Here is a 55,932-nt window from a genome sequence, read left to right as displayed (position 1 = left end):
GTCGGCGTTGGTGTGGGCCTGCATCCGGTAGGTGTGGGCTTCCACCAGGAGCGGGCCGGAGCCCTCCCGTGCCAGCTTCACAGCCCGACCGAGGACGGCGAGCAGCGCGACGATGTCGTTGCCGTCGACGCGCTCACCGGCCATGCCGTAGCCGACGGCTTTGTGTGCGAGCGACGGCGCGACCGACTGGTGCGCGAGCGGCACGGAGATGGCGTATTGGTTGTTCTGGACGAAGAAGACCACGGGGAGGTGGAACACGGCGGCGAAGTTGAGCGCCTCGTGGAAGTCGCCTTCGCTGGTCGCACCATCGCCGCACATGGCCAGGACCACGGTGTCCTCGCCGCGCAGTTTGGCCGCATGCGCGACGCCGACGGCGTGGAGCAGCTGGGTGGTCAGCGGCGTGCACTGGATGCCGACTTTGTGCTTGGCCGGGTCGTACCCGCCGTGCCAGTCGCCGCGGAACAGCGTCATGGTCTGGACCGGATCCACGCCGCGGGCCATCACGGCCACCGAATCACGGTAGGTGGGGAACATCCAGTCGCCGTCGGACAAGCAGAGCGCTGCTGCGACCTGGCAGGCCTCCTGGCCGTGGCTGGACGGGTAGACGGCCATCCGGCCCTGCCGCACCAGGGCGGAGTTCTGGTCGTTGACGCGGCGCCCGATGACGAGCTGCTCGTAGGCGGCCATCAGTTCGGCGTCGTCCGGGAGGTTGTACTCGTGGCCGGGCTGGGCGCCCTGCTCGGTATGCGGGTTCAGGGCGCCGTCCGGGCCGACGATCTGGATGGGGTGCCGGGCCGGCAGCATGTAGTCCTCGACCGTGATGCCGAACTTGCGCACGGCGTCGCCGGCGGCGTTTTCGGCGGGGGCGGTGTTTTCCGCCGCCGCGGGCTGCTGCGCAGTGTGGTCTGCGGAGATCGTCATTGGTCCGTCCTTCATTAGCCACTATTCGCTCCCAGTATGGGCCCGGACGTTGTTTCGTATCCAGCCCCGCCCGCAATCATGGAGAAGCCACGGATATTGCCCTAATCTGGAAGACGAAATGTAAACGTGAGCTGGATTACCGGCGGGGGTTGTAGACAAATGGCAGAGGACGACGCCGGACAGGCGGTGCCGCTGGACGACGTGGACCGGAATATCATCGCGGAGTTGACCCGGGACGGGCGCATGTCGGTGACCCAGGTGGCCGAGAACGTGCACATTTCCCGCGCGCATGCCTACACACGGATTGCCCGACTGACCGGCGAGGGGGTCCTGACCAAGTTCACGGCGCTTGTGGATCCGATCAAGGCCGGGTTGAAGTCGTCCGCCTACGTCACCCTCAAGGTGCGCCAGCAGTCCTGGCGGGAACTGCGGGAGCTGCTCCGCGCGATTCCCGAGGTGCACCACATCGCCCTGGTGGGCGGGGACTTTGACGTCATTCTGCTGGTCCGTGCGGTGGACAATATTGACCTGCGCCGGGTGATCTTCGACCAGTTGCAGTCGATGCCGGGCGTCCTGGACACCCAGACGTTCCTGGTCTTCGAAGACGTGGATACGCGCTAGCAGGACCGGCCAGGTGACGAACAACCTCAGCCTGACCTCGAGTGCGTTACCCCTTAAAAACCGGGCTGCGCTTTTCCTGGAAGGCCAGGAACCCCTCTGCGTAGTCCTCGCTCTTGCAGAGTCGGGCCTGCTCGGCGTTTTCCTGCTCCATGGACTCCCAGAGGCCAAGCCGCTGGTCGCGGATGTGGGCCACCAGCTCCTTGCTGGCGTTGAACGCGCCGGTGGCGCCGGTGGCAACCTTGGCGACGATGCCGCGCGTCGTCGCGAGTAGGTCCTCCGCGGGCATGGCCCGGCTGAACAGCCCCTGCGCCACGGCCTCCGTGCCGCTCATCAGCTCGGCCGTGTAAATCAGGTCGAGGGTGCGGTGCATTCCGAGCCGTTCGGTGAAGTACCAGTGGCCGCCGGAATCCAGGGTGGCGCCCAGCTTGGCGAAGGGCGAACCGAACTTGGCCGTGTCCGCCACGTACACGACGTCGGTGGCCAGGAGGAGTCCCAGACCCACCCCGAGGCACGCGCCCTGCGCCGCGGCGAAGGTGGGTGCGGGAAAGGAGCTCATCTTCTGCAGCAGCGGCTGGACCAGCCCGCCCAGGTAGCCCTGGACGTCGTCGTTCGCCGGGGTCACGCCGGCGATGTCCCGGCCGGCGCAGAACGCGCGGCCCTCACCGCGGAGCAGCAGTGCGCGCACCTCGCCGCGGGAGGCGGCGTCCGCCGCGTCGTCGTACGCCTGTGCCAAATCCCGCAGCGCCTGCTCGTCGAGCGAGTTCAGTTTTTGCGGTGCGTCCAGGACGATCTCGGCGACGCCGTCGGCGATGGTCAGGGAAATCATGCGGCTCCTAGGGTTGGTGCGGGCGGGCGTCGAAAAGCTTAGACGTCGAAGTCGACGGTGACTTCGGGCGTGGTGGGGTGGGACTGGCAGGTCAGCACGTAGCCCTTGTCCAGTTCGTCCTGCTCCAGCGCGTAGTTCTCGTCCATGGTGACCGAGCCGGTGACCACCTTGGCGCGGCAGGTGCCGCAGACGCCGCCGGCGCAGGCGAAGGGCACGTCCGGGCGGACCCGCAGGGCGGCGTTGAGGATCGATTCGCGAGCATGCGTGGGGCTGGCTACTTCACCCTGCAGGCCGTCGAGCTTGAAGGTGATCTTGTACGTTTCCTTCGACTCGTCCGCGACCACGGGCCGGCCGATGTTGCCCTCGGGACGGTCAGGCTTGCCGGAGGTGAACAGTTCGAAGCGGATGTGTTCCGGCTTGACGCCGCGCGCCGCGAGGGTGTCCCGGCACAGCTGGACCAGTTCGAACGGCCCGCACAGGAACCACTCGTCGACGTCGTCGCTGTGGATCGCGGTGCCCAGCAGCGCCTGCAGCTTCTCGGCGTCGATCCGGCCGCTCAGCAGCGGTGCGATCCGCTGCTCGCGGGAGAGCACGTGGTGCAGGGCGAGCCGGGACGGGTACTTGTCTTTGAGGTCCGCGAGTTCTTCGAGGAACATCACGTCCATCGCGGCCTTGTTCGCGTAGACCAGGTCGAAGCGGGTCTCGGGGTGGGCCGCGAGCAGCGTCCGGGCGATCGCGATCACCGGGGTGATGCCGGATCCGGCCGCGATGGCGACGAAGTTGCCGGCCGTGCCCGCCAGGGCTTCCGGGTCGTTCATGGACGTCATCACGTTCTGCTCGACGTCCTGGCCGTCCCGCCCGTGCTTGGACACGAACGCACCCATCGGGCTCATCACGTCCAGCACATCGCCGGCCTTGAGCTCGGCGTTGGCCCAGGTGGAGAAGAGGCCGCCCAGGTCCTTCTTGATGGCGACGCGGATTTCGCTGCTGCCATCGGCGAAGCTGCGGGGTTCGGCGCAAATGGAGTAGCTGCGCCGGATTTCCTTCGGCTCGCCGTTCTCGTCCGGCAGGGTGGTGCGCAGGGCGACGTACTGTCCCGGCAGGTAGTCGAACTGACCCGCCAGCGCGGTGGGAACGCCGAAGGTGACCTCGATCGCGTCGTCGGTGAGGCGGCGGACCTCGTCCACCGCCAAGGGGTGGAAGGACGCACGACGGCGGCCGGTCGCGGTGGCCGCCTCGGCGGCGGTCTGGCGGACAACAGTCATGGGAGCACCTGTTCCTTACAAAACTTTGAAATAGTCGAACGGTTCCTTGCAGTCCTGGCAGACGTAGAGCGCCTTGCAGGAGGTGGAGCCGAAGCGGGTGAGTTCCTTGGTGTTCAGCGAGGAACACTGCGGGCATTTGACGGCGAGGGACAGCCGGACCGGACCGGAATGGCCGCCGGCCGCGGACCTGCCCGACGGCGGCGCAATCCCGTACTCCTGCAGCTTGGCCTTGCCGGCCTCGCTCATCCAGTCCGTGGTCCAGGCCGGGGAGAGGACCAGTTCGACGTCGACGCGGGGGTAGCCTTCACGGGCGAACGCCGTCGTCAGGTCGTCGCGGATGGCGTCCATGGCCGGGCAGCCCGAGTAGGTCGGCGTGATGGTGATCTGCACGGCGGGAACCATGCCGCCGTCGTCGGCACCCGGTTCCTTGGTGACCCTGACTTCGCGCAGGATTCCGAGGTCCTCGATGGTGAGGACCGGAATCTCCGGGTCGCAGACCGTGGCGGCGAGTTCCCAGGCCTTCTGTTCCGCAGTCCTCTGCTCCCCGGCCGCCGTGGCGGTGGGGTGGCTGACATACATCTCCGGCATGGTTACCAGCTCGCGCCGGGGAATTCGCGGGCCAGGACCTGCATCTCGGCGAGGAGGTAGCCCAAGTGCTCGGAGTGGAGTCCGCGGCGGCCGCCTCCCGGGGCGGCCCGGACCTGCGGAACGTCCAGTTCCGCCTCGGCCAGGACCTCGCCGGTGAGCCGGTCGAAGTCGGCCCGCAGGCTGGACGGCTCGACGGCGGCGCCAGCTTCCGTGAGGCGGCCGGTGAGCTCGTCGTCGCGGAACAGTTCGTCGACGTAGGGCCAAATGACCTTGAAGCCATGGATCATTTTCTCGCGGGACTCGTCCGTGCCGAGCGCCAGGCGCAGCACCCACTGGGCGCTGTGGTCGCGGTGGTAGTCCACTTCCTTGACGGCCTTGGCGGCGATGCCGGCCAGGGTGGCGTCGGTGGACTCGGCCAGCCGGCGGTACAGCTCGAACTGGTAGTAGCTCACGACAAACTGGCGGGCGATGGTGACCGCGAAATCGCCGTTGGGCTGTTCGAAGATCTGGACGGAGCGGAACTCCGGTTCGCGGCGGAAGTAGGCCAGCTCGTCTTCGGTCCTGCCGTCAACGCCGCCGGCGTAGCTCAGGAAGGAGCGGGCGTGGCCCAGCTGGTCCAGCGCGATGTTGCCCAGCGCGATGTCCTCTTCGAGCTCCGGTGCGCGGGAAATCCAGTGGCCCAGGCGCTGCGCCAGGATCAGGGCGTCATCGCCCAGGCGCAGGGCGAACTCGGCGACGTCCGCGCTCGGCTTGGCGGTGCCGCGGCTGACGGCCAGGGCGATGTCCTCCGGGCGGAGCGCGTTGCCGGGGGTGATGCGGGTGGCGCTGGCCGTGGCTTCGCCGCTGTTGCCGGCCCCGGCGACGCCGACGGAGATGTCCCCGTGGCCGCCGTCGTGGGTGCTTGTATCGGTTTCGGGGGTGCTCACAGGTGCTTCACGCCCTCGCTCTTGGTGTAATAGGTCGCGTGCCGGTAGTCCTTGCCCTGCGGCGATTCAAAGAACGCGCCCTTGGAATCCGGGTCGGACGAGGCGATCGCGTCCGCGGGGACCACCCAGATGGAGACGCCTTCGTTGCGGCGGGTGTAAAGGTCACGGGCGTTGCGCAGGGCCATGGCGGCATCCGGAGCGTGCAGGGACCCGGCGTGAACGTGGGAAAGGCCGCGGCTGGAGCGGACGAAGACTTCCCAGATGGGCCAGACGTTACCTGCGTGCGGTTCGGGGGTGGTCATGCTGCAACTTCCTTGTCTGCTTGCTTCTTGGCCTGCTTTTCGGCGTAGGCCGCTGCGGCCTCACGTACCCAGGCGCCGTTCTGGTGGGCTTCGCGGCGGCGCTCCAGGCGCTGCGCGTTGCAGGGGCCGCGGCCGGCCAGGACCTCGTGGAACTCATCCCAGTCGAGCGGACCGTGCTCCCACTTCTTCGTTTCCTCGTTGAAGCGGATGTCCTTGTCCGGCAGGGTGAGTTCCAGGACCTTGACCTGTTCCATCATCATGCCGACGAAGCGGTTGCGGAGCTCGTCGTTGCTGAAGCGCTTGATGTTCCAGGCCATGGACTGCTTGGAGTTGGGTGAGTCGTCATCCGGCGGGCCGAACATCATCAGGGCCGGGGCGTACCAGCGGTTCACGGCGTCCTGGGCCATCTGCTTCTGCTCCGGCGTGCCGTGCGAGAGTTCCAGCAGGATTTCGAAGCCCTGGCGCTGGTGGAAGGATTCTTCCTTGCAGACGCGGACCATGGCACGGCCGTACGGGCCGAACGAGGCGCGGCAGAGCGGCACCTGGTTGGCGATCGCGGCGCCGTCGACCATCCAGCCGATGGCGCCCATGTCCGCCCAGGTCCGGGCCGGGTAGTTGAAGATGGAGGAGTACTTGGCCTTGCCGTCCATCAGGTCCTGCATCATGGCATCGCGCGGCTGGCCGAGGGTCTCGGCGGCGGAGTAAAGGTAGAGCCCGTGCCCGGCCTCGTCCTGGACCTTGGCCATCAGGATGGCTTTGCGCTTCAGACTCGGCGCGCGGGAAATCCAGTTGGCCTCCGGCTGCATGCCGATGATCTCCGAGTGCGCGTGCTGTGAGACCTGGCGCAGCAGGGTCTTGCGGTAGGCCGGGGGCATCCAGTCACGGGGCTCGATCCGGGAATCCTCCGCCATGACCTTGTCGAAGTAGGCCTGTCCCTCGGCGTCACGGCGGGCCGCGTCCTCGGGGCTCATTTCGTGCCTGTTCTCGTGCCGGGCCGGCGATGGCTCGGCGGGCACTGACTGCAGGGTCTGCGATGCCATGGTTGCTCCTATGCGTTTCCGATAAATAATTACCGACCGTTCGTTCAGGATATGCGGAAGGCCGGAAAAGAGTCAAGCACTCGCGGCTCTCGGTCGGCTCGGATTCCCGAACTATCTGGACGTGCCCTCCGCCCTGGATGGCAATTGGGCACAATGCCCATTGGCCCACCCATCGCCGTGAAGATGGAGCATGCCCCGTCGTCGTGCGACCCATACCGCATCCTGGGGCGCAGGCGCCTTCGGAGTCGGCCGGCAGCCGTGGGTCGCCCCAGCCCCCCACCCCCACCTTGCGGGCCTAGTGCGGCGGTTGCCGTCCGCTAGGTAGAATCCGGACACTGCCCACTCAATTCGAGGAAACTATGACCCGTCCCCAGGACACCGCGCCCGCTGATGCCGAGGCAACCCAGCCTGGGCCAGCACCCAAAAAACATCGGGGCCGTAAGTTGCTGCTCGGCGTAGGTGTCCTGGTGATCGTGGCGGCTGTCATTGCAGGTGGCTACCTCTTCAACCTGGCGCGGACGTTCGACACCAACAGCACCAAGATCGAGCAGGCGTTCCCGGCCGAGTCCACCCGGCCCGAGAAAGCGCCGACCGCTCAGGGGGCTGGCGGTAAGGCGCCCGTTAATATCCTGCTGATGGGCAGCGACAGCCGCGGCGCTACCGAGGCCGATGCGGAACAGGGCGTCGCGACTGACCAGCGTGCAGACACCCTCATGCTGGTACACATCCCGGCCGACCGGAAGAACATCTACACCATGTCCGTAATGCGCGACCTCTGGGTAGATATCCCCGGCCACGGCCAAGCCAAGATCAACGCGGCACTGGCCCTCGGCGGGACGCCCCTGATGGTGCAAACCATCGAATCCATCTTTAAGCAGCGCATTGATCATGTAGCCATGGTGGACTTCCAGGGCTTCAAAGGCCTCACAGATGCCCTGGGCGGCGTCTCCGTGGACATCAAGGTGCCCTTCGCGTCGAGCCACCTCAAGGGACATTACTTCCAGGCCGGCCCGAACACCCTCAACGGTGACGAGGCGCTGGCCTTCGTCAGGGAACGCTACGCCTATGCGGATGGCGACTACCAGCGGGTCCGGAACCAGCAGGACTACCTCAAGTCCGTCATTAAGAAGTCAACCGATGGTCAGACGCTGTCCAACCCGGTCACCATCAATAACCTGGTGGGCGCACTATCTCCGTATGTCAGCGTGGACAAGTCCCTGGATGCGGCAACGTTGGCTGGACTCGCGCTGGAGCTGAAGGACGTCAGGGCACAGAACACCGTCATGTTCACGCTTCCCACGGCGGGTACCGGAACCTCCGGCGACGGACAATCGATTGTGTTGCCCCTCCAAGCCGCCATCGGGCACATTTCGGAAGCCCTTAGCTCAGACTCGCTGGGCACCTACGTGAACCAGAACAACTTCCAAAACGGCAACTGATCCGGCGACGGGGACCTGAACGGGACAGAAACCTCTATCACCGGCAAGCACCGCGTGCTAGCTTCCGCGGATGGGGAACGCGCCGGAGCCTGAAGAACACGCCGACACTGCGAGCCGGAGCCGGCGGCGCAAGCTGGCCACGGCGGTGGCAGCCGCCCTGCTGGTCCTCGCCGTCGCCGCTGCCGTATTCCTGCTGAACCGGCCGCGTCCCGAAACCCCGGCCCCGGCAGCTCCCCCTACCGTTCCCAGCACGGCCCCTACACCGAACGCCACGCCCACCCCCACGCCGGAACCGCCGCCGGCGGACCTGAACATCCTGCTGATCGGCAGCGACAGCCGCGTCAACGCACGGGCCGAGGCCGCTGCCGGCGATGCCTCCGACCAGCGCGGGGACACCCTCGTCTTCATCCACCTGCCGGCCGACAGGCAAAGGGTCTACGGCATTTCGATCATGCGCGACCTCTGGGTGGATATCCCAGGCTACGGCGGGGCGAAGGTCAACGCTGCCCTGGAAATCGGCGGGGTCCCGCTGGAAACCCGGACGGTGGAGTCGCTGCTCGGCACGCACATTGACCACACCGTCACGGTCGATTTCGAGGGCTTCGCCGCGCTGACGGACGCCGTTGGCGGGATCGACGTCGACGTGCAACTGCCGTTCACTTCCACGCTTGAGTCCGGACACTACTTTCCACCAGGCGTGAACCGGCTCAACGGCGCCCTGGCGCTCGATTTCGTCCGCGAGCGCAAGGCCTTCGCCGATGGTGACTACCAGCGGGTCCGGGACCAGCAGACTTTCCTCAAGGCCGTGCTGGCCAAGGCCGTGGGCGGCGGCGTCCTGGCCGACCGCGCCTCCGCCCGCGCCTTCGTCACCGGGGTGCTTCCGCATGTGTCGGTCACCCCGGGACTGACCTTGGAGACCCTGGAGCGGCTTGCCTTCAGCCTGCGGGCCGTGCCGCCCGGGAACGGCACGTTCTTCACCCTTCCGACGGCGGGAACCGGCACCAGCACCGACGGGCAGTCGATTGTCCTGCAGGACCAGGCCGCCACCGCCGAGGTGGCCGCCGCGTTGTCCGCCGGCACCCTGGCCGATTACATCGCCTCCCATAACCTGCAGAATGGGAACTGAGGCGCGCCCGTCATCGTCCCGCCCTCGGTGACTGCGCTCCCCGGTAGATTGGGTCCATGACGCAGACTCCCGTGCAGCCCTCCCCGCAGCCCCCCGTCGCCAAGAAGGTTCCCGCCCTCCGGACCCACCACGGCGACGTCTTCGAGGACAACTACGAGTGGCTGCGGGACAAGGAATCCGCCGAGGTCGTGGACCTGCTGAAAGCCGAGAACGCCTACCAGGAGGCCGTCACGGCCCACCAGGAACCGCTGCGCGAGGCCATCTTCCAGGAAATCAAGGGCCGCACCCAGGAAACAGACCTCTCCGTACCGCACCGCAAGGACGGCTGGTGGTACTACACCCGCTCGGTCGAGGGCAAGGAATACGGCATCCAGTGCCGCGTCCGCGCCCAGGACAGCGAGGACCGCGTGGCCGACTGGACACCCCCCGCCGTCGAGGTCGGCGTGGACATCCCCGGCGAGGAGGTGCTCCTGGACGGCAACGTCGAAGCCGAAGGCCAGCCCTTCTTCGCCGTCGGCGGCTCCGCGGTGACCATCGACGGGAACCTGTACGCCTACGCCGTGGACAACGCCGGCGACGAACGGTTCACGCTCCACATCAAGGACCTCCGCACCGGCGAGCTGCTGCCGGATGTGATCGAGAACGTCTTCTACGGCATCTCCTTCTCGCCCGACGGCGGCCGCATCTTCTACACCGTGGTGGACGCGTCCTGGCGCCCGTACCAGGTGAAGGCGCACGTACTGGGCACACCGGTCACCGAGGATGAGGTGATTTACCAGGAGGACGACGTCGCCATGTGGCTGGGCTTCGAGCTCTCCGCGGACCGCCGCCACCTCGTGCTGGGCATTGGCTGCTCCGAGTTCAGCGAGACCCGGCTGCTGCGCTTCGACGCCCCCGACGCCGGGCTGGCCACCGTGATACCCCGCTCCGAGCGACTCCTCTACGAGGCCGAACCGTTCCTGCTGACCGACGCTTCGGGGCAGCCGAGGGAGACCCTCCTGCTGACCCACAACAAGGACGCCATCAACTCGATGGTCTCGCTCGTGGACCCGGCTGAGCTGGCCAAACCCGTCGCCGAGCAGCACTGGCGGACCGTCGTCGAGCATTCCGAGCAGGTGCGGGTGAACGGCGCCGGCGTCACAGCCACGCACCTGGTGCTGTCCATCCGCAAGGACACGATCGAACGCGTGCAGGTCCTCCCCCTGGGCGGCCTGGGCACGCCCGAGCAGGGGGCCGCCGTGGAGCCCGCGTTTGACGAGGAGCTGTACACGTCCGGCGTTGCCGGTTCCGACTACGAAGCGCCCGTGATCCGGATGGGTTACACCTCCTATTTCACGCCGTCACGGGTCTACGATTTTGTCCTGCCGACGGCGGAGCTGCCCGCCGGCGAGCTGCTGCTGCGCAAGGAAAGCCCCGTACTGGGCGGCTACTCGCCGTCCGACTACGTCGCCACCCGGGAATGGGCGGTGGCCGACGACGGGACCCGCGTCCCGCTGTCGGTGCTCCGGCACGCCTCGGTGCGGCAGGATTCGACGGCAGCGGGCCTGGTCTACGGCTACGGCTCCTACGAGATGAGCATGGACCCCGGCTTCGGCATTCCCCGGCTGTCCCTGTTGGACCGCGGCGTCGTGTTCGTGATCGCCCATATCCGCGGCGGCGGCGAACTGGGCCGGCACTGGTACGACGACGGTAAGAAACTGCACAAGAAGAACACCTTCACGGACTTCATCGCCGCCACCGACTGGCTCGCCGGATCCGGCTGGGTGGCCCCGGACCGGATCGCGGCCATGGGCGGCTCCGCCGGCGGCCTGCTGATGGGCGCCGTGGCCAACCTGGCACCGGAAAAGTACGCAGCGATCGTCGCGGCGGTCCCGTTCGTGGACGCCCTGACTACAATCCTGGATCCTGAACTGCCGCTCTCGGCGCTGGAGTGGGAGGAGTGGGGCAACCCGATCACCGACCCGGAGGTGTACGCCTACATGAAGTCGTACACCCCGTATGAAAACGTCCGGGCGGCGGCCTACCCGAAGATCGCGGCGGTCACCTCGTTCAATGACACCCGCGTCCTCTATGTGGAGCCCGCCAAGTGGGTGCAGCGGCTGCGCGAGCTGAACACCGGCAGCGAGCCAATCGTCATGAAGATCGAAATGGAGGGCGGCCACGGCGGCGCGTCCGGCCGCTACGTGCAGTGGAAGGAACGCGCCTGGGACTACGCGTTCGTCGCCGACTCCCTCGGCGCCACGGAGCTGCTGCCGGGCGCCGGGCTGAAGTAGCCCGCCGGTCCGCTGCTCCGTAACGGCCCTTTTGGAGTCCCATAAGGGCCGTTACGGAGCAACCGGCGAGCAGGGGGTGCCAATTAATGATCATCATGCTTACTATTGACCGTCACTAGGCACATTCAGGTGGAGACTGCTCACTGGGGGCAGCAGAAACCGTGCCGGAATTGGAGTCTATTGTGAGCAGCGAACAGGAACTGGCCCCGCTCAGCGACGATGAACTGATGGCCGAGGGTGCCACGGCCCTCCCCGACAAGGAAGTTGCCTCTGTCCTGGACCTGAACGCCGATCTGAACCTCGGCATCAGCGCCGCAGCACCGATCGATCTCGGCGTCGCAGCCAACGCCAACGTCGCGGCACCGATTGACGCGGGTGCGTCGGCCAACGTCCTCTCCTTCGGATCCGAATCCCAGGCGCTCGCCGACCAGGGCACCCTCATCAACCAGGGCATCACCGGTGACGCCACCGCACATTCCGTGCAGGACAGCGGCATCGACCAGGGGACCGCGGCCCCCGCCACGGACACCACGACCCCGGCCGCCGCCGCTCCCGCGACGACGGACCCGGCCACCGCAGGCGCTGCGGCGACCATCCCGGCCGGCACCACCGGCGGCTCGGCCCTCCCCGGCAGCGTGCTGCCGGCCGGTAGCACCCCGGACCTCGGCGCGGCCACCGCCGGCGCCGCGGGCGCCCTCAACGGCAACCTGCTCAACGTCAACGTCAACCTGGATGCCAACGCCGGCATCGCCGCACCCATCAATGGTGCTGTGGCTGCCAACGCCAACGTCGCCGCGCCGATCGATGCCGCCGTCGGCGCCAACATCGGCTCCATCGACAGCAACGCCTACGCTGTCGCCCACCAGGACGCCATCATCAACCAGGACATCCACGGCAACGCCACCTCCGGCGCCGAGCAGCAGTCCACCCTGAAGCAGTAGCCAGTCAATGACTAATGTGCAAGGCGGGCCGTCCAGGCAGGACGGCCCGCCTTCGGCCCCTGCCCCGGACGCTGCGGCTACAGCTCCCTCCACCTTGCCGCCGCCGGCGCTCGCCGACGGCGTCCAGCTGATCGGCGAGACCAAGGGGTCAGGCTACAAGCAGGCCCCCTCCCTGGTCCGGCGTGCCGACGGCCAGACCATCCAGCTGACCCGGCTGCTGTACTTGGTGCTTGAAGCCGTGGACGGTCGCCGCGGTTTGGAGGAAATCGCGGACCACGCCGGCAGCGCTTTCGGCAAGCGGGTCAGTGCGGAGAACGTCCGGACGTTGATCGACACCCAGCTCCTCCCGCTGGGCCTGCTGCGGCTGGCCGACGGCTCTCAGCCCGAGGTCCGCAAGGCCAATCCGCTCCTTGGCATGCGGTTCCGCTACTCCGTCACGGACCCGGGACGCACCCGGAAAATCACCGCGCCGTTCGCCACGCTGTTCAACCCGCTGATCGTCGTCTTGGTCACGGCCGCGTTCCTCGCCACCTGCTGGTGGGTGCTGATGGTCAAGGGCCTCGCCTCGGCGACGCATGAGGCGTTCGCCAACCCCGGTCTGGTGCTGCTGATCTTCCTGGTCACCGTCCTGTCGGCCGGCTTCCACGAGTTCGGCCATGCCGCCGCCGCCCGCCGCGGGGGCGCGACCCCGGGCGCCATGGGCACCGGCCTTTACCTGATGTGGCCGGCGTTTTACACGGACGTCACGGATTCCTACCGGCTGGGCCGGGGCGGCCGGATCCGCACCGATCTGGGCGGCCTCTACTTCAACGCGATCGTCGCCGTGGCCATCATGGGCATCTGGTGGGTCACCGGGTTCGACGCGCTCCTGCTGGTGGTGGTCACCCAGATCCTGCAGATGGTCCGGCAGCTGATGCCGATGGTCCGCTTCGACGGGTACCACATCCTCGCGGACGCCACCGGCGTGCCCGACCTGTTCCAGCGCATCAAGCCGACCCTGCTGGCCCTGATCCCCTGGCGCAAGGCGGACCCGCAGGCGCAGCTGCTCAAGCCCTGGGCCCGCGCCGTCGTCACGGCTTGGGTCCTGGTCACCGTGCCCCTGCTGGTCTTCAGCCTGGCCACCATGGTCCTCACCCTCCCGCGCGTCGTCGGCACCGCCTGGGACAACGGCCAAAAGCAGCAGGCCATGCTCTCCCACAGCGTGGCCACAGGCGATTTTGCCGATGCTGCCGTGCGGCTGCTCGCGCTGATCTGCATCGCCCTGCCGGTAGCCGGCATCTTCTACATCCTGGTCCGTCTGGGGCGGCAGTTCGCGACCGGGCTGTGGCAGAAGACCAAGGGCAAGGCCTGGCAGCGCGGCGTCGCCATGGCTGCCATCGCGGCGGTCACCGCCGGCCTCGCGTGGGCCTGGTGGCCCGGAGCCGAGACCTACCGGCCGGTCCAGCCCTACGAACGCGGGACGCTGGCCGACGCCACCACCACGATTTTCCCGACGGCAGCAGGGCACGACCTGAAGCAGGGCCAGGCCGGGCGGACCGTGGCGCTGTGGCCGCAGGGGGCCCGCAAGCCCACCCGGGAAGAGCCGCAGCTGAGCATGGTCCTGGTCCCGCGGGCCTCCTCGGCGACGCCCGCGGCGTCCGGCACCGCGACCGCCGCGCCGTCGTGGGTGTTTCCCTTCGACAAACCGGCCGCGCCCGAGGATGGCGGCAACCAGTCGCTCGCGGTCAACACCACGGACGGCTCCGTGGTCTACGACGTCGCCTTCGCCTTGGTCTGGGCCGAGGACGGGCAGGATGTCCGCAACCGTAACGAGGCTTACGCCTTCGCCAGCTGCAAGGACTGCGCCGCCGTCGCGGTGGGGTTCCAGGTGGTCCTGATTGTGGGACAGGCCAATGTGGTGGTCCCGGAGAACCTCTCCGCAGCCGCTAACTACAACTGCGTCCGCTGCCTCACCTATGCCCTGGCCCGCCAGCTGGTCCTCACGCTGGACGGGCCGCTGAGCCCGGAGGGGATGTCCAGGCTCAACGCGTTGTGGCAGCAGATCGCGGACTACGGCCGGAACCTGCAAAACGTCCCGCTCTCGGAGATCGAGGGCAAACTGAACGGATTCAGGGACCAGATCATGGAGATCGTCCGAACCGATCCCAGCGCCACCCCCGGCGGGCCCGGCGCTGCTCCCGCCACGACGGGCAGCTCGCCGGGAGCCAGTCCGACTGCTACCCAGGGTGCGACGGGCTCTGCGCCGCAACCCACTCAGGGCGGGACCGCTGCGACCGTCCCCGCGGGTCCTGCACCGGATGCCCCGTCCGCCCCGCCCGCCACGTCCCCCGGGACGGCACCGTCCGAATCGCCGCCCGCCGCACCCCCGGGTCCTGCCACCGCGCCGGCCCCCGGACCGACGTCGGCCGCTCCCACGGCCACGGCCCCGCCGGCGCCGTAAGCCGAGGTCGGGCGGGTGCGCCCCGCCGGGCAAGATAACGTCCGACCTACCGTTCGCCGAAGATGGCCGCTATCGGAGTACCGTAGCGGCCATCGTCGTCATTCCGGCGAGTCCTTGGCGGACATCCGCGCCTTCCATTCGTCGGCGAGGATCGCGTAGACCACTTCGGTGGCCCACTGGCCCTTGTAATGCCATTTGTCCAGCTGGGTGGACTCCAGCCGCATGCCGAGGCGCTCGCACAGCGCGGCGGAGGGGGTGTTGAGGGCGTCGAGTTTGGCGTCGATCCGGTGGAATCCCAGGTCTTCGAAGCCGAGCTTCAGCATCGCAGCGGCCGCCTCGCTCGCGATCCCCTTCCCGCGGGCCCCCGGTGCCAGGCTCCAGCCGATCTCGGCCTGGCCGCAGCCGGGCAGCCACTTGAGCACCACTTCGCCGAGCAGCCCGGGCGAGTCCGCGGCCTCGATGGCCAGACAGATCCAGTCCCCCTCCTTCTCGAACGCGAAGTTGGCGTACTTCCCGACGGACTCCATGGACTGGGTGTAGCTTTTGGCTTCCCGGGGCAGGAACCGGGCGGTTTCCGGAAGCGAGTGGTAGCCGTGGAAGGCGTCCAGGTCCGCGGCCTCGAAGCGGCGCAGCACCAAACGCCGGGTGCGGAGCGGCAGGTTCAGTTCGGTCATGTCCCCAGCCTAGGACCCGCTTCCGGGTCGGTTGCTCCCCACCGGCCCCCTCCCCTCGCAAGCTCGGTCAGGGAACCCTGCCGGCGTGGGCCCAGCAACGCCGTTATGAGCCGCGAAAAGGGCCGTTACGGAGCAACCGATGAGCGGGCGACGACGGCGGCTGTCGCCTCCGCGATCGCGCGCTCCTCGTCGGTCGGGACCACCAGCACCGGCAGGGCCGATTCCGGCGTCGAGATCATCCGGGGTTCCTTGGACCGTTCACGGTTCAGCCCGGCGTCGAGCTCCACGCCGAGCGCCCCCAGCCGCGCCGCGACGAGGCCGCGGAACTGGTGCGAGTTTTCGCCGATCCCGGCCGTGAACACGAGGGCCTTCGCGCCGCCCACGGCCACGTGGTAGCCGCCGATGTACTTCGCCAGCCGGTAGGAGGCCACGGCGAGCGCCATGGTGGACCTGGCGTCCCCGGCTTCCGCCGCCTCCACCACCGAGCGCATGTCGTTGTTGCCGGCCAGCCCCTTGAGCCCGGACTGGCGGTTGAGCATGGAGTCGAGGTCCTCGGCGGACCAGCCGGCCCGGCCGAGGAAGACCAGGATGGAGGGGTCCAGGTCGCCGGAACGGGTGCCCATCACGAGGCCCTCGAGCGGGGTGAAGCCCATCGACGTGTCGATCGATTCGCCGCCGCGGATCGCCGTGACGGAGGCGCCGTTGCCCAGGTGGGCGATGACGGCGTCGAACTCTTCCACCGGTAGATCCAGCAGCGCCGCTGCGCGGTGTGCGACGTACTCGTGGGAGGTGCCGTGGAAGCCGTAGCGCCGGATGCCGTGGTTCGTGTAGAGCTCATCCGGCACGGCGTAGCGCCAGGCGTGCTCGGGCAGGGTGCGGTGGAAGGCGGTGTCGAAGACGGCCACCTGCGGGAGGTCCGGCCATTTCTTCGCGATCGCACGGATCCCGAGGACGTTGGCGGGGTTGTGCAGGGGAGCCAGCGGGTTCAGCCGCTCGATGGCGCGGGTGATCTCGTTGTTGACCAGCACCGGCTCGGCGAAGCGCTCGCCGCCGTGCACCACGCGGTGGCCCACGGCGTCCAGGGTCCGGTCGCCCAGTGCCGCGTGGATCGCGCCGTCCACCTGTTCCAGGGCCTCCGCGTGGTCGCGGGGGCCCTCGATCTGGCCGTCGCCGTCCCCGCCGTTGCCCATCCCGATCTTCTCGACCAGCCCCTCCGCGAGAACGCTGCCCGCTTCGACGTCGCGGACCTGGTACTTGAGCGAGGACGAACCTGAGTTGATGACGAGCACGAGCATGGCGGCCTCCTAAGCCTTGGCTTCGACGGCCGGCACCGACTGGGCCTGGATCGCGGTGATCGCCACCGTGTTCAGGATGTCGTCCACCGTGCAGCCCCGGGACAGGTCGTTGACAGGTTTGCGGAGCCCCTGCAGCACCGGCCCGACGGCGACCGCGCCGGAGGACTGCTGGACCGCCTTGTAGGTGTTGTTGCCGGTGTTCAGGTCCGGGAAGATGAAAACCGTCGCCTGCCCGGCCACGGATGAGCCGGGCATCTTGGACTCGGCGATGGCGGCGTCGACCGCGGCGTCGTACTGGATGGGTCCCTCCACCGCGAGGTCGGGGCGCCGCTGGCGCACCAGCTCGGTGGCCTGCCGCACCGCGTCGACGGCCTCGCCGGCACCGGAGCCGCCCGTGGAGTAGGACAGCATCGCGACGCGCGGCTCGACGCCGAACTGGGCGGCCGTTTCGGCCGAGGCCAGGGCGATGTCCGCAAGCTGCTCCACGTTGGGCTCGGGATTGACGGCGCAGTCACCGTAGACCAGCACCCGGTCCGGCATCAGCATGAGGAACACCGAGGAGACGATTTTGACGCCCTCCCGGGTCTTCACGAACTCGAGCGCGGGCCGGATGGTGTGGGCCGTGGTGTGCGCGGCGCCGGAGACCATGCCGTCCACCACGCCGAGCTGGACCATCATGGTGCCAAAGTAGCTTTCGTCCTGCATCACTTCGAGCGCCTTCGCCAAGTCCACGCCCTTGTGCGAGCGCAGTTCGGCATACTTCTGCGCGAAACCCTCGCGCAGCTCGGAAGTGGCCGGGTCCACGACGTTGATGCCGCTCAGGTCGATTCCCTGGGTGGCCGCGAGCTCGCGGACATCGGCCTCGCGGCCCAGCACGGTGAGCTCGCAGACGTCGCGGCGGTGCAGGATCTCGGCGGCCCGCAGGATCCGGACGTCGGTGCCCTCGGGCAGGACGATGTGGCGGCGCTGCGCGCGGGCCCGTTCGATCAGGTCGTGCAGGAAGCGCAGCGGCGTCATCCGCTCCGGCCGCGGCAGGTGCAGCCGTTCCAGCAGTTCCGCCTCGTCCACACGCCTGGACCACAGGCCCAGCGCGGACGCCACCTTGCGGCGGTGGCCGGACCAGATTTCGCTGCGCACCTCGGAGACCCGCTTGGCGGTCACGTAGGTGTCGTCCGGGGCGGCGAAGATCGGGAACGGGGCCTGCGCGAGCAGCGAGTAGATGGTCGGGTCCGGCGCGAGGCCGCCGGTCAGGATCAGCGCCGACGGGACCGGGAACTCCGGCGAAAACGACGACGCCAGGCAGGCCACCAGGACATCCGCCCGGTCGCCGGGCACGATCACCAGCGCGCCATCGTCGAGCACGTGCAGGAAGTTGGCCACATTCATGGCCGCCACCTTGACCGAGCGCACATCGCGTTCCAGGTCCGGCAGCCCCGCCACCTGGCCGAGGCCCAGGGCGGCGGCCACTTCACCGGTGGTGGGCCGGGCGATGTCCTCGAGCTCCGGGAACACGTAAACCGGCCGGCCGGAGGCGCCCGGGCGGACCGCCGCGGCGATCGCTTCCAGGTCCTTAGGATCGGCGCGGTTGACCATGATTGCCAGCAGGCTGCAGCGCTCGGCGATCAGTTCCTTGCGGGCCACCTCGACGGCGTCCGCTGTCTCGGCCACGGTGCGGCCCTTCGCCCCGACGACGGCGACCATCGGCGCCGCCAGGTCGTTGGCGAGCCGCGCATTGAGGTCGAATTCGACGGCGGCGTCCTGGCCGGTCAGGTCGGTGCCCTCGATGATGATCACATCGCAGTGCCGGGCCATCTCCGCGAAGATTTCCACGCACCGGGAATCGATCTCCTCGCGATTGCCCTCGGCGAGCAGACCCCGGACCTCGGCGAAGGTCAGCCCGCTGCGGCAGCGTTCGTCGTCGAGGTCGAAGCGGGACTTCATCAGCGCGACCATCGGGTCCGCGTCGGAACGGGCCTGGACCACCGGCTTGAAGAAACCGATCCGGTCCGCGTGCCGGTGCAGGGTGTCCGCCAGGCCCAGCGCAACCAGCGACTTCCCGGACCCGGGCGTCGTCGCACTGACATATATTCCTTTGGCCATGTGTCCCAGCATACTTACAGGCCTTGACAGCAGGCACCCGAATGGGATTACCTAATGAACATTCGGTAAATAAAGCTGGAGGCAACGACGCATGGCTGAAGTGACAATTTCCGGTGACACCCACCCGGTCCTGAAGGACGACTATGCCTCCGAGTGGATGGGCATTGAGGTCCTGGCGCTCGACGACGGTCACGCCACCATCCGGATGGCGCTCCGCCAGGAAATGCTCAATGGTTTCGGGATGGCCCACGGCGGAATGATCTTCGCCTTCGGTGACACCGCCTTTGCCTTGGCGTGCAACCCGGCCAATCCGGCACCCGGCGAGGAAGGCAACATCACCGTTGCGTCCGGCGTCGACATCAACTTCATCAAGCCGGCCTTCCGCGGCCAGATCCTGACCGCCGTCGCCAACCGCCGCGCCAGCACCGGCCGCAGCGGCCTCTACGACATCCAGATCTACGCAGCCGACGCCGGAACGGGCACCCCGGCGGCCTCCACCGCCGGCGCGCCGCCGGCCGCCACGCGCCCGGGCGGCCTCCCCTCCGACGTCCTTCCCGGCGAACTCGTCGCCGAGTTCCGCGGCCGCAGCCGCACCATCTCCAAGAAATAGAAACTTAGGACCCTGATGACCACCCCCACCGCTGCATCTGCCCTCGCCACCAGTGACGCCGTCCTGGACCGCGAAGAAACCATCTCCCGCGACGAGCTCGAGGCCTTGCAGCTCAGCCGACTGCAGCACACCGTGGCGTACGCCTACGACCGCGTCCCGCTGTACAAGCGCAAATTCGACGAGGCCGGCGTACACCCCACCGATCTGCGCGAACTCGCGGACCTGGGCAAGTTCCCGTTCACCACCAAAGAAGACCTCCGACTGGAGTACCCCTTCGGCATGTTCGCAGTGCCGCAGCAGGAGGTGGCCCGGATCCACGCCAGCTCGGGCACCACCGGCCGCGCCACCGTGGTGGGCTACACCAAGAAGGACCTCGCCGACTGGGCCAAGCTCGTGGCCCGCTCCCTCCGCGCCTCCGGCGTGCGGCCCGGCATGAAGGTCCACAACGCCTACGGCTACGGCCTGTTCACCGGCGGCATGGGTGCCCACGCAGGCGCCGAGGCGCTGGGCTGCACCGTCATCCCGATCTCCGGCGGCCAGACGGAACGCCAGATCACCCTGATCCAGGACTTCAAGCCGGACGCCATTCTGGCCACCCCGACCTACCTGCTGACCATTGCCGACGCGATGATGAAGCAGGGCATCGACCCCGCCTCCACCTCGCTCAAGTTCGCCGTGCTGGGCGCGGAGCCGTGGACCGAGGAAATGCGGCACGAGCTCGAAGTGATGATGAACATCAAGGCCTGCGACATCTACGGGCTCTCCGAGGTCATGGGGCCCGGTGTGGCCGGCGAGGCCGTGGAAACCCAGGACGGCAGCCACATCTGGGAGGACCACTTCCGCCCCGAGATCATCGACGCTTTCGACTCCTCCGTGGTCCTGGGCGACGGCGAACCCGGCGAGCTTGTGTTCACCTCGCTCACCAAGGAAGCCCTGCCGATCATCCGGTATCGGACCAAGGACCTCACCCGGCTGCTGCCCGGCACCGCCCGTCCGGCGCACCGCCGCATGGGGCGCATCACCGGCCGCAGCGACGACATGATCATCCTCCGAGGCGTGAACCTGTTCCCCTCGCAAATCGAGGAAATCGCGTTGCGCATCCCGGAACTGAGCCCGCACTTCCAGCTGGAGCTCACCCGCCCGGAGGGCCAGCGGATGGACCAGTTGACCGTGAAGATCGAGCGCCGCGAGTCCGTCACCGTCGAGGGCATCGCTTCGGCGGCGAAGACGCTGCAGCAGCAGATCAAGATCCACGTTGGATCGTCCTGCGCAGTCAACGTCGTCGAACCGGGCTCCCTGGAGCGGTCCAACGGCAAGCTTCGCCGGATCTACGACATGCGTCCCAAGGCCTGACCTGCCCCTGCTTGTTCAACCGACCGGAGGGCCCGGCCAGCGCAGCCTCGGCCACGCCGGCCGGGCCCACCCCGCTCACATGAGAAACTAGCGACTATGCCCAGCACAGGAACCACCGCCAAGCGCGGCCGCCCCGGCTATGACCAGCAGTCGGTCCTGCTGATCGCCGTCGACGTCTTCAACCGCCACGGCTATGACGCCACCTCGATGGGCATCCTCGCCGAAAACCTGGGCATCTCCAAGTCTGCGATCTACCACCACGTACCCTCCAAGGGCGACCTGCTGAAGCTCGCCCTGGATCACGCGCTCGGCGGACTGGAAGCCATCCTGGAGCGGCCGCAAGCCACCACCGGATCGGCGGACGCCCGGCTGGAATTTGTCCTCCGCGAGACCATCTCGGTGCTGGTGGAGCGGCTGCCGTTTGTCACCCTGCTGCTCCGGCTGCGCGGCAACACCGAGGTCGAACGGAACGCCCTCGAGCGCCGGCGCACCTTCGACCACAAGGTGGCGGCCCTGATTTCCGCGGCCCGCGACGAAGGCACGCTCCGCCAGGACATCGATCCCCGCACCGTGACCCGGCTCCTCTTCGGCACGATCAACTCGATCGTCGAGTGGTACCGGCCCGGCGGCTCCCTGTCCCCCGAAAAGCTCGCCGACGACGTCATCACCATGGCGTTCAACGGCCTGCACGTCCCCGGCTAGTTAAGGCCCCTCGGGGCACGCTTCCGGTTGGGCGGTGCGGGTATTTTTCTGGCCCGTGAGCGACCGGGGACTTCGACGCCCCCTGAGCAATGGACATGTCCCGTTGTCGTTGGCCGCATTGGGCAAGCTCCCCGAACGTCCCTTCCACCACGGGACATGCCCTCCGTTGTGGCGGACCAATGAGCATGATGGCCACATGTCCACTCGCGGCAGCCAGCAATGAGCATGTCCCTCGGGCGTCCGGGGCCGCCGCCCACGGGAGTTATTGACGCGGCCGGCACGCGGGACCACCCTTGGGACATGGCCATCAAACTCTCGCAAATGCTCTTCGGGACCTTCCCCCAACTGCGCTACGAGCCCACCGCCAAAAGGATTCGGGCAAGCCTTAGCGGGGACGCCGTCGTCGACACGATGCGGGCCTACCTGGTGTGGGAGCCGCGCCGGATGACCCCGGTCTTTGCCGTGCCGGAAGCAGACCTGCTGGCGGGGCTCGGCGCCCCGGCTGCCCGCGGCGTCGACGTCCCGGAGTTCGGCTTCAAGCTGTCGCGGGACGCACTTTCGGTGTTGGATCCCCGGACCAGTTTCGGCAAGCACACCGCCGACGGCGAGGAACTCGACGTCGTGAGCCGGTCGGCCTCCGTACCGCGGGCCGCGTTCCGGCTCGGGGACCCGGATCTGGCAGGCTATGTGGTGCTGGATTTCGCTGCCTTCGACTGGCTCGAGGATGACGAGGAGATCGTCGGCCATCCGCGGGATCCGTTTCACCGTGTGGACATCCGCGCGTCGTCCGCAGAGGTGGAGGTGGCGTTCGACGGCGTCACGCTGGCCCGCACGAACGGCGCCCAGCTGCTCTACGAAACGATGCTCCCCGTCCGCTACTACCTGCCGCCGGGCGACGTGCGGTTGGACCTGATGGAGCGCAGCCCCAAGTGGACCGTCTGCCCGTACAAGGGCAAAGCCAGCTACTGGACGTACCCGGGTGCGGAGAGTGGCCAGAACATCGCGTGGAGTTACGATCGGCGGTTCCGGGATGCCGCCCAAATCCATGGGCTTGTCAGTTTCTTCAATGAACGGGTCGACGTGACCGTCAACGGCACGCTTCAGCCCCGCCCCATCTCACCTTGGTCCCGCCCGGAGCCCGCGCCCGAGCCCGGCGCGGACAGCCGGGGGCCGGGAGCGCCTGGTCCAACCGCTCCGGGGGCATCGTGACGGCCGAGCCCGCCGGTATCTGCTGGCGACGGGCGGGTCCGTGTCATAGTCCCCCCGCGCTGCCCGGGAATCCGTTCACGGCCGTGAACCAGCCCATGTACACCAGCACCGCCGACAGCGGGAGCGCTGCCAGAGCGAGCAAAATCGAGTAATCCCTGGCGCGGAGCAACGCAACAAGATTGACTGCCAAGGCGCCGACGACGAGGCTCTGGAAGATGCTGTTCGCGGCCACCGCGCGGGGCGATTCGAACATCCCGCCGGCGCCCACCAGGAACGCTATGTGGTACCAGGCCGGCACGATCCAGATCGGGAAAGCGGCCACCAAGAGGTCCAGGACCAAAGCTACCTTGCCGGCCCTGGTTCGGGGAATCCAGGCAAGGTGAAGGCGGTGCCGCCCCGCGGCCCCGGCATCAGAGAGCGTCATGACACCCCTCCCCTCCGCCGCCCCGGAATTTGCTACCAAGTTACACCCGGGTCTCCGGCCAGGACAGGCCAACCGAAGGACAGCGCCCCGGGCGTCCGGGGCGCTGCAGGCGTACCGCCGCTCAGAGTTGGTAGTCGGCCGCCGTCGTGATGTTCTCGTGCACGCAGAGAATGTTGTGCTCGGTGTCCATGAACCAGGCGCACTTCTCCGAATTCGTTGAACAGATGTGGTTCTCGGTCTTGAGATCCGGCAGGTCGTAGTCCTGGAACGTGACGCCCCTGGACTCCATCTCCTGGACGGTCCGTTCGATCTCGCTGACTTCGAAACTCAGGGTGGTGTGCTCTGAATGCATTCCATCCTTGACCGGCATCAGCTGCAGCATGGGGCCGCCGTCTGAGCCGAACAATTCGCTTCCGTCCTCTGCCACGCCACGGTGCGGGAGCCCCAGTGTGTCCGCGTAGAAATGCCGGGCACGCGCCGCATCATCGACTGGCAGGACTGTTGTGGCTTTATTGAGGACAAGGGTCATTTCGCCACCTCCTACAGGGAGAATTTTACGCCGGAGCGGAGCCGAAAGAGCCCGAAATTTAGGCTTCCACCCCGCAGACGCTCCCTCACGTATGGCAGCCCCAACACAGACGCTCCCTCACGTATGGCGTCCCCAACACAGACGCTCCCTCACGTATGGCAGCCCCAACACAGACGCTCCCTCACGTATGGCGTCCCCAACACAGACGCTCCCTCACCAAGTGAGGGAGCGTCTGCATAAAACCCGCCGGACCTGAGGGAGCGTCGGCATCGGAACCGCCGGACCTGAGGGAGCGTCGGGAGGGGGCTACTTCTCCACGAGGGTCAGGACGTCGTAGGTGGCCACGATCTCATCGTTCTGGTTGGTCAGGACGGCGTCCCAGGCCACCTCGCCGTATTCGTCGGTCTCGCGCGGGGTGATCTTCTTGGCCGTAAGGGTCACCCGGATCGAGTCCCCGGCCGCCACCGGAGTGAGGAACCGCAGGTTTTCGAGGCCGTAGTTCGCCAGGACCGGGCCCGGTGCGGGCTCTACGAACAGCCCGGCGCCCCATGCCAGGAGCAGGTAACCGTGTGCCACGATGCCCGGGAAGAACGGGTTGGCCTCGGCCGCCGCCTGGTTGGTGTGGGCGTAGAAAGTGTCGCCGGTGGAGTTGGCAAACTTGGTGATCTCCTCCAGCGAGACCTCCCGCAGCTCCGAGCGGATGGCGTCCCCGATGTGCAGCGTGGCGAGGGACTTGCGGAACGGGTGCTGGCCCTCGGTGTCGAGGGTGAAGTTGCGGTCCGCGCCGGTGTGCCAGACGCCGGTGACGGCGGTGAGCATGTTGGGCGAGCCCTGGATGGCGGTGCGCTGCATGTGGTGCATGACCGAGCGGATGCCGCCCAGCTCTTCGCCGCCGCCGGCGCGGCCGGGGCCGCCGTGGATCAGGTGCGGAACCGGGGAGCCGTGGCCGGTGGAGCTGCGGGCGTCCTCGCGGTTGAGCATCAGGACGCGGCCGTGGTGGGCTGCGATGCCGGTGACGAGTTCGCGGGCCACCTCGGGGTCGTTGGTGCAGACCGAAGCGACCAGTGAGCCGCCGCCGCGGGCGGCGAGACGGACGGCATCGGCGAGGTCCGTGTAACCGATCACCGAGGAGACCGGGCCGAAGGCCTCGAGCGAGTGGACCTCCTCGGCCTCCGGGTCGGCCCAGCTGAGCAGCACCGGGGACATGAACGCGCCGCCGTCGACGACGCCGATGTTCCCGTCCGCGCTGGTGACCTTCGGGGCGTCGAGGGTGCCGTAGGCGAGCTCGCCGCCGGCGTCGAGCATGGACTGGACGGCGGCGCGCACGTCCGCGAGCTGCTCGAGGGAGGCAAGGGCGCCCATGTTGACGCCCTCGGCGCGGGGGTCACCGAGGACGACGCGTTCGGCGATCCGCGCCCCTACGGCGGCGACGACGTCGGACACCAGGTCCTGCGGCACGATCGCGCGGCGGATCGAGGTACATTTCTGGCCCGCCTTCGAGGTCATCTCGGTGACCAGGGACTTGATGAAGGCATCGAACTCCGGGGTGCCCTTGATGGCGTCCGGGCCCAGGATCGCGGCGTTGAGGGAGTCCGTCTCGGAGGTAAAGCGCACGCCGCCACGGACCACGTTGCGGTGGGATTTGAGGGTGTTGGCGGTGGACGCCGAGCCGGTGAAGGCGACCAGGTCGCGGTAGTCGAGGTGGTCCAGCAGGGTGCGGGCCGAGCCGGAGACGAGCTGCAGCGACCCCTCCGGCAGGATTCCGGATTCGTCGATCGCCTTGACCACGGCCGCGGCCACGTAGCCGGTGGGGGTGGCGGGCTTGACGATGGTGGGAACGCCGGCGATAAAGGCCGGGGCGAGCTTCTCCAGCATCCCCCAGACCGGGAAATTGAAGGCGTTGATCTGGACGGCGACGCCGGGGATCCGGGTGTAGATGTGCTCGCCGGCGAAGGAACCGTCCTTGGACAGCACCTCCATCGGGCCGTCCACCACCACCTGGGAGTTGGGCAGCTCGCGCCGGCCCTTGGAGCCGAAAGTGAACAGCACGCCGATGCCGCCGTCGATGTCGACCATCGAGTCGATCTTGGTGGCGCCGGTCTGCGCGGAAAGAGCGTAAAATTCGTCGCGGCGGCCGTTGAGGTACTGCGCCAGCTCCTTGAGCTTGAGGGCGCGCTGGTGGAAGGTCAGCTTGCCCAGTTCCGTCTGGCCGGTGGTGCGGCCGTACTCGACGACGGCGGCCAGGTCCAGTCCCTCGGTGCTCACGCGGGCCAGGAGTTCTCCCGTGCTGGCATCGAGGACGGAGGCGGCGCCGGAGGCTGCGGCGGCGTCGGGGGTCCACCAGGAATTCTTGATGAAACTGGGGACGATCGCGACGGTGCCGACTGAGGGTTTCTGAGCTGTTGCAGTGGTGGTCATCGTTGACGGGTCCTTCCAACGCGGGGCAAGATCACACGGCCAGCGCATTACTGACCGTCCGTTCGGTAATATGTCTACAGTACATGACTGGGCTCTGCGGCACACTAGTAGCGGCAGGACTGACCGGTCGTGACGGGCCAACCCAGGCCAGAACCCAAGAGGAGACGCTATGACGCCCGAGCCCCGCGGTACCGAGCTGTGGAAGATCACCCTCGGCGAACTTGACGAGAAGATGGGCGTCAAGATCGTGGAGGAGTCCGTGGAGCGCGTCGTCGCCACCATGCCGGTGGAAGGCAACCGGCAGTCGTTCGGCCTGCTGCACGGCGGCGCCTCGTTGGCGGTCGGAGAGGCCGTGGGGTCCTGGGCTTCGGTCATCCACGCCAGCACCCTGGGCAAGACCGCAGTGGGGGTGGACGTCTCGGCCACGCACCACAAGTCCGCCCGCGGGGGCCTGGTGACCATCACCGCCACCCCGATCCACCTCGGCGGCACGGTGACCACCCACGAGGTGCTGATCACGAATGAGGCCGGCGAGCGGCTGTGCACGCTGCGGATCACCAACCTGCTGCTGGACCGCAAGGGCTAGGCCCGGCCGGACCCCTGGCAGCGCGCTCGGGTACACCGTCCTCTGCCTCCGGCGTAGGGCCGATCGGCCCGGAGCGCGCGGCACCCCGGCTGTTAGCGTGGAAGGGCTGATTCACCCCCGCACTGCCGGGAGACCGGTCGCACCGGAAGGATCCACCATGCTCTCAGATACCTCAGTTCCCGTCATCAGGGCGACGCTGCCCGTCGTCGGCGAGCACATCGAGGAGATCGCCAAGCGCTTCTACCAACACATGTTCAAGGCCCGGCCGGACCTCCTGGATGGCCTCTTCAACCGTGGAAACCAGGCGGACGGCCGTCAGCAGCAGGCACTCGCCGGGTCGATTGCGGCCTTCGCCGGCATGCTCCTGGACAAGCCGGATGAAGTGCCGGACCATCTGCTTTCCCGGGTGTCCCACAAGCACGTGTCGCTGGGACTGAGCCCGGACCAGTACCAGATTGTCCACGACCACCTAATGTGGGCGATCGTGGACGTCCTCGGGGACGCGGTCACCCCGGAGGTCGCCGCCGCCTGGGACGAGGTCTACTGGCTGATGGCGAACCTGCTCATCAACAAGGAACGCGGGCTGTACAACGCCGTTCACCTCGCGCCCGACACTATTTGGCGCACCTGGCGCGTGGCCCGGCGGATCCAGGAAACGGCCGACGTCGTGTCGTTCGTCGTCGAACGCACCGACGAGCGTGACGTCAAGCCGTCCCTGCCGGGGCAGTACGTGACAATCAAGATGACCATGCCCGACGGCGTGCAGCAGCCCCGGCAATACAGCCTCACCAGGGCCGACGACGGTCAGCACCGCCAGTTCGCTGTGAAGCGGGTCCACGGGCTCGCGACTCCCGACGGCGAGATGTCCTCACTGCTCCACAGCGCTGTCCAACTGGGCGACGAGGTGGTGCTCTCGGCCCCCTTCGGCGACGTGGTGATGGAGTACACGGACCGTCCCCTCGTCCTGGCCAGCGCAGGAATCGGGATCACACCCATGGCCGGAATGCTCTCTCACCTGGTGAAGTCCGGGTCCCAACGCCGGGTGATGCTCCTGCATGCCGACGACGGCGAGGAATCGTTTCCGCTCCGGGCGCAGGTCCGGGAAGACCTCGCCGCACTTTCCGACGGAACCCTGACAACCTGGTATCTGAATCCGGATGAGGCCGGCGAGGCGCCCGAATCCCGGTTCTCGGGTTTCATGAACGTCAGCGACGTGGAACTCCCCGAAGACGCCGAGTACTACCTCTGCGGCCCGCTGCCGTTCCTGAAATCGGTCCGGAGCGCGTTGATCTCCGGCGGCGTACCTGCCAAAGACATTCAATACGAGGTTTTCGGGCCGGATCTCTGGCTGGCCGACTTTCAGTGACTGCGGGGGTCTAGCCAACCCGCCGGCGGCGACTGAAGGCAATGAAAGTGGCGCCGAGCAGCAGTGCACCGGCGCCTAGTCCCGCCGCGGGAAGCACGCCGCCGGCGCCGGTGTAGGCCAACACCGCCGGACTGGCCGCTGGCGCCGCCGCCGGCGGGGCGCTTCCAGCCGCCGAAGCCGGCGTGGCGCTGCCAGGGGCGGCCGCTGGCGCTGCCGCCGGCGTGGCGCTCCCCGGCGCTGCGGCCGCGCCTGCAGGGGCAGCCGCCGCGGCGATCGTGAATTTGTACTCGACCGGCGAGGACGCGACGCCGTCAACCGACTGCGAGACAGCCAAGGTATGCGGCCCGACGGCCAGTCCGGCCGGGAGGTGGACACTCCAGCGCCCGTCGGCCACCAGCACCAGCGGGGCCAAGGACAGGGCCACGGCTTTCGCCCCGGTCCCGGATCCGCCGGCGACGCGCGCCGCACCAATTGGCACCCCATCGATCAGCACGCTGACCTCAGCGCCGTCGACGCCGGTCCCGGAGATAACACCGGGTAGCTCGTCCTGAGCGAAGTGGCTGCCGTCCCAGTTCCCCGTTGCTGCGGGAGCGGGGGGCGGCACGGTGAATTCGGCTGTGGCCGCTGGGCCGTCCACGTGGCCGGTGGCCGTCTGGACGGCCGAGACAGAAATCTTGCCGTACGTCGGCCGGCTGGCCAAAGGAACGCTCCACTGCCCGTCGGGCGCAACGGTCGCGGAACCGGTCAAGTCGCCCGACAGCTTCACAGTGTTCCCCGGCGTCCCGGTGCCCGCAACGCGGTCAAGCGCCGTAAGGGCGGATCCGGTAGCAGGGCTGGTGATCGTGGGTGCAACCAACTCCGAGACGTTCAGAGTGAAGGTCGTGGTGCCGGACTGGCTGTAGCCGTTTATGGTCTCGGCGGTCAACCGGATCGCACCTTCGGCCGCAGGCGCGGTGAATGACCAGTTTCCCGCGGTATCGACCGGAATCTCGACAGCGTCCGGGGTCAAGCCGACCAAGCGGACCTTGGAGTTGAGGGCCACCGCCGAGGCGGGAGCGGCCGCTACGCGCCCATGAATGACACTGTTGGGCGGCACCGTGCTTAAAGTTGAAGTCCCGGCGAGTTCGGGCTTGTTCAGGAAGAGTTGCAGCTGGACGCCAGGGATGTGTGTGAGGGCGTCCTCAAGGGTCGTTGCGATGGCGCTGACCTGCTTCCCGGCGACGCTTTCAGCCCCGGTGTGGGTGCCGACGGCAAAGTTGCCGCTGATCCACGGACCACCGGAGTCGCCGCCGCCGGACTTGACGTCCTTGGATAGGAAGCCGCGGAATGCGCGGCCGTCGGCAGGGCCGGGTTTTGTACCGCCTGCCACGTAGATTCCCAGCTCGCTCACTGTCCCGCAGGACCACCCCGTGGTCCGCCCGGACCGGCAGACGGCCTGGCCGGCAATCGGGGCGAGTGTCCCGATGATCTTAACGGACGTCGGCGCCGGGTTCGCCACGTTGTCCCACTTGGTCACGGCCGGCTGGGCGGTTACCCCGCCGTCGAGCTTTTCGATCACGGCGATGTCGGTGCCGACGTTGCCGGGCTCTCCAGCATCGCCGGTTGTCCAATTCGGGTTGAGCACAGGTGAATTATTGGCTCCGCCAAATTGGCTGAACCCGAAACTGCCGAGCTTGGGCAGGTCAAGGGGCAGGGGCAGCGCGCCGCCGGCGATCGAGGACGTCGGGGGCTCCAGCCCGGCGACGGCGGCTTTGCCGTCGTCGGCGCAGTGGCCTGCCGTCAGTAGCACGGGCAGTCCCGCCGGGCTGAAGGCGCCAAAGCCGGTGGAGCAAATTGTCCGCCCGAATCCCGAATCCATGACGTACCCCTCCCCGCCGTACACGTCAGCTTGGGTCGTGACCGGCGCGGCCTTCTCGAGCTGGACGTTAGCGTACCGGGCAACAAATTCAGCGGGAGAGATCTTGCCGGGCTGCGCAGGCGCAACCGGGGCGTTCGTCGCCGCGGCGGTTGCGGGCACCACCGGGAGAACGGGCTCCAGGACAGCTGGCACTCCGACTTCCGGGGTGTTGATCCCCCCGGTGCGGATGACGAAGTGACCGTCGGCGTAGGCAACGGCCTGCAGCCCCGTGGCACCGACTTCCCTCAGATAGTCCTGGAACAGTTGTTCGGTGCTGGAGGCCAACAGCTCGGCAGTGGCCGGCGCCGTCGATGAGGCCGGCGTACTCGGCGCAACAGCGGCGGGAGCGTGGAGCTCAAAGACGGGTGAGCCGGTACCGTTCAGCTGGTCGATCCGGGTCTGGAGTTCGGCGCCGCTGCCGACGACGACAATCTTACCGCTCGCCAGGCTGATCCCGACGTAGCCGGGCAGTTTGCTCAGGGACGGCACGGCATCGGCGGCGCGCCTTCCTAACTCCCCCGCAGCGTTGAATTCCGCCAGCGTCATGCCCAGATCCCGCCGGACCGCCTCGGCGAGCCCGGCGTCGCTGATGCCAGATTGCGGTGAAGGCGCAGCGGACGCGGCCGGCGTCGTCGCCGTCGTCGGATCCTTGGCCGTGGCGGCCGGAGCCGCGGCGGGACCCGACCCGGCGCCGACCGATGGCGAAGGCGAAGGCGAAGGCGAAGGCGAAGCGGTGGCCGTGCCGGCCGCACCGACCTCCGCAAGGGCCGGGGCGGCCAGCGACGATCCAGCGAGCACGACGGCGACGGTTGCCGCAGCCCGCACCACCAGCGCGTATTTGGGAGTCTTCACCCGGTAACTTTAGCCCCGCACTGCGCCCGGAATGGCGGCCAACGCCGGGACCGTTACCCCATTGTGGCCCAAAAATGCGGCGGTCTTGCGGTTTGCCTCCCGTCAAGCCCCGGGCAGGATTCGCGCCGGTTCGTCCCGACATCTTCGCGACGGGACCAACGGCCCGGTTCAGGCCCAGGGGCTCCGGCGTAGGGTGGCGGTGGGCCCGGTAGCGGCCGGGCTCCTATTCAGCTCGCCTGCCACCGGACTGACACCGCTTTGCGGCACGGGGCGCTGAAGCCGCGTGCTACTGAGGGGGACACCATGGGAACTCTGAAACTTCGACGCCGCCGCACGGCTCTCGCCGCCGGACTCGCCACCGTTGCAATGACGGTCGGGGTGGCGGCAGCCCCGGCGCAGGCGATAGACAAAACCAAGTACATCGCGCTGGGAGACTCCTACGCCGCAGGCCAGGGGGCGGGGCCGTACCTGGACGCCTGTGACCGCAGCGACAGCAGTTACGCCGAACTCGCTGCCGACGTGAAGGCCGTCAAGCTCGTCACTAACGCGGCCTGCAGCGGTAAAACGACCCAGGACGTCATCAGCAGCCAGCTAAAGAAGTTGAACCCCAGCACGGAACTCGTGACGATCACCGCGGGCGGCAACGACCTCGGTTTCGGAACGATCGTCACAAACTGTGTCACCGCCGTGTTTAATCCCGCCGCGGCCGGGGCCTGCGCCGATGCCAGCGCCACGGCGACCGCCCTGATTGCCAGCGGAAAACTCGCCGGCAACGTGGCCGCGATGATTCAGAGCGTGCATGCAGCCGCCCCCAACGCCAAGGTCGTGGTCACCGGCTACCCCTACCTTTACGACCCGATCCCCGCCGGCCGGACGGATTCGCTGTCGCAGTTCATCTACCAGGCCACGGCACTGGCAGACGGCCTGAACGGATCCATCGCCCTGGCCGCCGGGGCTCAGTACGTCGACGTCCGGGGAGCTTTCCTCGGCCACGGCATCAACTCGGCAGACCCCTGGATCAATCTCAACCTTGCCAACCCGGGCAGTGCCGACAACTTCCACCCGAACGCCAAGGGCTACCTGGCCTACTACAAGACCTTGAAGTTGGCCGGAGCCTACCCCGGGTCCTAGGGTTGGCTCCGGCCAATAGAGGGCTCAGCGCCAGCCGAGTTGCGGCGCCACATACTTCAGGATCGACTCGATGACGTGGGCGTTGTAGGCGACGCCGAGCTGGTTCGGGACCGTGAGCAGCAGGGTGTCAGCCGTGGCGACCGCCTCGTCCTCGGCCAGTTTCGCGGCCAGCTCGTCCGGAGCACCCGCGTAGGACCGGCCGAAAACGGCGCGGGTCTTCTCGTCAATGTTGCCGACTTGGTCGGAGCTGTGGCGGTCACGGCCGAAGTACTGCCAGTCGCGCTCGTCCGTCAGCGCAAAGATGCTGCGGCTGACCGACACACGCGGTTCCCGTTCGTGCCCCGCCTCCTTCCAGGCCTGCCGGTAGAGCTCGATCTGCTCGGCCTGCTGGACGTGGAAGGGCTTGCCGCTCTCGTCATCCTTGAGCGTGGAACTCTGCAGGTTCATACCGAGCTTCGCCGCCCAGACGGCCGTGGCGTTGGAGCCGGAACCCCACCAGATGCGCTCGCGCAGGCCCTCCGAGTACGGCTCCACGCGCAGCAGGCCCGGAGGGTTCGGAAACATCGGGCGGGGGCTCGGCGCCGCGAAGCCGTCGCCGGCGAGTACCTCGAGCAGGCGTTCGGTGTGCCGGCGGCCCATGTCGGCGTCCGATTCGCCCTCTGCGGGGGTGAAGCCGAAGTGCCGCCACCCGTCGATGACCTGCTCGGGTGAACCTCGGCTGATGCCCAGCTGCAGTCGGCCGCCCGAGATCAGGTCGGCCGCGCCGGCGTCTTCTGCCATGTAGAGGGGGTTCTCGTAGCGCATGTCGATCACGCCGGTGCCGATCTCTATACGGCTTGTCCGTGCCCCGATCGCAGCGAGCAGCGGGAAGGGGGAGGCGTACTGCTGGGCGAAGTGGTGCACGCGGAAGTAGGCGCCGTCCGCTCCCAACTCCTCGGCAGCGACCGCGAGATCGATCGCCTGCAAGAGCGAGTCCGAGGCGGTGCGCACGCCGGACTCGGGGTGGTCGGTCCAGTGGCCGAAGGACAGGAATCCGATGTTCTTCACGTGAGGAAGCAACGTGGCGGTGGAGCGCCGTATTCCCGCGGGCCCCAGCCCGGCACCAACTCGGCCGGAGCCTGCCCGGGGTCCTAGCGGTGCTTGGCCAGCCGGTACTCGAGGCCGCTGCGGACCATCGGCCATTCGTGTTCGAGGATCGAAAATACCACGGTGTCCCGCAGCGCGCCGTCGGCGGTGCGGGTGTGGCTGCGCAGCACACCGTCCTGTTTGGCGCCCAACCGGGCGATCGCGTCGCGGGACTGCTGGTTGAGCCAGTGCGTGCGGAATTCGACGGCGGGGCAGCCGAGCGTTTCGAAGGCGTGCCGCAGCAGCAACAGCTTGGAGTCCGGGTTGCTGCCGCTGCCGTGCGCGGAAGCGGCGTTCCAGGTGGAACCGATCTCAACCCGCGGCGTCGCGGCGTCGATGTTCATGTAGGTGGTCATCCCGATCACCCGGCCCGGTCCGCCCGTGGCCGGGTTCAGCAGCCGCGTGGTGAACGGCAGCATCGAGCCTTGGTGCTGCAGTTCCAGGCGCCGGTCGATCTCGGCGGCCATCGCCTCCGGCGCGGGCACGCTGGTATACCAGAGGTGCCACAGTTCCCCGTCGCGGGCCGCCGCCACCAGACCGTCGTGGTGGTCCCGGTTCAAGGGCTCGAGCACGACGTGCCTGCCGGTGAGGGTGATCGGTTCAATGCGGGGCCGCGCCGGGGTAGTCACTGCACCATCCTAGGCATGCGTGCGTGGTCCCGGGCGGTTTTCTCCGTAGGCCACCGCCCGGGAGCGGTTCAGTCGGCCCAGTCGAAGAAGCCCTTGCCGGACTTCCGCCCGAGTTCGCCGCGGGCCACCTTGTCCCGGAGGATCTGCGGCGGCGCGAAACGTTCACCCAGCGTGGAGGCCAGGTATTCGGCGATGCCGAGCCGGACGTCCAAGCCGACGATGTCGGTGGTCCGAAGCGGGCCGGTGGGGTGCTTGTAGCCCAGCACCATGGCGTTGTCGATGTCCTCGGCAGACGCAACGCCTTCCTCCACCATGCGCATCGCTTCAAGGGCGATTGCCACACCCAGGCGGGAGGACGCGAACCCCGGTGCGTCGTTGACGACGACGGCGGTCTTCCCGAGCGCCTGTACCCAGCCCCGGGCGGCCTCCGCGAGGGCCTCAGCGGTCTGCTCGCCGAGGACGACTTCGATCAGGGTGGAGGCGGGGACCGGGTTGAAGAAGTGCAGGCCCAGGAAGTTCTGCGGCCGCTTCAGTTCGCGGGCCAGCCCGTTAACGGAAAGCGAGGAGGTGTTGGAGGCAAGGTACGCGTCCGCGGCGAGCCGTTCCTCGATTCCGCGCAGCGAGGACACTTTCAGGTCCCAGTTTTCGGGTACGGCCTCGATCACCAGCTCGCGGTCCTTGAAGTCGTCGTAGTCCACGGTCACGGCGAGCCGGGAGACCATCTCGTCGAGGTTGCCATCGATCGCACCGCGCTCGATGCTCTTGGCCGCCGCGGATTCGACCCGCTCGCGGGCCGCCTCGGCTGCCTCGTCATCGCGTTCGACAACGAGCACGTTCGCACCGTTGATCAGGAAGGCGTGGGCGATGCCGGCGCCCATCCGGCCGCCGCCGAGCACCCCGACGGTGGCGGGAAGGTTCGCGGGGAGTACGGAGTTGCTCATGTCTACTTCTTCCGGTCTGAGTTCTGGTCGGACTTCTTGGCGGACTTCTTGTCGGATTTCTTTTCCAAGAAAGCCTGCATGCGGTCGAACTTCGCCTGCGACTCGAAGAGGATGCCCTGCGCCAGCTGGTCTATCAGCGGGTGCGCCTCCGCCGGGGCGTGGAACACGGACTTGGTGATCCGCACCGCGAGCGGATCCTGCCGGCCGATCCGGTCCGCCAGCTCGTAGGCGGCGTCCATCAGCTGCGCGGGCTCGTGGATTTCGGTGATGAGCCCGACGGCGAGCGCCCGGTCGGCGCGCAGCACCGCCCCGGCCAGCAGGATCTCCTTGGCCACGGGCTCCCCCACGAGCTCCTTGAGGCGCCAGCTGGCCCCGGCGGCGGCCAGGATGCCAAGGCCGGTCTCCGGGTTGCCGATCCGGATCCCTGGGGTGCCGATCCGGAAGTCGGCGGCGTAGGCCAACTCGGCGCCGCCGCCGAGGCAGAAGCCGTCGAGGGCAGCGATGACCGGCATCGGCAGTTTCGCGATGCGGACGAAAATCGTCGAGTTGATCCCCTGCAGGGCGTCGTCGCGGCGGCGTTCCCGCAACTGCGCAATGTCAGCGCCCGACGCGAACACGCCTTCCGTGCCCGCGAGGATGAGCACCTTGGGCGTCTGTTCCAAGTACGCGCAGACGCGGTGGAGTTCGTCGACCATCTGCTGGTCGATCGCGTTGCGGACCTCAGGTCGGTTGAGCAGCACCACCAGCCGGTCCTCGCGTTCCTCGACCAGGAGCGTGCCGAAGCCGGCGGTGTCCAGACCGCCGGGCCGGGACGCCATTAGACGCGCTCCAGCAGCATGGCGGTGCCCTGGCCGACGCCGATGCACATGGTGGCGAGGCCGATTTTGGCGTCCTCGCGTTCCATCCGGCCCAGCAGGGTGATCGCAATCCGGGACCCGGACGAACCGAGCGGGTGCCCCAAGGAGATGGCGCCGCCGTCGCGGTTCACGATCTCGGGGTCCAGGCCGAGCCGACGCATGCTGGCCAGCGACTGGGTGGCAAATGCTTCGTTGAGTTCGACGGCGCCGAGGTCACCGACCCCCAGCCCGGCCCGGGCGAGCACCTTCTGGGTGGCCGGGACGGGCCCGATGCCCATGATTTCGGGTTCGCAGCCGGCGGAGGCGCCGTCGATGATGCGGGCCCGCGGGGTCAGTCCGAGCCTCCTGATCGCGGCTTCGGACGCAACGATGATGGCGGAGGCGCCGTCGTTCAGGGTGGAGGAGTTCCCGGCAGTGACCACGGAACCGCCGGCGACGACCGGGCGAAGCCCGGCGAGCACGTCCATCGTGGTGCCGGCGCGGGGACCTTCGTCGGTGTCTACCAGCGTCTCCGCCTTGCGGGTCTTGACCGTCACGGGCACGATTTCGTCGGCGAAGCGGCCGGCAGCGATCGCGGCAAGGGAGAGTTCGTGCGAGCGGACGGCGAAGGCGTCGGCATCTTCGCGGGTGATGCCGTCCACGCGGGCGACTTCTTCGGCGGTCTCCGGCATGGAGTAGGTCATCTTGCCGCCGCGGGACAGTTCGCCCTTCTGGAACAGCGGGTTGACGAAGCGCCAGCCGATCGAGGTGTCGAAGATCTGGCCCGGCTTGGCGAACGCGGCCTGCGGCTTTTCCTGAACCCAGGGGGCACGGCTCATGGATTCGACGCCGCCGGCGACCACGATGTCCGCGGCGCCGGACTTGATCATCTGGCTGGCCATGATGATGGCGCTCAGGCCCGAGGCGCAAAGCCTGTTCACCGTGATCCCGGGGATGTGCAGCGGAAGGCCGGCCAGGATGGTGGCCATCCGGGCTACGTTGCGGTTTTCCTCGCCGGCGCCGTTGGCGTTGCCGAGGATGACCTCGTCGATGGCGTCCGGGTCGACGCCGGCGCGGGCAACGGCTTCCCGGACCACCAGCGCCGCCAGGTCATCGGGACGGACCGCGGAGAGCGCTCCGCCATACCGGCCCACCGGAGTGCGGGCACCGCCAACAAGAAAAGCCTCGACCATGAGAACATCCTTCACCAAGGGAGCAGGGTCGGCAGGATAAATTACCGACCGTTCGTTCTATAACGATTACACGGCGGGTCATGGCGGTCAACCGGGCGGCCCCGGATGACGCGGCCCAGTGACGGGCGCAGCCGCAGGCGCCCCAGGCGGTGACTCAGGCGACGATCATGCCGAGGTGGCCGGCCAGCAGCGGCGCCAGCAGGCTTAGTTGGTATTCGTCGATGACCAGGCCCGCGAGGCTGCCGAGGCCGCTGATGGACCGGAACTCCGTGCCGCGCAGGTCGAAATCCTTGAGCCGGGCGTCGCTGAAGTCCAGGCTGCCGATGGTGCAGTTCTTCAGCGCCACCCTGGTGGCCGTGCACGCACCTAGGTCGAGTTCGTTGATGATGCAGTCACTGATTTGGACGTCGATGAGTTTGGAGCCGCGGAGATTGACGTAGTCCAGCTTCCCGCCGTCGATCCGCACGGACTGCCAGCCGCTTTCATACAGTTCTGCCGAGCCCCAGCGGGGATTGCGGAGCTCGACGTCGCGCAGGCTTGAGCGGGCGGCCGTGAACACGGGCGCGTAAGCCTCGGCCAGGATGCAGTCACGGAAGGTTGCGCCGCGCAATTGGGTTTCGTTGAAGGAGACGCCGCTGAACTCGCATTCGGCGAAATCGGTACCACTGAGTTCCAGTCCGTCCGCGGCCGCGCGGTTGTAGGCAACCCCGTCGTAGCGCTCGCCGCGCCGGAAATCCGGGGCGGCATCCGGCACGAGGTCAGCCAGCCGGACCGGCGTGAGGCGTGGTGCTGCCATCTTGCGGGCACCGGAAGCGGCCGCCATCACAGCGCTTCCGCCTTGGCGGCGATCTCGGCGAGATCCTGTGTGAGGCTCTTGCGGGTCCCAGCCGAGCCCGGAAGGTCCGTCACGACAGCCCACACCCTGTCCGCGTTGGCCATGATGTGCTGGGTGACGGTGGTTGTGAGCTTCATGCATCCGAGCCTAGCCCGGCCCCGCGGAACCTGGGCGCTAGGCGCCGGGCGCCGGGCCGGCCAGGCCAGGCCAGGTGATGGTGCAGGTCCCCTTGAATTAGTAAGTATGCTTTGTGTTAGGGTGAAACCACATTGAATTTCAACCGGAAACGAAAGGTGGAACACACCATGGGTATCGGAGACAAGATTCACAACGAAGCGGAGCACCTCGGCGGCAAGGCCAAGGAAGCCACCGGAAACGCTACGGACAACGACCGACTGAAGGCCGAAGGCCAGAAGGACCAGGTCGTCGCTGACGCAAAGAAGGTCGGCGAGAACGCCAAGGACGCCTTCAAGCGCGACTAATTCCGCAGATCGACGGCGTCGGACATTCCTTTGGGGGATGTCCGGCGCCGTTTTTTGTGCCCGGATGCCAGACTGTTGGAATGGACCCGCACTACGTTGATCTCACCGGCCCCGAAGGCGTCGCCGGCGGCTCGAGCCGGCTCCGCGGCTACCTCGCCGAACCGGAAGGGGACGGACCGTTTCCCGCCGTGCTGATGATCCACGAGGCCTTCGGCCTGGACGACATCACGCTCCGGCACGCGCAGCGGATGGCGGCCGCCGGCTACCTCACCTTGGCCGTCGACTTATTCAGCGACGGCGGTGCCCGCCGGTGCCTGGTTTCCACCATGCGCTCCCTCGCCGCCGGGCAGGGGAAGGCGTTCGCGGACCTGGCGGCCGCCCGGCAGTGGCTGCTGGATTCCGGCCGCACGACCGGAAAGATCGGCGTCATTGGTTTCTGCATGGGCGGCGGCTTCGCGCTGCTGCTGGCCAACGACGGCTTCGACGCCGCCGCCGTAAACTACGGCACCGTGCCCAAGGACCCGGAGACGGCGCTCGCCGGCGCCTGCCCCATCGTGGCCAACTTCGGCGCCAAGGACCGGGGCCTTCGGGGCGCGGCCAGCCGGCTTTCGTCGGCCCTCGAGGCGCTCGGCGTCGAACACGACGTCAAGGAATTCGAAACCGCCGGCCACGGGTTCCTCAACGACGCGGAGGCCGGTCCCCGGCCGCTGCGGCCGCTGTTCCGGGTACTCGGCGTCGGGCCGGACCCGCAGTCCGCGCCCGAGGCCTGGCACCGGATCGAGGACCACTTCGCCCGGCATCTGAAGGAGTAGGTCCGTCCCCTGATCGGTTGCTCCGACCACGCCGTTTAGCGGCCCCAGAACGGCACTTACGGAGCAACCGACGCGGGAGCGACGGCGGTGTTAGCTGAACAGCTCGCTCTTGGGCTCGTTGTTCTTGACCTTCTGCCAGCCGAGCCAGAGCACCACCGCGAAGAACGGAATGGTCGCGAGGGTCCAGAGTCCGAGCTGGAAGACCTCGCCGGACTTGCTGGTCATGGTGTCGAAACCGATCAGCACTGTGACGGCGAGCAGCGCGACCAGCCCGGCCCAGCTGGTCCATGGGGAGCCCGGCATGGGCAGCGACGAAACGTTGCCCTTGATCTTCCGCAGCGCGATCTGGCTGGCGAAGATCGACCCCCAGGTGAAGATGACGCCGATCGAGGCGGTGTTCAGCGCGAGGTCGAAGGCGTGCGAGCCGCCGAGCCAGATGTTCAGCAGGATGCCGATGAGATAGACCGAGCCGATCGCCAGGATCGCCGCGTAGGGCACGTGGTTCTTGGACATCCGGGTCAGCCACTGCGGGGCATGCCCGTTGTTGGCCATGGTGCGGAAGATCCGGCCGATCGAATACAGTCCGGAATTGCAGGATGACAGCGCCGCGGTGATAACGATCATGTTCATGACGTCACCCATCCATGGCAGGCCCATCTGGCCGAAGACGGTGACGAACGGTGAGGTGCCGGCATGGTACTGGTCCGAGGGCAGCAGCATGGCAAGCAGGGTCACCGAACCGATGTAGAACACAACGATGCGGATCACGACCGCGCGGATCGCCTTCGGGACTTCCTTGGCCGGGTCTTCCATCTCGCCGGCGGTGATGCCGACAAGTTCGATGGCGTTGTAGGCGAAGATCACCGCGTTCAGCACCAGGATCATGACCAGCGCGCCCTTGGGGAACATGCCGCCGTCGGCCGCGAAGAGGTTTCCTACGGAGGCGTGGCCGTCGCCGACCTTGGCGTTGGTGATCACCATGAAGGTGCCGACCACCAGGAAGATCAGAATAGCTGCGACCTTCAGGACCGAGGCCCAGAATTCGAATTCCCCGAACGCCTTGACGCTCAGCAGGTTCACTCCCACCAGGAGGAGCAGGGCGGCGATGGCGCTCAGTTCCACCGGCACGTTCGGGAAGAAGAACTGGAAGTACAGGCCGATCGCGATCAGCTCGGCGATGCCGGTCATGGCCCAGTTGATGAAGTACATCCAGCCGGACAGGTAGGCGCCCTTCTTGCCGAACATCTCCCCGGCGTAGCTGACAAACGAGCCGGAGGTTTGGCGGTACATGATGAGTTCGCCCAGAGCGCGCATCAGCAGGTAGGCGAGGACGCCCGCGATGGCGTAGGAAAAGATCAGTGCCGGGCCGGTGGAGGCCAGGCGTCCGCCGGCACCCATGAAGAGGCCGACGCCGATTGCGCCGCCCATCGCGATCATGGTGACCTGTCGGCCGGTCAGGGACTTCTTGTAACCCTCGGCGCTGAGGGTCGGGTCGACGACGGCGGTTTGCGCCTGGGCGTTCTGGGGTTCGGTGACAGTACTTTTCGGCACGAAAGTTCCTTTGTAGCTAGGGTCTTGCCGGGACGGGAACGCGGTCCCCGGGGGCGCACAAAAGTGGATACGGCCGGGGCGGGGATTCAGCGGTGGTACCGGAGCCCCGAAGGGCTCGCAGCGTCGCTCGGCTCATCCATTCTACGGGTTCCGGCGGCCGCACCGTGACGCGGGCAACATCCGGGAGCCGGTCAACGTTAGGCTGATGTCATGGACACCGCCCTCCGCCAACTGCCTGCGCCGCGTCCGGAACTCTACGTTTTTTCCCGGCTGGACCTCATCACGGCGGGGCTTTACGCCGCCGTTGCCGCGTTCTTTGCCACCGCCTCCGGGCTGCTGGGGCCGCTGCTGCTGCAGCTCTCACCGAACCCGGCCGTGGCGTCCTACGCCGTCAATCTGGTCTTCTACGGCGGAATCGGCCTGCTCGCGCTGGCCGCGGCCCGGCGGGTGGCGGGCCGGGATCTCCGCGTCCTGGCCACGCGGCCCTGGTTCACGCTGCTGATGGTACCGCTGGCGGTGGTGGCCGCTATGATCCTGACCGCTGTGCTGGCGGTCCTCGCCGGGCCCCCGCAGACCTCCGCCAACCAGGCTGGCCTGCAGGCCCTCATGCAGCAGGTTCCGGCGTGGCTGATGGTTCCGCTGCTGGTGGTGGTAGGCCCGTTCGTGGAGGAATACGTCTTCCGGCACCTGCTGATCGGCAAGCTGAGCCGGAAGCTGAACATCTGGGCGTGCTGCGCCCTCTCGGTGGTGCTCTTCGCGGCCATCCACATCGTAGGCCAGGAGACGCTGACACTGCCGGTCCTGATGCCCTACCTCGCCATGGGCGCCGTCCTGGTGTTCGTGTACGTCTGGACCGGCCAGAACGTAATGTTCTCCTACTTCGTCCACGCCTCGAAGAACCTGCTGGCCGTCATCTTCATCTACGCCATCCCGCCGGAGATCCTCGACAAGCTGCAGTAGGCACCTAGCGCGGCGGGCGCCGCCGTCGTAGGTTTCTCCCATGGCATTGAACATCCAGATAGCTGTTGACTGCGCCGATCCCCACGGCCTTGCGGACTGGTGGGCGGAAACCCTCGACTGGGCCGTGGAGCCGCAGGACGAGGACTTCATCCGGTCCATGATCGAGCAGGGTTTTGCGACGGACACGGAAACGAAGCGGCACCAGGGGAAGCTGGTCTGGCGGGCCGGCGCCGCCATCCGGCCGCGGGAGGACCTGGGTGTGACCCCGCCCGCCCGCCGGCTGCTGTTCCAGACGGCACCGGAGGGTAAAACGGTCAAGAACCGGGTCCATTGGGACGTGAACCTGGCCGGAGCGGACAAGGACGCGGTCCGCGCCGCCCTGGAGACCCGCGGTGCCACCTTCCTCTGGACCGCCAACCAAGGCCCGCATTCCTGGCACACCATGGCGGACCCGGAAGGCAACGAGTTCTGCATCAGCTGAGCCGATTACTAGACTCGGACTGTGAGCAACGAAATCCCCGCCAAGGTATCCGACGTCTTTGACCCCTCCCGCTGGCGCACCGTGTCCGGCTTCGACGACTTCCAGGACATGACGTACCACCGGCAGGTCGAGCGCGCCGCGGACGGCTCGGTGGTGCGGGACCTGCCCGCCGTCCGGATCGCTTTCAACCGGCCGGAGGTGCGCAACGCCTTCCGGCCCGGCACCGTGGACGAGCTCTACCGGGCCATGGACCACGCCCGGATGACCCCCGATGTTGCCACCGTCCTGCTCACCGGCAACGGCCCCTCCGCCAAGGACGGCGGCCACTCGTTCTGCTCCGGCGGCGACCAGCGGATCCGCGGCCGGGACGGCTACCGCTATGCGGAGGGCGAAACGAAGGAGACCATCGACCCCGCCCGCGCCGGGCGGCTGCACATCCTCGAGGTCCAGCGGCTGATGCGGACCATGCCCAAGGTGGTCATCGCCGTCGTGAACGGCTGGGCCGCAGGCGGCGGGCACTCGCTGCACGTGGTCTCCGATCTGACCATCGCGTCGCGGCAGCACGGTAAGTTCAAGCAGACCGACGCGACCGTGGGCAGTTTCGATGCCGGCTACGGCTCGGCCCTGCTGGCCCGCCAGATCGGCCAGAAGTCCGCCCGCGCGATCTTCTTCCTGGCCCGCGAATATTCCGCCGAAGACATGGTCCGGTTGGGCGCCGTGAACGAGGCCGTGGACCACGAGCGGCTCGAAGAGGTGGCCCTGGAATATGCCGCGGACATTGCCCGGCAGTCGCCGCAGGCCATCCGGATGCTCAAGTTCGCCTTCAACCTCGCCGACGACGGCCTGGCCGGGCAGCAGGTGTTCGCCGGCGAGGCGACGCGGCTGGCCTACATGACGGACGAGGCGGTGGAGGGCAAGGAAGCCTTCCTGGAAAAACGGGATCCAGACTGGTCCAAGTTCCCGTACTACTTCTGAGGTTGCCAATGACTGCCGGAGCCGCACACATCGAACCCGCCCTCTCAGCCCTCGCCGCCGCCCTCCGCGGCGACGGTCCCGCCGTCGAACTGTCGGCGGCCGCGGACGGCTCCCCTGTCGTCCACCTGGTGGAGACACCGGGAATCGAGGATGCCGCCGTGGTGGTGCGGACGTCCGGCTCCACCGGAACGCCGAAGGCCACCGTCCTCACGACCGAAGCGTTGGCGGCGTCCTCGATGGCGACGGCAATGGCGCTCAAGGGTGAAGGCCAGTGGCTGCTGGCGCTCCCGGTGCAGTTTGTGGCCGGCGTGCAGGTGCTGGTCCGTTCGCTTTTCGCCGGCACCCGGCCGTGGGCGATGGACCTCTCCGGCGGGTTCACCCCGGAGGCCTTCACGGCTGCCGCGCTGGAGCTGACCGACAAGGTCCGCCTCACTTCATTGGTTCCCACGCAGCTGCAACGGCTGCTGGAAGAACCCTCCGCGGACACGCTGGCCGTGCTCCGGCGCTTCAACGCGATCCTGTTGGGGGGCGCCCCCGCGCCGGCCGGGCTGCTCGCGGCGGCCCGGGATGCCGGCGTCCGGGTGGTCACCACCTACGGTTCCGCCGAAACCTGCGGCGGGTGCGTGTACGACGGCGTGCCACTGGACGGCGTCGAGGTCAAGATCGCGGCCGACGGCCGGGTCCTGCTCGGCGGTGCCACCATCGCCGCCGGCTACCTTGACGAGCCCGCGCTCACGGCGGCGGCCTTTGTCGAGGAGGACGGGGTCCGCTGGTACCGCACCAGTGATCTCGGCGAACTGGGCGAAGACGGGCGGCTCACCGTGCTGGGCCGGGCGGACGACGTCGTGATCACCGGCGGCGTCAAGGTCTCCGCCGCGCACGTGCAGGCGGAGCTGGAGAAGCTCGACGGCGTCCGGGCCGCGTTTGTGGCCGGCGTGCCGTCAGCCGAGTGGGGGCAGGCCATCGCCGCCTATGTGGCGGTGGAAGACAGCTCGCCCGCCGGCATCCGGGGCTTCACCGCCCGGCGGCAAGATGCGCTGGGACTGCTGGCGCCGAAAACCGTCCTCGCGGCCGCCGAACTGATCATGCTGCCCAACGGCAAGCCGGACCGACTGAGCATGACCGTTCTGCTCGACGCCCTGCATCAGGGAAAATAGAAAAGCATCAAGCAAGTCTGACCGACCAGATCTTCACCGAATCAACGAGGTACTGAACGTGGCCACAGCCGCACAATGGATCCAAGGCGCCCGTCTGCGCACCCTGCCGGCCGCGATCGCGCCGGTCCTGATCGGGTCCGGAGCCGCCTATGCGATGGATGCGTTCCGTCCCGTCAACGCGTTGCTTGCCGCCATGGTGGCCCTGCTGCTCCAGCTGGGGGTGAATTACGCCAACGACTACTCCGACGGCATCCGGGGCACCGACGAGGACCGGGTGGGCCCGCTCCGGCTGGTCGGCTCCGGCGTGGCGAAGCCGGAGCACGTCAAGCGGGCTGCCTTCGCCGCGTTCGGCCTGGCGATGCTGTTCGGCTTGGCGCTGGTCATCATCACCCAGGCGTGGTGGCTGATCCTCGTGGGCGTGGGCTGCGTTTTCGCCGCGTGGGGCTACACCGGCGGAAAGAACCCCTACGGCTACCTCGGGCTGGGTGACTTGTTCGTGTTTGTCTTCTTTGGGCTGGTGGCGACACTGGGCACTACGTTCACGCAGGCCGGGCGGCTCAGCCCCGAGGCCATCATCGGTGCGATCGGCACGGGATTGATCGCCTGTGCCCTGCTGATGGCCAATAACGTCCGGGACATCCCCACCGACCGGGTCGCGGGCAAGAAGACCCTGGCCGTACGGCTCGGTGACAAGCACGCAAGGGAAAGCTACGTGCTGATGCTCGCGGTCGCGATCCTGCTGGTCATCGTGCTGGCACCGGCCCGGCCCTGGATGCTGATTGTGCTGCTGCTCATCCCGGCCAGCCTGATGCCGTCCTGGCTGATGATTGCCGGACGCCGCAAGAGCCTGATCCCGGTGCTGAAGCAGACCGGACTGATCAACCTCGGCTACGCCGTGCTGTTCTCGCTCGGCCTGGTGCTGAGCCGCGGGTTCTAGGGCGGGTCCGCGCGTGGGGCCTGGCACAGACGGGCCTGTCGGGGCCAGTCGGGCCTAACAGGGACTGTCGGGCCTAGGAGTCGCTGGGCTTCTTCGGACGGCTGTCGGTGCGTACGGTAACGTCCGGATGCTCGTCCACGAGCCGATCCTCGGCGTCGGCGTCGTCGACCTCCCCGGCGCTGCGCAGCGGCTTGGCCTGACCGGAGAAGCGGGTGTGGATCGAGGCGGTGGCCGCGTCGCGCTGCCGCTGGAAGAACAGGAAGCTGATCGCGAACGCCATCATGCCGGCGCAGAGAGCGGCCAGCAGCCAGCCCAGCTGCAGATAGACAAACAGCGCGAACAACGGCAGGAACAGCGCCAGACGGATCAGGGAGTATTTCAAGAAGGCCACGTCCCCAGTTTAGCCGCCCCGGGGCCGCCGCGGCTTCCCCGGCCGTGCGGGCGCCGCTGGCGGTGCGGGCGCCGCGGCGGTGCGGACGCCGCTGGCCAGGCACCCCGCGGTGCGGACGCCGCTGGCCAGGCACCGTGCGATCTCGGCCGGCGACCTGGGGCCAGGCGCCGGAAACCCCCGCGGAGGCTAAACTGAAGCTATGCTCCGTGTTGTGGTACCAATCCTCGTGTTAGTCGTATTTGTCTACGGATTGATCGACCTGATCCGGACTGACTCACGCCAGACCAAGGGCATTTCCAAGCCGGCCTGGATCGTGGTGCAAATCGTCCTCCCGGTGATCGGAGCCGTCCTGTGGTTCCTCATAGGGCGCCCGCGCGGCGGCGGAGCGGAAGCCGCCCCTGCTACCTACCGGCACCCGACAGCCCCGGACGATGACCCTGAATTCCTCCGCAACCTTGCGCGGCGCCAGCGGAACCAGGCGGAGGCCGACAGGCTCAAAAAGCTTCGGGACGAGCTGGAGGCCAAGGAACGCGAGCTTCGAAACGGCACTGACGACTCCCCGGGCCCGGACGCCGGCGAAACCCACGGCAGCGGCGACTCGGCGCAGGGCACCGACGAGGTTAAGTAGACCCGCAAGATCCTTGCCGGCTCGGTCCTTCCGGTCAGGCAATTGTCCTCCTGCACCTCTCCTGCCGCTTGCCAGACATCGCGTCCCCGTGTGGTCGGCGGTTCCACTCAGGCAACCACCCTCGGCCGGATGCTGGCGGCCCTCACGCGCGGTCGGCGATTCCGCACGGGCAGCCACCCGCGGCCGTTTGCCAAAAAGGGCCGGAATGTAGGTCGTCGAAGCGGCCATCTCTGGCAAATCGCGGCTTCCCTGCGCCAACGGCCCCACGAAACGGGCATACTGGCCCGGCCGGCGCTAGCCCCGCCCGAGCCGCCCCTGCCTCACTATCTTGGACCGGCACGTGGCGCACGGGCAGCGACCCTCGGCCGTTTGCCAAGAAGGGCCGGAATGTAGATCGTCGAAGCGGCCATCTCTGGCAAATCGCTGCCACGCCGAGTGTGGTGGACCGTCTCTCGGCCACGTTGGGCAGCCGCAGCTCGCGAGGATACGGGCCCACGAGCCGCAACTCCTCCCCCACACGCTGCCGCCCTGTGGATAACGCCCTGGCCCGCGCCAGTCAGGCGCAGAATTCATTCATGCGCCAACCCAGTGAGCTTCCCCCTCAGCTCCAAAACAGGCCGTTCACCGTGGCCGAGGCCCGCATGGCAGGCCTGAGCCGACGTCGAACCCGGGCCCGTGATCTCGTCAGCTTCTGCTACGGTGGGCGCGCGACGGCCGGCACCCGCAATAGCTTGCTGGAACGCGCTCATTCCCTGGCTGCTGCCACCGGCGCAGTCGTGAGCCATCTGTCCGCGGCTGTGTTGTGGGGATTCCCGCTGCCTGCTTCCCTCGCGGCCGAGGCCGTCGTGCATCTGACGACTATGCCTGGCCATCGCGCTGTGCGACGCAAGAACGTTCTGGGCCATCAGCAGTCTCTCGAACCTGAGGAGGTCGTGGCGGGCACCAGAGTGCGCTGCACCTCCCCGGTGCGGACGTGGTTCGACCTCGCCGGTATGCTCAGCCTCGATGACTTGGTGATCGCCGGCGACTTCTTACTGGGTCGGAGACGCCCACTAACAACGAGCAGCGGGTTGGATGCGTATCTAGAAGGGAAGCGAGGCAGACCCGGCTACCGTCGGGCTATGCGTGCCCGAGCTCTGCTGCGCCCCGGCACGGACTCCCCGAAGGAGACCGAACTCCGGCTGCTCCTGATTCGGTACGGCCTACCAGAACCCGGAATCAACGTCCCGATGTTCGACGAGACCGGGGGCTGGATCCAGGATCCGGACCTTTCCTATGAGAAAGAAAAGGTCGCCATCCAGTACGACGGCGGACATCATGCCAGTGCTGCCCAGCCTCGCGGCGACCTCTTCCGGGATGAGAACGCCAGGGATGCCGGGTGGCGGGTCGTCGTCTTGACCCAGTGGCATTTGACCCCGTTCGCTCTCGGGATGGAGCCGGCTGCAGTTACCCGGGTGCGGGCAGCCTTGATGGAACGCGGCTGGTCACCCGACCCCGGTCCGGGGCCTACCGGCCCCGTGGCTGATTCTGGCCGGCGCCTATCGGACAGGAACGGCCGCTAAGCCGCCCGCTCAGCGACCGACTGTGGCAAGTCGACGACGTAGGCTGCATCCGGGGCTGGCTGCCGCCCGGCTGCGCCCGGCCCTCGAATATCGCGCCTAGCGCTCAGGCGCAGGACGGGCACCTTGATGTCCTGGCCGGAAAGTACTTTGCCATGGCGCCGGAACCGGGAGCCCACTTGACAGCAATGGCCGCTAAGCCGCCGGCTCAGCGGCCGACTGTGGCAAGTCGACGGGTAGGCACGGGCAGCGCTTGGACGGGGGACGGGCCATCTACCGGAGTCGGGCCCGGTGAGCTCGGACGAGGTACGGGCAACTAGTTGCCCGTACCTCGTCTGGGGCTCAGGCGCAGGGCGGCCACCTGATGACCTGGCGGGGAAGTACTGTGCGATTCGGCCCAACCGGGCGCCCGTCTGACAGGAATGGCCGCTCTCCGTGGAACATAGCGCCCATCTTTGGCAAATTGGAGGCCAAAAAATGGGGAAACCGGCCGGAGCTCAAAGCGGATGCCCTCCCTACGATGCCGCCCAAACACGGAAGGGCCGCCGCGCACGTAGCGCAGCGGCCCTCCGGCTAGCCCAGCGGGGTCCGTGAACCCCGGGACTCCCCGGCGCCCTAAAGTCCCGAGTAGGAGTGCAGTCCGTTGAAGAACTGGTTCACGATGGTGAAGTTGAAGACCACGCACAGGTAGCCCACGATCGAGAGCCAGGCGGCACGGGTTCCGGTCCAGCCGCGGGTGGCACGGGCGTGCAGGTAACCGGCGTAGACCACCCAGATCACGAAGGTCCAGACTTCCTTGGTGTCCCAGCCCCAGAACCGGCCCCAGGCCTTCTCGGCCCAGATGGCACCGAACATCAACGTGAAGGTCCAGCCGACGAACGCGATCGCGTTAATCCGGTAGGACAGGTTTTCCAGGCTCAGGGCGTTGGGCACGAGGCGCATGAAGCCCAGTTTGTCGGCCCCGCCGGCGGCAATGGTCTTCTGCCGGTGCGACTGGACCAGCTGCAGCGCGGACATTGCGAACGTCAGGGTGAAGAGGGCGGAGGACAGCACTGCGATGGAGACGTGGATGACCAGCCAGTAGCTCTGCAGCGCCGGGACGAGGTGCCCCACCGGCGTCCAGTACGCTACCGAGGCTGCAACGAGCATAATGATCGCGAGGCCCACCACGAAGGTGCCCAGGAAGCGCAGGTCGCGGCGGATGAGGACCAGAAGGAAGACCGCCACGGCAACGAACGCGCCGGTGGTCAGGAACTCGTACATGTTGCCCCACGGCACCCGGCCTGCGCCGAGGGCCCTGGTGATGACGCCCGCGGCGTGGATCGCGACACCCAGCACCGTCAGGGCGACGGCCACCCGGGCCGGAACGCGCCGTTCGGCGGAGTAGCGCATGGCGCCGTCGGCGGTCTGCCCGGCTCCGTCGCTGCGCGCCGCGGACGACGTCGGACGCTCGGCGCGCCCGGCCGGGCCGCTAACGTCGGAGTCGGCACGGTCAACGGCTGCGGAGGAAGCCCCGACGCCGGCGCCCACCGGGACCCGGGCCACCTCGGCGCCGGACAGTTCCGCCGCCTTCAGGTCCACCGCGCGCAGGGTTTTGCTGCTCTTGGCCAGGTCCCAGGCGAACGCGATGAAGGCCACCGTGTAGGTACCGGCGGCGAGCAGCATGAAGAGCTCGCTGTACTGGCCCATGGTTTCGTTGATCATCGGCATTACTGATCCTTCTTTGACGCAGGCGAGCCTGCTATGGACTGGATGGAGTCTGCTGTGGGGTGTTCCAGTGACGTCGCGGTGCCCGCGGGACCGTTTGCGCCGGTCTCCGCGCGGCCATTATCCGCCTTGGCGCTGGGAGCGGGCTGGGAATCGGCGTCGTCCAGCGGCCAGGCGGCCGCCAGCAGGGCGCGGACCGCGGCCGCTTCCCCGGCGAGCCGGTGGTCCTCGCCGCGGGCCAGGAGGCCGTACTCGACCATGGTCCGGCCATCCGCGTGGGTTCCGGTGCGGACCCAGACGCGGCGACGGTTGACGTAGAGCGAGGTGACGAGCCCGGCGACGGCGAGCAGCGCGAAGAACAGCGCGTAAGCCTGGCCCGGGTTGTGGTGGATGTCGACGCCGACGTAGCGCTTCACGCCGTCGAACGTGATGGTGCCCTTGCCGTCCGGGAGGGTCTGCGTGGCGCCGGGGGTCAGCACGATGCCTTTGGTGGGCAGGTTGCGCGCGTTCAGCGGCGTCAGCTTCTTGACGTCGAGTTCGAAAACGTTCTGCGGGGAGCCGCTGTTCAATCCGAGGTCGCCGTAGTAGGAATTCAGCGTCAGCTGCGGGTTGAACAGGTCGGGATCGCCGCTGAAGGAAACACCTTCCGGCGTGACGAACGCGGTGGGCAGGAAGAAGCCGGCGAAGGCGAGCTGCTCCGGTTTGGCATCGGGGACCTTGATGACCACCGAGGAGTAGTAGTTGTCGCCCTGCAGCTTGGCCACGACCGGGCCCTGCATGGCGACGTTGCCGGCGCCATCGCGCACCGTGACCACCGGGGCGTAACCGTTGCCGGTGAGGTAGATGCTGGTGCCGCCCAGACTGAGCGGATCGTTGACCTTCAGCACCTCCTGCTTGGCGGGCGCGTCCGGGTTCTCTTTGGTGGTCACGTTGGCCGTGAAGTCGATCGGCTGGCCGAACTTGCCCTTGGATTCGCGGTCAAAGGTGATCTGGAACTTGTCCAGCTGGATGGAGTAGGGCTGCAACTGGCTACTCTGGAAATTTGTGCCTGGGCTGAACTGGTCGTAGCCCACCAGGGTGTTCACGAAGGTGTCCCCCTCGACCAGGATCCGTTGCCCGCTGTAGCCGAACAGGACGCCGGCCGCGACGGATACCAGCACGCCGATCAGGGCGGTGTGGAAGACAAGGTTGCCGACCTCCTTGAAGAGGCCGCGCTCCGCTCCGAGCGACGGCCGCGCGCCGTCGTGGTCCCGGACCTCAACGCGGTAGCCGCGCTTCTTCAGCAGCGCGGCGGCGTCATCAATGGCGCCCGACGCCGGGATCCCGGCGTCGGCGGGGATAACCAGGGTGCCGTATTCGGGCAGCCGGGACAGCCGGGCAGGGGTCCGCGGGGGTTGGGAACGCAGGGCCTTGTAGTGCGCGATGGCGCGGGGCACCACGCAGCCGATCAGCGAGATGAACAGCAGGATGTAGATGGCGGAGAACCACGCTGAGGAGTACACGTCGTAAAGCTGCAGCGAGTCCAGGATCTTGCCGTAGTCCGGGTGGTCCTTGATGTACTGCGTGACGATCGCGGGGTTGGTCGGCCGCTGCGGGAACAGCGATCCGGGCACGGCGGCGACGGCCAGCAGCAGCAGCAGGAACAGCGCGGTGCGCATGCTGGTCAGCTGCGTCCATGCCCAGCGGAGCATGCCCAGCGGACCAAGCGCGGGGAGGACGGCGCCGGCCTTGGCCGCGGAAACGGCCCCGGCGGGGCTGCTGCCGGGTTCAGGCGTGCCGGGTTCAGGCGTACCGGCTTCGGGCGTGCCGGGGGCCGGGGATTTCTTCTTTACGTTCACTCGCTCGCTCATCAGATCGGCAATGTCACATCGGTTTGGAACCAGTACTGCAGCCCGGAAACCCAGGCCCCCCATACGCCGCTGGCCATCAGCACGCCGAGCACGATCAGGATGCCGCCACCGGTGCGCTGGATGGCGAGCCGGTGCTTGCGGAAGAAGGACAGCACGCCCACGCCGCGGCGCATGGCCAGGGCGATCAGCAGGAACGGAATGCCCAACCCAAGGCTATACACGAAGGCCAGGAGGGCGCCCTTCGCCGCGGAGGAACCGCCGGACAGGCTCAGCAGCTGGACGGCCGAATAGGTGGGGCCGATGCACGGCGCCCAGCCCAGGCCGAACGTAATGCCCAGCAGCGGCGCTCCCCACAGCCCGGCCGGCGGCTTGGCCTGGATCTTGGCGTCGCGCTGCAGCCAGCCGAAGCCGCCCATGAAGACCACGCCCATCACAATCACCAGCAGGCCCAGGAGCTGCGTGATCCACGCGTTCTGCGAGCCGGTGATCAGCGTTCCCAGCTGGCCGAAAGCGCCGCCGAGGAGGACGAAGATCACCGAGAAGCCGAGTACGAACAGCCCGATTCCGGCGAGCATCCGGCCGCGCTTCTGTTTTTGCAGGTCGACGCCGGTCAGCCCGGTCACGTAGCCGAGGTAGCCGGGCACCAGCGGCAGCACGCAGGGCGAGAGGAAGGAGACGAGGCCGGCCAAGAGCGCCACCGGGATGGCGAGCAGCAGCGATCCGCTCAGGATCGCTTCGGCGAAGGGGCTGTTCACGGGGTCATCTACTCGATCACTCGGCCACGGCGGCGGCGATGAGGGACTTGAGGGTGCCCTTCTGGATTTCGCCGAGCACCCGGGACGCGACCCGGCCCTGCTTGTCGAGCACCAGTGTGGTGGGGACAGCGCCGGGCGGAACGAGTCCGGACACGGCCAGCAGGACCGCCCCATCCTTGTCGTTGAAGCTCGGATACGTCAGGTTGAAGGTCTTGTCGAACGCTTCCGCCGTCGGCTTCTCATCGCGCAGATTGACGCCGTAAAACTGCACGCCGTGGCCCTTGAACTCCTGGTGCAGCGATTCGAGCGACGGCGCCTCCACCCGGCACGGGGCACAGGCGGCGAACCAGAAGTTGAGTACCGTGACCTTGCCCGGAAAGGCCGACGCCGTGACGGCGGTACCGTCGAACAACGTCCCCTTGATGTCCACCGGCTTTTTCCGGTCGGCGACGGCGAATTCGGTCACCGAGCCGTCACCCGCGACGTAGTTCTTGTTGTCACCCGCCTTGGCCTGCTTGGCCAGGGCGTCCTCCTGGGCGCAGCCGGAGAGCCCCAGCACGAGGGCCAGCGCCCCGCCGCCGGCGGTGAGGAGGCTGCGGCGGGTCAGCCGCGGGTCGTTTCCCAACATGCTCAGGCCCCGGGGGTGCTGGACGCACCGGGCAGGAGGGCGGAGGCAGGCTCGCTGTAGTCCACGCGCAGCAGCGTCCCGGCGTCGTCGAACACGAGCGATGTCACGGAGGTGAGCGTGCATTCGCGCTTCCGCGGGTCGTGCCACAACGGCCGGCCCTCGGCGCTGAGCCGGGCGGCCCAAATGGGCAGCTGGTGGCTGACCAGGATGGCCTCTGCGCCGTCGCCGCCGAGTTCGATGGCCCGCAGCCGCGCATCCTGCACGGCCGCGGTCACCCGCGCGGCCTGCTCCCGGTACGGCTCGCCCCAGGACGGCCGGAGCGGATTGCGCAGCATCGGCCAGTGCTTCGGCCTCAGGAGTTCGGCCTTGGAGACGTGGAGGCCCTCGAAGTAGTTGGCAGCCTCGATGATCCGCTCCTCCGTGACGATGTCAAGGTTGAGGGCCTGCGAGATCGGCTGGGCGGTTTCCTGCGCGCGGGTCAACGGGGAGGCTACGAGATGCACGATCTTGGCACCCTGCGCGGCACGTTCGCTGAAGTGCTCTGCCAGCGTCCGGGCCATCTCCTGGCCCAGTTCGGAGAGGTGGAACTCCGGCAGCCTGCCATACAGGACACCCTCGGGGTTGTGGACCTCGCCGTGGCGGAGCAAATGAACAGTGGCTTGGGGCATGTGTACCAGTTTCTCAAAGGGCAGGCGCAATGGCGAAATCTTCTACGAGAAGTAGAACTCAAACTTTTGAAGAAATGTTCCCCAACGCCGGAATAAAAGATGCAAATGCATGTTTATACTGGGTGAAGCGGTTAGTTGAGGCTTCAATAAATAGGGCTTCGACCCACGCTCAGTAGAACTTGTGCACCACCCACCCGACCCAAGGAGAACCCCATGGCACTTCCCGCCAACCTCACCACCGGCACCTGGACCCTCGACCCCTCGCACAGCGAAATCGGCTTCAGCGTCCGTCACGCAGGCATCAGCAAGGTCCGCGGCCAGTTCAAGGAGGCCGACGCAACCCTGGACCTCGCCGAAAACGTCAGTGACTCGAAGGTGAACGCCACCATCAAGACGGCGAGCTTCGATTCCGGCGATGCCAACCGCGACGGCCACGTCCGCGGCGAGGACTTCTTTGACGTCGAGAAGTTCCCGGAAATCTCCTTCGTCTCGAGCGCCATTGTCCCCAAGGGCGACGCCTACGAACTGGTGGGTGAACTGACCATCAAGGGTGTCACCCGCCCGGTGGCCCTGGAGACCGAGCTCAACGGCGTGGCCGTTGACCCGTTCGGCAACACCCGCGCCGGCCTGACCGCCGAAACCACCATCAGCCGCAAGGACTTCGGCCTGACCTGGAACGCTATCCTCGACGCCGGTGGCGTGCTGGTCAGCGACAAGGTTGCCATCAACCTCGAACTGGCCTTCATCGCCCCCGCAGCGTAGTCCGTGCCGCCCCCTGAGGGCGGACAGGCTGTTCCGGCCACCGTCGGAGACGCTTCAGACACCCCGCTCCATCCCTGGATGGAGCGGGGTGTCTTGCTTAGGCGGTCCGGCATCCGGCGCGCTCCATCGGGGGGGTGTTTGGCCGGACTCCGCACCGCCGCGGGAGGTTGCTAGGAAGCGCTGGTCCCGCAGTCTAAAGTGAAAATCATGAGCAACACCGGTGACGTCCCCAAGCCCGAACAGCCACGCGGCACTCCCCCGCAGCCGGGAAACGTCCCACCCGCCAGTGCGGAACAGCCGGGTCCGGCCAGGGCGTCGGAGGAGTCAGGCGGTCCCGGCCGGCCCGGCGGGTTCCGCTTCGAGTGGCCTGCCGACCGGCCGCGCACGTTCCATGAAGTCTGGCCGGCGGGTGGCTATTCCGGAATCTTTACACTCCCGTCGATGCCCCCGGAACTGAAGATCTCCTATTGGGTTTGGGTGGTTGGGGGCCTGCTGGGACTTCTCGCCGGAGTGATCGGGCTCTTCGGCGCCGTGGTCCTCTTCGTGGTGTCACCGCCGGCGGGCATCCTGCTAATGCTGCTGGTTCTGATCGCGCTCGCCTTGGCGGGGGCCCAGGTCACGCTCGCGATGAAGATGAAGGAGGGCTGGGAATGGGCCCGATTCGCCTTAACCATCGCCGCCGGCGTGAGCCTGGTCCTCGCAGCCTTCAGCACGGGCATCGCGGGAGGCGGCAGCTGGCCCGGCTTTGTGATCAGCGTGGCCGCGACCGTCCTGATGTGGCTGCCCAACTCGCAGTCGTGGTTCAACGCCTTCAAGGGCCGGTTCTAGTCCCCGAATCAGAGAACGATCCCAGGGACGGGGCGATCGCCGAAGAGTACATCTGGGCGTAGTCCGCGCCGGACTTGAGAGCGGCCCCAAGTGGGAGCGGCTCTCGCCGTTTCGGCGGCCTGCTTGCAGCACCGCACGACGACGGCGGGCGCTGGCCGAGAATACCTCTGGGGAATGACCCAAACCTCAGTGGCCCCGGGGTACGGTGGAGTTAAACCACGCTGGGGCGGGTTCTGACACCGGTCCCGGTAACCCATCCCGCCACCGAAATGCAAAGGACCGCCATGAGTAACCCGCCAGTCGAGCCTTCCAGCCCGGACGGACCCGAGTCGGGCAAGCAGGCTCCGCAGTACGGCCAGAACGCACCCCAGTACGGGCAGCAGGCGCCGGGCTACGGACAGCAGCCGACGGCCCCGCAGTATGGTCAGACCACGCCCCAGTACGGGCAGCAGGCGCCGGGCTACGGACAGCAGCCGACGGCCCCGCAGTACGGCCAGAATGCCGCGCAGGCTCCGCAATATGGTCAGAACGCTCCCCAGTACGGCCAGCAGGCGCCGGGCTACGGCCAGTCCCCGTACGCCCAGTCCCCCTACGGCCAGTCGCCCTACGGTCAGCAGCAGGGTCCCGGCGGCGTGCCGAAGCTCGTCAATATTGCGTTCTGGCTCATCGTGGCCTCCGGCGCAATATGGGTGCTCTCTCTCCTCCTGTCCATCGGGGGTCTGGACACCCCGGCCTTGCGGGACATGTTCCAGCGCCAGATGGCGACAAGCGGCGCTGACGTCAACTTCAGCGAAGTCAAGCCGTTCTTGGTCGGCACCATCGTGGTGTTCGCCGTGATCAGCGCGGGCCTTTACGCGCTCGTGGCAATCAACGTCCGCAAGGGCAGAAACTGGGCGCGGATCCTCGGCACCGTCTTCGCGGTCCTATCTATCTTCAGCCTGCTCCCGCTCAGCATCGGAACCCTTGCGGTGCTGGCAGGCATTGCAGGCATCGTGATGTTGTACCTTCCGGCGACGTCCCCGTACTTTCGGAAGCAGCAGCCATTCGCCAACCCATACGCGCAGAACCCCTACGGCCGCTAGGCCAGGCACCCGCCGCAGGCGGGGTATCAGGGCGCGGGATCCGGAACAGCCGACAGCTAGTCGGCGTCGTCCGGGTCCTGCGCCCTTTGCGCGTGATAGGCGAGAATCTGCAGTTCGGTGGCCATGTCCACCTTGCGCAGATTGACGCCCGGCGGCACCTGGAGCAGGACCGGGGCGAAGCTCAGGATGCTGCGCACACCGGAGGCCACCACCCGGTCGCACACGCCCTGCGCCACCGCTGCCGGCAGCGCCAGAACGGCCATGTTGGCACCGGTGCGGTGCAGCACGGATTCGAGGTCCGCGGCG

Annotated in this window: 54 protein-coding genes (2 of these 54 only partly in view); 25 read left to right on the top strand and 29 right to left on the bottom strand. The window is 67.7% G+C overall.

Going from position 1 to position 55,932, the window contains the following annotated elements; all coding sequences use genetic code 11:
* Positions 1-921: the 5' portion of a pyruvate dehydrogenase (acetyl-transferring) E1 component subunit alpha gene (gene pdhA / locus AC1DGI_RS12750; RefSeq protein WP_476899104.1), read on the bottom strand. It extends 294 nt beyond the left edge of the window; only the first 921 of its 1,215 coding nucleotides appear in the window; it begins with the start codon at positions 919-921; its stop codon lies beyond the left edge, outside the window.
* A 159-nt stretch (positions 922-1,080) separates the two neighbouring features.
* Between pdhA and AC1DGI_RS12745 the strand changes: the two genes are divergently transcribed.
* Complete coding sequence (locus tag AC1DGI_RS12745; RefSeq protein ID WP_476899103.1) at positions 1,081-1,542, top strand: Lrp/AsnC family transcriptional regulator; 462 nt, start codon at positions 1,081-1,083, stop codon at positions 1,540-1,542.
* Positions 1,543-1,588: 46 nt separating this feature from the next.
* On the opposite strand, the gene AC1DGI_RS12740 is transcribed toward AC1DGI_RS12745, so the two are convergent.
* From AC1DGI_RS12740 to paaA, 6 genes are read right to left on the bottom strand one after another with little or no spacing between them, the layout of a single operon-like run.
* Positions 1,589-2,368, bottom strand: a complete 780-nt coding sequence (locus tag AC1DGI_RS12740) for an enoyl-CoA hydratase/isomerase family protein (protein ID WP_476899102.1) — start codon at positions 2,366-2,368, stop codon at positions 1,589-1,591.
* A gap of 38 nt (positions 2,369-2,406) precedes the next feature.
* Positions 2,407-3,633, bottom strand: coding sequence for a 1,2-phenylacetyl-CoA epoxidase subunit PaaE (gene paaE / locus AC1DGI_RS12735; RefSeq protein WP_476899101.1), 1,227 nt, complete (start codon positions 3,631-3,633; stop codon positions 2,407-2,409).
* Positions 3,634-3,648: 15 nt separating this feature from the next.
* Positions 3,649-4,221, bottom strand: a complete 573-nt coding sequence (gene paaD, locus AC1DGI_RS12730) for a 1,2-phenylacetyl-CoA epoxidase subunit PaaD (protein WP_441401310.1) — start codon at positions 4,219-4,221, stop codon at positions 3,649-3,651.
* A 2-nt stretch (positions 4,222-4,223) separates the two neighbouring features.
* Positions 4,224-5,147 (bottom strand): 1,2-phenylacetyl-CoA epoxidase subunit PaaC, encoded by a 924-nt coding sequence (paaC, locus tag AC1DGI_RS12725; RefSeq protein ID WP_476899100.1) that lies wholly within the window; start codon positions 5,145-5,147, stop codon positions 4,224-4,226.
* Entirely contained in the window at positions 5,144-5,449 is a 306-nt protein-coding gene (gene paaB, locus AC1DGI_RS12720) for a 1,2-phenylacetyl-CoA epoxidase subunit PaaB (RefSeq protein WP_136321706.1), read from the bottom strand. Before paaB ends, paaC begins: the two co-directional genes overlap by 4 nt.
* The gene (paaA, locus tag AC1DGI_RS12715; protein ID WP_476899099.1) at positions 5,446-6,489 is read right to left on the bottom strand and encodes a 1,2-phenylacetyl-CoA epoxidase subunit PaaA; all 1,044 of its coding nucleotides are present in this window, start codon (positions 6,487-6,489) and stop codon (positions 5,446-5,448) included. The genes paaB and paaA overlap by 4 nt, the downstream gene beginning before the upstream one ends.
* A gap of 443 nt (positions 6,490-6,932) precedes the next feature.
* Here paaA and AC1DGI_RS12710 point away from each other — a divergent pair, with 443 nt between their 5' ends.
* From AC1DGI_RS12710 to AC1DGI_RS12690, 5 genes are all read left to right on the top strand, one after another.
* A complete protein-coding gene (locus AC1DGI_RS12710) occupies positions 6,933-7,928 on the top strand; it encodes an LCP family protein (RefSeq protein ID WP_476899098.1) in 996 nt (331 codons plus the stop codon).
* Between the two features lie 70 nt (positions 7,929-7,998).
* Positions 7,999-9,054 carry an LCP family protein gene (locus tag AC1DGI_RS12705; RefSeq protein WP_476899097.1) on the top strand — a complete coding sequence of 352 codons (1,056 nt, stop codon included), beginning with the start codon at positions 7,999-8,001 and terminating at the stop codon, positions 9,052-9,054.
* 56 nt (positions 9,055-9,110) lie between these two features.
* Positions 9,111-11,327 (top strand): S9 family peptidase, encoded by a 2,217-nt coding sequence (locus AC1DGI_RS12700; protein ID WP_476899096.1) that lies wholly within the window; start codon positions 9,111-9,113, stop codon positions 11,325-11,327.
* A gap of 182 nt (positions 11,328-11,509) precedes the next feature.
* Positions 11,510-12,268 carry a peptidoglycan-binding protein gene (locus tag AC1DGI_RS12695; protein WP_476899095.1) on the top strand — a complete coding sequence of 253 codons (759 nt, stop codon included), beginning with the start codon at positions 11,510-11,512 and terminating at the stop codon, positions 12,266-12,268.
* A 7-nt stretch (positions 12,269-12,275) separates the two neighbouring features.
* Entirely contained in the window at positions 12,276-14,708 is a 2,433-nt protein-coding gene (locus AC1DGI_RS12690) for a hypothetical protein (protein WP_476899094.1), read from the top strand.
* 98 nt (positions 14,709-14,806) lie between these two features.
* Here the strand turns inward: AC1DGI_RS12690 and AC1DGI_RS12685 are convergent, their stop codons facing one another.
* From AC1DGI_RS12685 to pta, 3 genes are all read right to left on the bottom strand, one after another.
* A complete protein-coding gene (locus AC1DGI_RS12685) occupies positions 14,807-15,382 on the bottom strand; it encodes a GNAT family N-acetyltransferase (RefSeq protein WP_441401984.1) in 576 nt (191 codons plus the stop codon).
* Between the two features lie 125 nt (positions 15,383-15,507).
* A complete protein-coding gene (locus tag AC1DGI_RS12680) occupies positions 15,508-16,677 on the bottom strand; it encodes an acetate kinase (RefSeq protein WP_476899093.1) in 1,170 nt (389 codons plus the stop codon).
* Between the two features lie 9 nt (positions 16,678-16,686).
* On the bottom strand, positions 16,687-18,777 hold the full coding sequence (gene pta / locus AC1DGI_RS12675) for a phosphate acetyltransferase (RefSeq protein WP_476899092.1): 2,091 nt from the start codon (positions 18,775-18,777) through the stop codon (positions 16,687-16,689).
* A 91-nt stretch (positions 18,778-18,868) separates the two neighbouring features.
* Between pta and AC1DGI_RS12670 the strand changes: the two genes are divergently transcribed.
* The 4 genes from AC1DGI_RS12670 to AC1DGI_RS12655 all read left to right on the top strand — a co-directional run bounded on the left by AC1DGI_RS12670 (position 18,869) and on the right by AC1DGI_RS12655 (position 22,651).
* Complete coding sequence (locus tag AC1DGI_RS12670) at positions 18,869-19,387, top strand: hotdog fold thioesterase (RefSeq protein ID WP_476899091.1); 519 nt, start codon at positions 18,869-18,871, stop codon at positions 19,385-19,387.
* Positions 19,388-19,402: 15 nt separating this feature from the next.
* Positions 19,403-20,740, top strand: coding sequence for a phenylacetate--CoA ligase PaaK (gene paaK / locus AC1DGI_RS12665; RefSeq protein ID WP_476899090.1), 1,338 nt, complete (start codon positions 19,403-19,405; stop codon positions 20,738-20,740).
* A gap of 96 nt (positions 20,741-20,836) precedes the next feature.
* Positions 20,837-21,442, top strand: a complete 606-nt coding sequence (locus AC1DGI_RS12660) for a TetR/AcrR family transcriptional regulator (RefSeq protein WP_476899089.1) — start codon at positions 20,837-20,839, stop codon at positions 21,440-21,442.
* A gap of 300 nt (positions 21,443-21,742) precedes the next feature.
* Positions 21,743-22,651: a DUF427 domain-containing protein gene (locus AC1DGI_RS12655; RefSeq protein ID WP_476899088.1), complete on the top strand. Its 909-nt coding sequence runs from the start codon at positions 21,743-21,745 to the stop codon at positions 22,649-22,651.
* Between the two features lie 43 nt (positions 22,652-22,694).
* Here AC1DGI_RS12655 and AC1DGI_RS12650 read toward each other — a convergent pair whose 3' ends face one another.
* The 3 genes from AC1DGI_RS12650 to paaZ form a co-directional block, all read right to left on the bottom strand.
* Positions 22,695-23,075 carry a hypothetical protein gene (locus tag AC1DGI_RS12650; RefSeq protein WP_476899087.1) on the bottom strand — a complete coding sequence of 127 codons (381 nt, stop codon included), beginning with the start codon at positions 23,073-23,075 and terminating at the stop codon, positions 22,695-22,697.
* Between the two features lie 121 nt (positions 23,076-23,196).
* Positions 23,197-23,604 carry a VOC family protein gene (locus tag AC1DGI_RS12645; protein ID WP_476899086.1) on the bottom strand — a complete coding sequence of 136 codons (408 nt, stop codon included), beginning with the start codon at positions 23,602-23,604 and terminating at the stop codon, positions 23,197-23,199.
* A 306-nt stretch (positions 23,605-23,910) separates the two neighbouring features.
* Complete coding sequence (gene paaZ, locus AC1DGI_RS12640; RefSeq protein WP_476899085.1) at positions 23,911-26,022, bottom strand: phenylacetic acid degradation bifunctional protein PaaZ; 2,112 nt, start codon at positions 26,020-26,022, stop codon at positions 23,911-23,913.
* A 169-nt stretch (positions 26,023-26,191) separates the two neighbouring features.
* On the opposite strand from paaZ, the gene AC1DGI_RS12635 reads away from it, so the two are divergent.
* Together AC1DGI_RS12635 and AC1DGI_RS12630 are read left to right on the top strand one after the other, a co-directional pair.
* Positions 26,192-26,608, top strand: a complete 417-nt coding sequence (locus AC1DGI_RS12635; protein WP_476899084.1) for a PaaI family thioesterase — start codon at positions 26,192-26,194, stop codon at positions 26,606-26,608.
* Between the two features lie 157 nt (positions 26,609-26,765).
* Positions 26,766-27,974 carry a globin domain-containing protein gene (locus AC1DGI_RS12630; RefSeq protein WP_441402613.1) on the top strand — a complete coding sequence of 403 codons (1,209 nt, stop codon included), beginning with the start codon at positions 26,766-26,768 and terminating at the stop codon, positions 27,972-27,974.
* A 10-nt stretch (positions 27,975-27,984) separates the two neighbouring features.
* Here the strand turns inward: AC1DGI_RS12630 and AC1DGI_RS12625 are convergent, their stop codons facing one another.
* Positions 27,985-30,723 (bottom strand): S1 family peptidase, encoded by a 2,739-nt coding sequence (locus tag AC1DGI_RS12625; RefSeq protein WP_476899083.1) that lies wholly within the window; start codon positions 30,721-30,723, stop codon positions 27,985-27,987.
* A gap of 303 nt (positions 30,724-31,026) precedes the next feature.
* On the opposite strand from AC1DGI_RS12625, the gene AC1DGI_RS12620 reads away from it, so the two are divergent.
* Positions 31,027-31,854, top strand: coding sequence for an SGNH/GDSL hydrolase family protein (locus AC1DGI_RS12620; RefSeq protein ID WP_476899082.1), 828 nt, complete (start codon positions 31,027-31,029; stop codon positions 31,852-31,854).
* A gap of 24 nt (positions 31,855-31,878) precedes the next feature.
* Here AC1DGI_RS12620 and AC1DGI_RS12615 read toward each other — a convergent pair whose 3' ends face one another.
* The 7 genes from AC1DGI_RS12615 to AC1DGI_RS12585 form a co-directional block, all read right to left on the bottom strand.
* Positions 31,879-32,901, bottom strand: a complete 1,023-nt coding sequence (locus AC1DGI_RS12615) for an LLM class flavin-dependent oxidoreductase (RefSeq protein WP_441402874.1) — start codon at positions 32,899-32,901, stop codon at positions 31,879-31,881.
* Positions 32,902-32,984: 83 nt separating this feature from the next.
* Positions 32,985-33,608, bottom strand: a complete 624-nt coding sequence (locus tag AC1DGI_RS12610; protein ID WP_441402873.1) for a GNAT family N-acetyltransferase — start codon at positions 33,606-33,608, stop codon at positions 32,985-32,987.
* A gap of 68 nt (positions 33,609-33,676) precedes the next feature.
* Complete coding sequence (locus AC1DGI_RS12605; RefSeq protein WP_441402872.1) at positions 33,677-34,549, bottom strand: 3-hydroxyacyl-CoA dehydrogenase family protein; 873 nt, start codon at positions 34,547-34,549, stop codon at positions 33,677-33,679.
* 2 nt (positions 34,550-34,551) lie between these two features.
* On the bottom strand, positions 34,552-35,367 hold the full coding sequence (locus AC1DGI_RS12600; protein ID WP_476899081.1) for an enoyl-CoA hydratase/isomerase family protein: 816 nt from the start codon (positions 35,365-35,367) through the stop codon (positions 34,552-34,554).
* Positions 35,367-36,578: a thiolase family protein gene (locus AC1DGI_RS12595; protein WP_476899080.1), complete on the bottom strand. Its 1,212-nt coding sequence runs from the start codon at positions 36,576-36,578 to the stop codon at positions 35,367-35,369. The genes AC1DGI_RS12600 and AC1DGI_RS12595 overlap by 1 nt, the downstream gene beginning before the upstream one ends.
* A gap of 154 nt (positions 36,579-36,732) precedes the next feature.
* Positions 36,733-37,401 (bottom strand): pentapeptide repeat-containing protein, encoded by a 669-nt coding sequence (locus AC1DGI_RS12590; protein ID WP_476899138.1) that lies wholly within the window; start codon positions 37,399-37,401, stop codon positions 36,733-36,735.
* Entirely contained in the window at positions 37,401-37,550 is a 150-nt protein-coding gene (locus tag AC1DGI_RS12585; RefSeq protein WP_441400134.1) for a hypothetical protein, read from the bottom strand. The genes AC1DGI_RS12590 and AC1DGI_RS12585 overlap by 1 nt, the downstream gene beginning before the upstream one ends.
* Positions 37,551-37,718: 168 nt before the next feature.
* Between AC1DGI_RS12585 and AC1DGI_RS12580 the strand changes: the two genes are divergently transcribed.
* Positions 37,719-37,895 carry a CsbD family protein gene (locus AC1DGI_RS12580; RefSeq protein WP_441400136.1) on the top strand — a complete coding sequence of 59 codons (177 nt, stop codon included), beginning with the start codon at positions 37,719-37,721 and terminating at the stop codon, positions 37,893-37,895.
* Between the two features lie 80 nt (positions 37,896-37,975).
* The gene (locus tag AC1DGI_RS12575) at positions 37,976-38,707 is read left to right on the top strand and encodes a dienelactone hydrolase family protein (RefSeq protein WP_476899079.1); all 732 of its coding nucleotides are present in this window, start codon (positions 37,976-37,978) and stop codon (positions 38,705-38,707) included.
* Between the two features lie 90 nt (positions 38,708-38,797).
* Here AC1DGI_RS12575 and AC1DGI_RS12570 read toward each other — a convergent pair whose 3' ends face one another.
* Entirely contained in the window at positions 38,798-40,258 is a 1,461-nt protein-coding gene (locus tag AC1DGI_RS12570) for an amino acid permease (RefSeq protein WP_476899078.1), read from the bottom strand.
* Between the two features lie 210 nt (positions 40,259-40,468).
* On the opposite strand from AC1DGI_RS12570, the gene AC1DGI_RS12565 reads away from it, so the two are divergent.
* From AC1DGI_RS12565 to AC1DGI_RS12545, 5 genes are read left to right on the top strand one after another with little or no spacing between them, the layout of a single operon-like run.
* Positions 40,469-41,218 (top strand): CPBP family intramembrane glutamic endopeptidase, encoded by a 750-nt coding sequence (locus AC1DGI_RS12565; protein WP_441400142.1) that lies wholly within the window; start codon positions 40,469-40,471, stop codon positions 41,216-41,218.
* A 40-nt stretch (positions 41,219-41,258) separates the two neighbouring features.
* Positions 41,259-41,699, top strand: a complete 441-nt coding sequence (locus AC1DGI_RS12560) for a VOC family protein (RefSeq protein ID WP_476899077.1) — start codon at positions 41,259-41,261, stop codon at positions 41,697-41,699.
* Positions 41,700-41,720: 21 nt separating this feature from the next.
* On the top strand, positions 41,721-42,674 hold the full coding sequence (locus tag AC1DGI_RS12555; RefSeq protein ID WP_476899076.1) for a 1,4-dihydroxy-2-naphthoyl-CoA synthase: 954 nt from the start codon (positions 41,721-41,723) through the stop codon (positions 42,672-42,674).
* Between the two features lie 8 nt (positions 42,675-42,682).
* Positions 42,683-43,831 (top strand): AMP-binding protein, encoded by a 1,149-nt coding sequence (locus tag AC1DGI_RS12550; RefSeq protein WP_476899075.1) that lies wholly within the window; start codon positions 42,683-42,685, stop codon positions 43,829-43,831.
* A 58-nt stretch (positions 43,832-43,889) separates the two neighbouring features.
* Positions 43,890-44,768 (top strand): 1,4-dihydroxy-2-naphthoate polyprenyltransferase, encoded by an 879-nt coding sequence (locus AC1DGI_RS12545; RefSeq protein ID WP_476899074.1) that lies wholly within the window; start codon positions 43,890-43,892, stop codon positions 44,766-44,768.
* A 73-nt stretch (positions 44,769-44,841) separates the two neighbouring features.
* On the opposite strand, the gene AC1DGI_RS12540 is transcribed toward AC1DGI_RS12545, so the two are convergent.
* A complete protein-coding gene (locus tag AC1DGI_RS12540; RefSeq protein WP_441400151.1) occupies positions 44,842-45,159 on the bottom strand; it encodes a DUF4229 domain-containing protein in 318 nt (105 codons plus the stop codon).
* Between the two features lie 199 nt (positions 45,160-45,358).
* On the opposite strand from AC1DGI_RS12540, the gene AC1DGI_RS12535 reads away from it, so the two are divergent.
* Entirely contained in the window at positions 45,359-45,787 is a 429-nt protein-coding gene (locus AC1DGI_RS12535; protein WP_441400153.1) for a PLD nuclease N-terminal domain-containing protein, read from the top strand.
* Between the two features lie 1,121 nt (positions 45,788-46,908).
* Positions 46,909-47,349 (top strand): hypothetical protein, encoded by a 441-nt coding sequence (locus AC1DGI_RS12530; protein WP_476899073.1) that lies wholly within the window; start codon positions 46,909-46,911, stop codon positions 47,347-47,349.
* Between the two features lie 612 nt (positions 47,350-47,961).
* Here the strand turns inward: AC1DGI_RS12530 and ccsB are convergent.
* Genes ccsB through AC1DGI_RS12505 form a run of 5 tightly spaced genes read right to left on the bottom strand, consistent with a single transcriptional unit; the run spans position 47,962 to position 52,954 of the window.
* Entirely contained in the window at positions 47,962-49,056 is a 1,095-nt protein-coding gene (gene ccsB / locus AC1DGI_RS12525; protein ID WP_476899072.1) for a c-type cytochrome biogenesis protein CcsB, read from the bottom strand.
* On the bottom strand, positions 49,056-50,903 hold the full coding sequence (gene resB / locus AC1DGI_RS12520; protein WP_476899071.1) for a cytochrome c biogenesis protein ResB: 1,848 nt from the start codon (positions 50,901-50,903) through the stop codon (positions 49,056-49,058). Before resB ends, ccsB begins: the two co-directional genes overlap by 1 nt.
* On the bottom strand, positions 50,903-51,658 hold the full coding sequence (locus AC1DGI_RS12515) for a cytochrome c biogenesis CcdA family protein (RefSeq protein ID WP_441400979.1): 756 nt from the start codon (positions 51,656-51,658) through the stop codon (positions 50,903-50,905). The genes resB and AC1DGI_RS12515 overlap by 1 nt, the downstream gene beginning before the upstream one ends.
* Before the next feature lie 16 nt (positions 51,659-51,674).
* Entirely contained in the window at positions 51,675-52,286 is a 612-nt protein-coding gene (locus tag AC1DGI_RS12510) for a TlpA family protein disulfide reductase (protein WP_476899070.1), read from the bottom strand.
* 2 nt (positions 52,287-52,288) lie between these two features.
* Positions 52,289-52,954: a histidine phosphatase family protein gene (locus tag AC1DGI_RS12505; RefSeq protein ID WP_441400983.1), complete on the bottom strand. Its 666-nt coding sequence runs from the start codon at positions 52,952-52,954 to the stop codon at positions 52,289-52,291.
* A 213-nt stretch (positions 52,955-53,167) separates the two neighbouring features.
* On the opposite strand from AC1DGI_RS12505, the gene AC1DGI_RS12500 reads away from it, so the two are divergent.
* The 3 genes from AC1DGI_RS12500 (at position 53,168) to AC1DGI_RS12490 (ending at position 55,626) form a co-directional block, all read left to right on the top strand.
* Entirely contained in the window at positions 53,168-53,716 is a 549-nt protein-coding gene (locus AC1DGI_RS12500; RefSeq protein ID WP_441400985.1) for a YceI family protein, read from the top strand.
* A 441-nt stretch (positions 53,717-54,157) separates the two neighbouring features.
* Positions 54,158-54,544: a hypothetical protein gene (locus AC1DGI_RS12495; RefSeq protein ID WP_441400987.1), complete on the top strand. Its 387-nt coding sequence runs from the start codon at positions 54,158-54,160 to the stop codon at positions 54,542-54,544.
* Between the two features lie 284 nt (positions 54,545-54,828).
* The gene (locus tag AC1DGI_RS12490) at positions 54,829-55,626 is read left to right on the top strand and encodes a hypothetical protein (RefSeq protein WP_476899069.1); all 798 of its coding nucleotides are present in this window, start codon (positions 54,829-54,831) and stop codon (positions 55,624-55,626) included.
* A 56-nt stretch (positions 55,627-55,682) separates the two neighbouring features.
* Here the strand turns inward: AC1DGI_RS12490 and AC1DGI_RS12485 are convergent, their stop codons facing one another.
* On the bottom strand, positions 55,683-55,932 hold the final stretch of the coding sequence (locus AC1DGI_RS12485; RefSeq protein WP_441403166.1) for a redox-sensing transcriptional repressor Rex. Its footprint extends 446 nt past the window's final position; 250 of the gene's 696 nt are visible here — the last part of the coding sequence; the start codon falls outside the window, past its right edge; the stop codon is at positions 55,683-55,685.

The sequence above is a fragment of the Arthrobacter sp. 05N428_2 genome (assembly GCF_056397065.1).
Note: the sequence above shows the minus strand (reverse complement) of the source record. Positions and strands in the feature narration are given on the sequence as shown.

Coding starts and splice junctions, on each gene's coding strand:
- AC1DGI_RS12745 (WP_476899103.1), top strand. CDS start 1,081: ATGGCAGAGGACGACGCCGGACAGGCGGTGCCGCTGGACGACGTGGAC.
- AC1DGI_RS12740 (WP_476899102.1), bottom strand. CDS start 2,368: ATGATTTCCCTGACCATCGCCGACGGCGTCGCCGAGATCGTCCTGGAC.
- paaE (WP_476899101.1), bottom strand. CDS start 3,633: ATGACTGTTGTCCGCCAGACCGCCGCCGAGGCGGCCACCGCGACCGGC.
- paaD (WP_441401310.1), bottom strand. CDS start 4,221: ATGCCGGAGATGTATGTCAGCCACCCCACCGCCACGGCGGCCGGGGAG.
- paaB (WP_136321706.1), bottom strand. CDS start 5,449: ATGACCACCCCCGAACCGCACGCAGGTAACGTCTGGCCCATCTGGGAA.
- paaA (WP_476899099.1), bottom strand. CDS start 6,489: ATGGCATCGCAGACCCTGCAGTCAGTGCCCGCCGAGCCATCGCCGGCC.
- AC1DGI_RS12705 (WP_476899097.1), top strand. CDS start 7,999: ATGGGGAACGCGCCGGAGCCTGAAGAACACGCCGACACTGCGAGCCGG.
- AC1DGI_RS12700 (WP_476899096.1), top strand. CDS start 9,111: ATGACGCAGACTCCCGTGCAGCCCTCCCCGCAGCCCCCCGTCGCCAAG.
- AC1DGI_RS12690 (WP_476899094.1), top strand. CDS start 12,276: ATGACTAATGTGCAAGGCGGGCCGTCCAGGCAGGACGGCCCGCCTTCG.
- AC1DGI_RS12685 (WP_441401984.1), bottom strand. CDS start 15,382: ATGACCGAACTGAACCTGCCGCTCCGCACCCGGCGTTTGGTGCTGCGC.
- AC1DGI_RS12680 (WP_476899093.1), bottom strand. CDS start 16,677: ATGCTCGTGCTCGTCATCAACTCAGGTTCGTCCTCGCTCAAGTACCAG.
- pta (WP_476899092.1), bottom strand. CDS start 18,777: ATGGCCAAAGGAATATATGTCAGTGCGACGACGCCCGGGTCCGGGAAG.
- AC1DGI_RS12670 (WP_476899091.1), top strand. CDS start 18,869: ATGGCTGAAGTGACAATTTCCGGTGACACCCACCCGGTCCTGAAGGAC.
- paaK (WP_476899090.1), top strand. CDS start 19,403: ATGACCACCCCCACCGCTGCATCTGCCCTCGCCACCAGTGACGCCGTC.
- AC1DGI_RS12660 (WP_476899089.1), top strand. CDS start 20,837: ATGCCCAGCACAGGAACCACCGCCAAGCGCGGCCGCCCCGGCTATGAC.
- AC1DGI_RS12655 (WP_476899088.1), top strand. CDS start 21,743: ATGGCCATCAAACTCTCGCAAATGCTCTTCGGGACCTTCCCCCAACTG.
- AC1DGI_RS12650 (WP_476899087.1), bottom strand. CDS start 23,075: ATGACGCTCTCTGATGCCGGGGCCGCGGGGCGGCACCGCCTTCACCTT.
- AC1DGI_RS12645 (WP_476899086.1), bottom strand. CDS start 23,604: ATGACCCTTGTCCTCAATAAAGCCACAACAGTCCTGCCAGTCGATGAT.
- paaZ (WP_476899085.1), bottom strand. CDS start 26,022: ATGACCACCACTGCAACAGCTCAGAAACCCTCAGTCGGCACCGTCGCG.
- AC1DGI_RS12635 (WP_476899084.1), top strand. CDS start 26,192: ATGACGCCCGAGCCCCGCGGTACCGAGCTGTGGAAGATCACCCTCGGC.
- AC1DGI_RS12630 (WP_441402613.1), top strand. CDS start 26,766: ATGCTCTCAGATACCTCAGTTCCCGTCATCAGGGCGACGCTGCCCGTC.
- AC1DGI_RS12620 (WP_476899082.1), top strand. CDS start 31,027: ATGGGAACTCTGAAACTTCGACGCCGCCGCACGGCTCTCGCCGCCGGA.
- AC1DGI_RS12605 (WP_441402872.1), bottom strand. CDS start 34,549: ATGAGCAACTCCGTACTCCCCGCGAACCTTCCCGCCACCGTCGGGGTG.
- AC1DGI_RS12600 (WP_476899081.1), bottom strand. CDS start 35,367: ATGGCGTCCCGGCCCGGCGGTCTGGACACCGCCGGCTTCGGCACGCTC.
- AC1DGI_RS12595 (WP_476899080.1), bottom strand. CDS start 36,578: ATGGTCGAGGCTTTTCTTGTTGGCGGTGCCCGCACTCCGGTGGGCCGG.
- AC1DGI_RS12590 (WP_476899138.1), bottom strand. CDS start 37,401: ATGGCGGCCGCTTCCGGTGCCCGCAAGATGGCAGCACCACGCCTCACG.
- AC1DGI_RS12585 (WP_441400134.1), bottom strand. CDS start 37,550: ATGAAGCTCACAACCACCGTCACCCAGCACATCATGGCCAACGCGGAC.
- AC1DGI_RS12580 (WP_441400136.1), top strand. CDS start 37,719: ATGGGTATCGGAGACAAGATTCACAACGAAGCGGAGCACCTCGGCGGC.
- AC1DGI_RS12575 (WP_476899079.1), top strand. CDS start 37,976: ATGGACCCGCACTACGTTGATCTCACCGGCCCCGAAGGCGTCGCCGGC.
- AC1DGI_RS12565 (WP_441400142.1), top strand. CDS start 40,469: ATGGACACCGCCCTCCGCCAACTGCCTGCGCCGCGTCCGGAACTCTAC.
- AC1DGI_RS12560 (WP_476899077.1), top strand. CDS start 41,259: ATGGCATTGAACATCCAGATAGCTGTTGACTGCGCCGATCCCCACGGC.
- AC1DGI_RS12550 (WP_476899075.1), top strand. CDS start 42,683: ATGACTGCCGGAGCCGCACACATCGAACCCGCCCTCTCAGCCCTCGCC.
- AC1DGI_RS12535 (WP_441400153.1), top strand. CDS start 45,359: ATGCTCCGTGTTGTGGTACCAATCCTCGTGTTAGTCGTATTTGTCTAC.
- AC1DGI_RS12530 (WP_476899073.1), top strand. CDS start 46,909: ATGCGTGCCCGAGCTCTGCTGCGCCCCGGCACGGACTCCCCGAAGGAG.
- ccsB (WP_476899072.1), bottom strand. CDS start 49,056: ATGCCGATGATCAACGAAACCATGGGCCAGTACAGCGAGCTCTTCATG.
- resB (WP_476899071.1), bottom strand. CDS start 50,903: ATGAGCGAGCGAGTGAACGTAAAGAAGAAATCCCCGGCCCCCGGCACG.
- AC1DGI_RS12510 (WP_476899070.1), bottom strand. CDS start 52,286: ATGTTGGGAAACGACCCGCGGCTGACCCGCCGCAGCCTCCTCACCGCC.
- AC1DGI_RS12505 (WP_441400983.1), bottom strand. CDS start 52,954: ATGCCCCAAGCCACTGTTCATTTGCTCCGCCACGGCGAGGTCCACAAC.
- AC1DGI_RS12500 (WP_441400985.1), top strand. CDS start 53,168: ATGGCACTTCCCGCCAACCTCACCACCGGCACCTGGACCCTCGACCCC.
- AC1DGI_RS12495 (WP_441400987.1), top strand. CDS start 54,158: ATGCCCCCGGAACTGAAGATCTCCTATTGGGTTTGGGTGGTTGGGGGC.
- AC1DGI_RS12490 (WP_476899069.1), top strand. CDS start 54,829: ATGAGTAACCCGCCAGTCGAGCCTTCCAGCCCGGACGGACCCGAGTCG.